The organism is Streptomyces bullii, from assembly GCF_042657145.1.
In the GTDB taxonomy this organism is placed as follows: domain Bacteria; phylum Actinomycetota; class Actinomycetes; order Streptomycetales; family Streptomycetaceae; genus Streptomyces; species Streptomyces bullii.
In genome coordinates this window covers 398,076-450,701 of sequence record NZ_JBHSNY010000010.1, presented here as the reverse complement: position 1 = coordinate 450,701, position 52,626 = coordinate 398,076, and the positions used below count along the sequence as shown (strand labels likewise).

The 52,626-nt window shown below is 72.6% G+C and carries 41 protein-coding genes and 2 pseudogenes (1 of these 43 cut by a window edge); 30 read left to right on the top strand and 13 right to left on the bottom strand.

Going from position 1 to position 52,626, the window contains the following annotated elements:
* Positions 1-339 precede the first annotated feature (339 nt).
* Positions 340-1,482 carry a glycosyltransferase family 4 protein gene (locus ACFPZJ_RS29220; protein WP_381027660.1) on the top strand — a complete coding sequence of 381 codons (1,143 nt, stop codon included), beginning with the start codon at positions 340-342 and terminating at the stop codon, positions 1,480-1,482.
* Between the two features lie 23 nt (positions 1,483-1,505).
* Here ACFPZJ_RS29220 and ACFPZJ_RS29215 read toward each other — a convergent pair whose 3' ends face one another.
* Together ACFPZJ_RS29215 and ACFPZJ_RS29210 are read right to left on the bottom strand one after the other, a co-directional pair.
* Complete coding sequence (locus ACFPZJ_RS29215) at positions 1,506-3,137, bottom strand: PucR family transcriptional regulator (RefSeq protein ID WP_381027658.1); 1,632 nt, start codon at positions 3,135-3,137, stop codon at positions 1,506-1,508.
* 275 nt (positions 3,138-3,412) lie between these two features.
* A complete protein-coding gene (locus ACFPZJ_RS29210; protein ID WP_381027656.1) occupies positions 3,413-5,215 on the bottom strand; it encodes a glycoside hydrolase family 15 protein in 1,803 nt (600 codons plus the stop codon).
* Positions 5,216-5,745: 530 nt separating this feature from the next.
* Here ACFPZJ_RS29210 and ACFPZJ_RS29205 point away from each other — a divergent pair.
* From ACFPZJ_RS29205 to ACFPZJ_RS29150, 12 genes and pseudogenes are all read left to right on the top strand, one after another.
* A complete protein-coding gene (locus ACFPZJ_RS29205; protein WP_381027653.1) occupies positions 5,746-7,434 on the top strand; it encodes a CTP synthase in 1,689 nt (562 codons plus the stop codon).
* Between the two features lie 95 nt (positions 7,435-7,529).
* Complete coding sequence (locus ACFPZJ_RS29200; protein ID WP_381027651.1) at positions 7,530-8,156, top strand: NUDIX domain-containing protein; 627 nt, start codon at positions 7,530-7,532, stop codon at positions 8,154-8,156.
* 185 nt (positions 8,157-8,341) lie between these two features.
* Complete coding sequence (locus tag ACFPZJ_RS29195; protein WP_381027649.1) at positions 8,342-10,408, top strand: tetratricopeptide repeat protein; 2,067 nt, start codon at positions 8,342-8,344, stop codon at positions 10,406-10,408.
* Between the two features lie 136 nt (positions 10,409-10,544).
* On the top strand, positions 10,545-11,669 hold the full coding sequence (gene ald / locus ACFPZJ_RS29190) for an alanine dehydrogenase (RefSeq protein WP_381027647.1): 1,125 nt from the start codon (positions 10,545-10,547) through the stop codon (positions 11,667-11,669).
* Between the two features lie 400 nt (positions 11,670-12,069).
* Positions 12,070-13,197, top strand: a complete 1,128-nt coding sequence (locus ACFPZJ_RS29185) for a ParA family protein (RefSeq protein ID WP_381027644.1) — start codon at positions 12,070-12,072, stop codon at positions 13,195-13,197.
* The gene (locus ACFPZJ_RS29180) at positions 13,182-13,778 is read left to right on the top strand and encodes a hypothetical protein (protein ID WP_381027641.1); all 597 of its coding nucleotides are present in this window, start codon (positions 13,182-13,184) and stop codon (positions 13,776-13,778) included. Before ACFPZJ_RS29185 ends, ACFPZJ_RS29180 begins: the two co-directional genes overlap by 16 nt.
* A 951-nt stretch (positions 13,779-14,729) precedes the next feature.
* A pseudogene (locus tag ACFPZJ_RS29175) lies at positions 14,730-15,542 on the top strand (segregation and condensation protein A); the annotation flags it as partial.
* Positions 15,539-16,222, top strand: coding sequence for an SMC-Scp complex subunit ScpB (scpB, locus tag ACFPZJ_RS29170; RefSeq protein WP_381027639.1), 684 nt, complete (start codon positions 15,539-15,541; stop codon positions 16,220-16,222). The pseudogene ACFPZJ_RS29175 and the gene scpB, both read left to right, overlap by 4 nt.
* Positions 16,222-17,286, top strand: a complete 1,065-nt coding sequence (locus ACFPZJ_RS29165; RefSeq protein WP_381027636.1) for a pseudouridine synthase — start codon at positions 16,222-16,224, stop codon at positions 17,284-17,286. The genes scpB and ACFPZJ_RS29165 overlap by 1 nt, the downstream gene beginning before the upstream one ends.
* Before the next feature lie 81 nt (positions 17,287-17,367).
* Complete coding sequence (locus ACFPZJ_RS29160; protein WP_381027633.1) at positions 17,368-18,087, top strand: NUDIX hydrolase; 720 nt, start codon at positions 17,368-17,370, stop codon at positions 18,085-18,087.
* On the top strand, positions 18,084-19,103 hold the full coding sequence (locus ACFPZJ_RS29155) for an ADP-ribosylglycohydrolase family protein (RefSeq protein ID WP_381027630.1): 1,020 nt from the start codon (positions 18,084-18,086) through the stop codon (positions 19,101-19,103). Before ACFPZJ_RS29160 ends, ACFPZJ_RS29155 begins: the two co-directional genes overlap by 4 nt.
* Before the next feature lie 3 nt (positions 19,104-19,106).
* Positions 19,107-19,856, top strand: coding sequence for a nucleotidyltransferase domain-containing protein (locus tag ACFPZJ_RS29150; RefSeq protein WP_381027627.1), 750 nt, complete (start codon positions 19,107-19,109; stop codon positions 19,854-19,856).
* Here the strand turns inward: ACFPZJ_RS29150 and ACFPZJ_RS29145 are convergent.
* Together ACFPZJ_RS29145 and ACFPZJ_RS29140 are read right to left on the bottom strand one after the other, a co-directional pair.
* A complete protein-coding gene (locus ACFPZJ_RS29145; protein WP_381027624.1) occupies positions 19,782-20,534 on the bottom strand; it encodes a nucleotidyltransferase domain-containing protein in 753 nt (250 codons plus the stop codon). The genes ACFPZJ_RS29150 and ACFPZJ_RS29145 overlap by 75 nt on opposite strands.
* A gap of 22 nt (positions 20,535-20,556) precedes the next feature.
* Positions 20,557-20,973, bottom strand: a complete 417-nt coding sequence (locus ACFPZJ_RS29140; protein ID WP_381027621.1) for a Rieske (2Fe-2S) protein — start codon at positions 20,971-20,973, stop codon at positions 20,557-20,559.
* Between the two features lie 217 nt (positions 20,974-21,190).
* Here ACFPZJ_RS29140 and aroH point away from each other — a divergent pair, with 217 nt between their 5' ends.
* The 5 genes from aroH (at position 21,191) to der (ending at position 25,708) form a co-directional block, all read left to right on the top strand.
* Positions 21,191-21,553 carry a chorismate mutase gene (gene aroH, locus ACFPZJ_RS29135; RefSeq protein ID WP_381027618.1) on the top strand — a complete coding sequence of 121 codons (363 nt, stop codon included), beginning with the start codon at positions 21,191-21,193 and terminating at the stop codon, positions 21,551-21,553.
* On the top strand, positions 21,550-22,635 hold the full coding sequence (locus ACFPZJ_RS29130) for a prephenate dehydrogenase (protein WP_381027615.1): 1,086 nt from the start codon (positions 21,550-21,552) through the stop codon (positions 22,633-22,635). Before aroH ends, ACFPZJ_RS29130 begins: the two co-directional genes overlap by 4 nt.
* A 108-nt stretch (positions 22,636-22,743) precedes the next feature.
* Positions 22,744-23,424 carry a (d)CMP kinase gene (gene cmk / locus ACFPZJ_RS29125; RefSeq protein ID WP_381027612.1) on the top strand — a complete coding sequence of 227 codons (681 nt, stop codon included), beginning with the start codon at positions 22,744-22,746 and terminating at the stop codon, positions 23,422-23,424.
* Positions 23,382-24,092, top strand: a complete 711-nt coding sequence (locus tag ACFPZJ_RS29120; protein ID WP_381027609.1) for a lysophospholipid acyltransferase family protein — start codon at positions 23,382-23,384, stop codon at positions 24,090-24,092. The genes cmk and ACFPZJ_RS29120 overlap by 43 nt, the downstream gene beginning before the upstream one ends.
* A gap of 119 nt (positions 24,093-24,211) precedes the next feature.
* Positions 24,212-25,708, top strand: a complete 1,497-nt coding sequence (der, locus tag ACFPZJ_RS29115; protein ID WP_381027606.1) for a ribosome biogenesis GTPase Der — start codon at positions 24,212-24,214, stop codon at positions 25,706-25,708.
* A 47-nt stretch (positions 25,709-25,755) separates the two neighbouring features.
* On the opposite strand, the gene ACFPZJ_RS29110 is transcribed toward der, so the two are convergent.
* Together ACFPZJ_RS29110 and ACFPZJ_RS29105 are read right to left on the bottom strand one after the other, a co-directional pair.
* Positions 25,756-26,157: a hypothetical protein gene (locus ACFPZJ_RS29110; RefSeq protein WP_381027603.1), complete on the bottom strand. Its 402-nt coding sequence runs from the start codon at positions 26,155-26,157 to the stop codon at positions 25,756-25,758.
* Positions 26,158-26,290: 133 nt separating this feature from the next.
* Positions 26,291-27,073, bottom strand: a complete 783-nt coding sequence (locus tag ACFPZJ_RS29105) for a hypothetical protein (RefSeq protein ID WP_381027600.1) — start codon at positions 27,071-27,073, stop codon at positions 26,291-26,293.
* A 545-nt stretch (positions 27,074-27,618) separates the two neighbouring features.
* On the opposite strand from ACFPZJ_RS29105, the gene ACFPZJ_RS29100 reads away from it, so the two are divergent.
* Positions 27,619-28,257: a LysM peptidoglycan-binding domain-containing protein gene (locus ACFPZJ_RS29100; protein WP_381027597.1), complete on the top strand. Its 639-nt coding sequence runs from the start codon at positions 27,619-27,621 to the stop codon at positions 28,255-28,257.
* A 68-nt stretch (positions 28,258-28,325) separates the two neighbouring features.
* On the opposite strand, the gene ACFPZJ_RS29095 is transcribed toward ACFPZJ_RS29100, so the two are convergent.
* Genes ACFPZJ_RS29095 through ACFPZJ_RS29085 form a run of 3 tightly spaced genes read right to left on the bottom strand, consistent with a single transcriptional unit; the run spans position 28,326 to position 32,246 of the window.
* Positions 28,326-28,973 (bottom strand): ABC transporter ATP-binding protein, encoded by a 648-nt coding sequence (locus ACFPZJ_RS29095; protein WP_381027595.1) that lies wholly within the window; start codon positions 28,971-28,973, stop codon positions 28,326-28,328.
* Positions 28,970-31,759, bottom strand: a complete 2,790-nt coding sequence (locus ACFPZJ_RS29090; RefSeq protein WP_381027591.1) for an ABC transporter permease subunit — start codon at positions 31,757-31,759, stop codon at positions 28,970-28,972. Before ACFPZJ_RS29090 ends, ACFPZJ_RS29095 begins: the two co-directional genes overlap by 4 nt.
* A 10-nt stretch (positions 31,760-31,769) precedes the next feature.
* Positions 31,770-32,246, bottom strand: a complete 477-nt coding sequence (locus tag ACFPZJ_RS29085; RefSeq protein WP_381027588.1) for a hypothetical protein — start codon at positions 32,244-32,246, stop codon at positions 31,770-31,772.
* Between the two features lie 148 nt (positions 32,247-32,394).
* Between ACFPZJ_RS29085 and ACFPZJ_RS29080 the strand changes: the two genes are divergently transcribed.
* From ACFPZJ_RS29080 to ACFPZJ_RS29070, 3 genes are read left to right on the top strand one after another with little or no spacing between them, the layout of a single operon-like run.
* A complete protein-coding gene (locus ACFPZJ_RS29080) occupies positions 32,395-32,970 on the top strand; it encodes an MTB12 C-terminal domain-containing protein (RefSeq protein ID WP_381027585.1) in 576 nt (191 codons plus the stop codon).
* Positions 32,939-34,237, top strand: a complete 1,299-nt coding sequence (locus tag ACFPZJ_RS29075) for an ABC transporter substrate-binding protein (RefSeq protein ID WP_381027582.1) — start codon at positions 32,939-32,941, stop codon at positions 34,235-34,237. The genes ACFPZJ_RS29080 and ACFPZJ_RS29075 overlap by 32 nt, the downstream gene beginning before the upstream one ends.
* Positions 34,238-34,276: 39 nt before the next feature.
* On the top strand, positions 34,277-35,317 hold the full coding sequence (locus ACFPZJ_RS29070; protein ID WP_381027579.1) for a helix-turn-helix transcriptional regulator: 1,041 nt from the start codon (positions 34,277-34,279) through the stop codon (positions 35,315-35,317).
* Here the strand turns inward: ACFPZJ_RS29070 and ctaD are convergent.
* Positions 35,316-36,887 (bottom strand): annotated as a pseudogene (gene ctaD, locus ACFPZJ_RS29065) (aa3-type cytochrome oxidase subunit I); the annotation flags it as partial. The gene ACFPZJ_RS29070 and the pseudogene ctaD overlap by 2 nt on opposite strands.
* A 426-nt stretch (positions 36,888-37,313) precedes the next feature.
* Here ctaD and ACFPZJ_RS29060 point away from each other — a divergent pair.
* Positions 37,314-37,529 (top strand): I78 family peptidase inhibitor, encoded by a 216-nt coding sequence (locus ACFPZJ_RS29060; protein ID WP_381027576.1) that lies wholly within the window; start codon positions 37,314-37,316, stop codon positions 37,527-37,529.
* 116 nt (positions 37,530-37,645) lie between these two features.
* Here the strand turns inward: ACFPZJ_RS29060 and ACFPZJ_RS29055 are convergent, their stop codons facing one another.
* Complete coding sequence (locus ACFPZJ_RS29055) at positions 37,646-38,668, bottom strand: phosphatase PAP2 family protein (RefSeq protein WP_381027573.1); 1,023 nt, start codon at positions 38,666-38,668, stop codon at positions 37,646-37,648.
* Between the two features lie 228 nt (positions 38,669-38,896).
* A complete protein-coding gene (locus ACFPZJ_RS29050) occupies positions 38,897-40,219 on the bottom strand; it encodes a mannosyltransferase family protein (protein WP_381027570.1) in 1,323 nt (440 codons plus the stop codon).
* Between the two features lie 261 nt (positions 40,220-40,480).
* On the opposite strand from ACFPZJ_RS29050, the gene ACFPZJ_RS29045 reads away from it, so the two are divergent.
* Positions 40,481-42,082, top strand: a complete 1,602-nt coding sequence (locus ACFPZJ_RS29045) for an MFS transporter (RefSeq protein WP_381027568.1) — start codon at positions 40,481-40,483, stop codon at positions 42,080-42,082.
* Positions 42,083-42,289: 207 nt separating this feature from the next.
* Positions 42,290-43,480 (top strand): acyl-CoA dehydrogenase family protein, encoded by a 1,191-nt coding sequence (locus ACFPZJ_RS29040; protein ID WP_381027565.1) that lies wholly within the window; start codon positions 42,290-42,292, stop codon positions 43,478-43,480.
* A 52-nt stretch (positions 43,481-43,532) separates the two neighbouring features.
* On the opposite strand, the gene ACFPZJ_RS29035 is transcribed toward ACFPZJ_RS29040, so the two are convergent.
* Positions 43,533-43,970 carry a cell division protein SepF gene (locus ACFPZJ_RS29035; RefSeq protein WP_381027562.1) on the bottom strand — a complete coding sequence of 146 codons (438 nt, stop codon included), beginning with the start codon at positions 43,968-43,970 and terminating at the stop codon, positions 43,533-43,535.
* 290 nt (positions 43,971-44,260) lie between these two features.
* Between ACFPZJ_RS29035 and ACFPZJ_RS29030 the strand changes: the two genes are divergently transcribed.
* The 5 genes from ACFPZJ_RS29030 to ACFPZJ_RS29010 form a co-directional block, all read left to right on the top strand.
* Positions 44,261-45,433, top strand: a complete 1,173-nt coding sequence (locus ACFPZJ_RS29030) for a DUF5685 family protein (protein ID WP_381027560.1) — start codon at positions 44,261-44,263, stop codon at positions 45,431-45,433.
* 503 nt (positions 45,434-45,936) lie between these two features.
* Positions 45,937-46,842 (top strand): S1 family peptidase, encoded by a 906-nt coding sequence (locus tag ACFPZJ_RS29025; protein ID WP_381027557.1) that lies wholly within the window; start codon positions 45,937-45,939, stop codon positions 46,840-46,842.
* A gap of 405 nt (positions 46,843-47,247) precedes the next feature.
* Complete coding sequence (locus ACFPZJ_RS29020) at positions 47,248-48,330, top strand: S1 family peptidase (RefSeq protein WP_381027554.1); 1,083 nt, start codon at positions 47,248-47,250, stop codon at positions 48,328-48,330.
* Between the two features lie 325 nt (positions 48,331-48,655).
* Entirely contained in the window at positions 48,656-52,072 is a 3,417-nt protein-coding gene (locus ACFPZJ_RS29015; RefSeq protein ID WP_381027552.1) for a DNA polymerase III subunit alpha, read from the top strand.
* A protein-coding gene (locus ACFPZJ_RS29010; protein ID WP_381027550.1) for a DNA polymerase Y family protein crosses the window boundary here: on the top strand, positions 52,069-52,626 show its 5' portion. The gene runs 417 nt beyond the window's last position; the window shows 558 of its 975 coding nt (coding positions 1-558); its start codon is at positions 52,069-52,071; the stop codon falls past the right edge of the window. Before ACFPZJ_RS29015 ends, ACFPZJ_RS29010 begins: the two co-directional genes overlap by 4 nt.

Sequence of the window (52,626 nt, the reverse complement as noted above, 5' to 3'; positions counted from 1 at the left end):
GGGGGGGGGGCCGTCGTCGCCGGTGCCTCCCGGGCCCGACTGGTCGCGCACGCGGCGGTCGTCGTGGCGGCGGCGGTGTACGGCGACAAGGTGAGCGAGGCGGCCCGGGCAGCAGGACGCCGGGGTCACTCGTGTGAGTGACGCTGTCCGTCTCGTTGCCGCGGCAGCCGTACGGTCGCGGTGTTCGCCGTTCCCGGAACCCCCGTACGCCCTGGCATCCTTGGCGGTGTACGCGTAGGAAACCGCGCGAGACGTCTCCCGCGCTGATTCCTTCTGTACTTTCTTCGTGACCGCCACTTTCTTCGTGACCGCCCGACCCGAACCAGGAGCCCCGGCCACGTGACGCCCGTGAGCAGCCCCTCGTCGCACGGTCAGTCGCCGCTGCGCACCGTGCAGGTGCTGGGCGGAGGCAACGCCGCCAGCAGCGCGCACGTGCGCTCCCTGGCCGCGGGGCTCGTCGCGCGGGGCGTGAAGGTCACGGTGTGCGCCCCCTTCGAGGCCGACCACGCCTACGACTTCACCGGCGTCGGCGCCGGCCATGTGCACGTGCCGCGCAGCAGCGATCCGGTGTCGGTGGCGGCCCTGCGGGCGGCCTGCGCGAACGCCGACCTGGTGCACGCGCACGGGCTGCACGCCTCCTTCCGTACCGTGCTCGCGCTCAGCGGGAGGCGCGTACGGACCCCGCTCGTGGTCACCTGGCACGACCGGGCGCACGCCGAGGGGGCGCGCGCCCAGCTGCTGCGGCTGCTGGAACGGCGGGTGGCGAAGGCGGCCACCGTGGTGCTCGGGACGACCTCCGCGCTGGTGGACCGGGCGCGCCGGACCGGCGCACGGGACGCGCGGCTGGCCGCCGTCGCCCTCCCGGGTCCCCGGCGGCCCGTCGAGCCCGACGATCCCGACCGGCAGCGCCCCAAGGCCCGGGCCGAACTCGGCGCCATCGGGCGCCCGTTGCTGATGGCCGTCGGCTCCCTGGAGCCGCACCGGGGGTACGACGTCCTGCTGGACGCCACGCGCGCGTGGCGCCGCCTCGATCCCGTGCCGCTGGTGGTGATCGCGGGGGAGGGGTCGCTGCGTGCCGCACTCCAGCAGCGCATCGAGGAGGAGGAACTGCCGGTCCGGCTCATCGGCCGGCGCGAGGACGTTCCGGAGCTGCTCGCCGCTGCCGATCTCGCGCTGCTGCCCAGCCGCTGGGAGGCACGCTCCGTCCTCGCCCAGGAAGCCCTCCTCGCGCGCGTGCCGCTCGTGGCGACCGCCGTCGGAGGCATCCCCGAACTCGTCGGCGACGCAGCCGAACTCGTCCCGTACGGGGACGCGCGGGCGCTCGCCGACGCCGTCGTACGCCTGCTCGGCGACCCCGAGCGCCGGGAACGGATGAGGGAGAAGGGCGTCCGGCAGGCGGCCACCTGGCCCACCGAGGACGAGACGGTCGCCCAAGTGCTCAGCATCTACGACGAGTTGACCCAGCCACAGCCCTTGCTCTGAGCAGGCTCCAGGCGCCGCCACATCTAAGCCACGTGGCGTCGTGCCCGCAGCGCCAGGCTCAGGGCCAGCACCGTCTGCGGGTCGTCGAGGTCCGTGCCGAGCAACTCGCCGATGCGGGCGAGCCGGTTGTAGAGGGTCTGCCGGTTGAGGTGCAGTTCGCGGGCCGTCTCCGCCTTGCGGCCCGCGTGGGCCAGGTAAGTCTCCAGGGTGGGCAGCAGCGGCGGTCTGGAGCGGTGGTCATGGTCCCGCAACGGGCCGATGGCGCGGTCCACGAAAGCCGCCAGGTCCGGATGGTCGCGCAGCCGCCACAGCAACAGGTCGATGTCGAGGCGGCGCGCGTCGTACCACGGGCGGTCCGGCAGCCCCTGCGCGGCGGTCGCCGTCTCCGCCGCGTGCCGCAGCCCCGCCGACGCAGCCGCCCAGCCGCCGGCCACCCCGACGACCACCACGGGCGGCTGCGCGCCCGGCCGCAGCATCCCGGCCCGCTCCGCACCGGCCCGCAGGGCCGCCGCGACCCGGTCTGCCACCGCCGGCCGCTCCGACTCCGCGCGCAGCCCGAGCAGCAGCGGCACACGGCCCTCCACCGGGCGTACGCCCAGCAGGACCGGCACGCCCACCGAGGCCAGCTCCTCCCCGACCGCGCGGGCCAGCACCGCCCAGGCACCGCCCGGGGCGAGGGTGTCGCCGAGCCGCATCACCACCGGCAGCAGCGGGCTGTCGCCCGGCCTGAAGCCCAGCACGCGCGCCTGCGCGGGCGCGTCCTGCGCGGTGATACGGCCCTCGGCGAGGTCGGTGAGGAAGTCGCCGCGTCCACGCGCCGCCAGCTCCTCCTCCTGGCGCGCCTGCATCAGCACCACGGCGAGGATGCCCGCTGCCCGCTCGGCCGCCATGCGGTGCACCGGCGCCAGCGCGGCCCGTACGGGGAGCAGCACCAGCCGGGCGCGCACGCCGGTGGTGCCGGGGCCGCCGCCCGGTACGTCCACCAGCAGCGAGCCCGCCAGGGGCGGCTGGTCCTTGTGCTGGCCCCGCAGCCCCTCCCACACCTGCAGCGGATCGGCGCCCTCGGGGCCCGCCCCGGCGGCGTACAGCAGACGGCCCTCCGCGGTCTCCAGGAAGACCGGGTTGTCGCTGAAGTCGGCCAGGATTTCGAGGACTTGGGGGATCCCGCCGCCACCCAGCAGTGCCTCCGTACAGCGACGGTGCACCTCCTCGGCGCGTTGCAGCAGCGCGTAGTGGCCGTTGACGATCTCGGTGTGGATCTCCTCCGTGACCGTCACGAACGGCACCTCGCGGTGCAGCTGGACGAGGGGCAGACCGGCCGCGCGGGCCGTGTCGACCAGAGCGGCGGGCAGGCGCGTGAAGCGCGGCCCGAGCTCCACGACGAGGGCCGCGATGCCCCGGTCGGCCAGGGTCCGCACGAACGCCCGCTGCTCGGCCGGCCGGGTGCCCAGGCCGTAGCCGGTGGTCAGCAGCAGCTCGCCGCCCTTGAGCAGCGAGGCGATGTGCGGCACCTCGCCCGCGTGCACCCAGCGCACCGTGCGCCCCAGCCGGTCCGCGCCCGCCAGCACCTCGGGCAGCCCGCCGCTCAGCCCGGGCAGCTCCAGCGCCCGCTGAACGGTGATCCCGGCGCCGTGCGTGTCGAATCCGCTGTCCATGCGCCGGACGCTACCCGCGCGCCCGCGTCCTGGACATCTCCGCACGGCGGGACCGCCCACTGCCGGGCCGCGGCCCGAGAGCCGATCACCACGGCGGATTGACGCGTGACCGCCCGGGTAGGGGCGCGGCCATGGACGTCAGCGTGGCAGCCGTTGCCCGCGCAGGCGCGGGCCTGCCCGGGGAGCCGCTGCGCGTTGCGACGGCCGACCCGCCCGGCTCCGGCGACGGCCGCCGACCCGGCGGGGGAACGCCCTCTGACGGCGCGCAGGCCCCGCTAGCCGCCGTACGCGCCCGAAGCCGTCAGCCGCAGAGCCGTGTCGATCAGTGGCACGTGGCTGAACGCCTGCGGGAAGTTGCCGACCTGGCGCTGCAAACGCGGGTCCCACTCCTCCGCCAGCAGACCGAGGTCGTTGCGCAGCGACAGCAGCTTCTCGAACAGCTTGCGGGCCTCGTCCACGCGGCCGATCATCGCCAGGTCGTCGGCCATCCAGAACGAGCAGGCCAGGAAAGCGCCCTCGTCGCCGGGCAGGCCGTCGACGCCCTCGTCGTCCCCGTGCGTCGGGTAGCGCAGGATGAAGCCGTCCGGCGTGGACAGCTCCCGCTGGATCGCCTCGATGGTGCCGATGACACGCTTGTCGTCGGGCGGCAGGAAGCCCATCTGCGGAATCAGCAGCAGCGAGGCGTCCAGCTCCTTCGAGCCGTAGGACTGCGTGAAGGTGTTGCGCTCCTTGTCGTAGCCCTTCTCGCACACGTCCCGGTGGATCTCGTCCCGCAGCTCCTTCCAGCGCTCCAGCGGGCCGTCCACGTCACCGGACTCGATCAGCTTGATGGTGCGGTCGACGGCAACCCAGGCCATCACCTTGGAGTGCACGAAGTGGCGGCGCGGGCCGCGCACCTCCCAGATGCCCTCGTCCGGCTCCTGCCAGTGGTCCTCCAGGTAGCGGATCAGCTTCAGCTGGAGCAGCGAGGCGTAGTCGCTGCGGGCCAGCCCCGTCATGTGGGCCAGGTGCAGGGCCTCGGTGACCTCGCCGTACACGTCCAGCTGGAGCTGGTGCGCGGCGCCGTTGCCGACCCGGACCGGGGCGGAGTTCTCGTAGCCGGGCAGCCAGTCCAGCTCCGCCTCGCCGAGCTCGCGCTCACCGGCGATGCCGTACATGATCTGCAGGTTCTCGGGATCGCCGGCCACCGCCCGCAGCAGCCACTCGCGCCAGGCGCGGGCCTCCTCGCGGTAGCCGGTGCGCAGCAGCGACGACAGGGTGATCGCCGCGTCGCGCAGCCAGGTGTAGCGGTAGTCCCAGTTGCGGACACCGCCGATGTCCTCCGGCAGGGAGGTGGTGGGCGCGGCGACGATGCCGCCGGTCGGGGCGTACGTCAGGGCCTTCAGCGTGATCAGCGAGCGGATCACGGCCTCGCGGTAGGGGCCGTGGTACGTACAGTGCTCGACCCACTCGCGCCAGAACTCCTCCGTCGCCTCCAGCGACTGCTCCGGCTCGGGCAGCGGCGGCGGCTCCTTGTGCGAGGGCTGCCAGGAGATGGTGAACGCGATCCGGTCACCCGGAGCGACCGTGAAGTCCGCGTACGTGGTCAGCGACTTGCCGTAGGTCTCGGCGTGTGTGTCGAACCACACGCTGTCCGGGCCGGCGACCGCCACCGTGCGCCCCTCGTGCTTGTGCACCCACGGCACCACGCGGCCGTACGAGAACCGCATCCGCAGGGCCGAGCGCATCGGAACGCGGCCCGAGACGCCCTCCACGATGCGGACGAGCTGCGGGGCGCCGTCACGGGGAGGCATGAAGTCGGTCACCCGCACCGTGCCGCGCTGGGTGTCCCACTCGGACTCCAGGATCAGCGAGTCGCCCCGGTAGCTGCGCCGGGCCGCGGTGGGCGGCTGCTGGTCGGAGGCGTGCGCGGGCCCGAGCCGCCAGAAGCCGTGTTCCTCATTGCCCAGCAGACCGGCGAAGATGGCATGCGAGTCGAAGCGGGGCAGGCACAGCCAGTCCACTGTCCCGTCCCGGCAGACCAGGGCAGCGGTCTGCATGTCTCCGATGAGTGCGTAGTCTTCGATGCGCCCGGCCACGTGCAACTCCAGTCGAACGGCCACGTCACCCCACAAAGGGGCTGTCGCTAGTGCGGTCAAGGGGTTCTTGTCATGCGTCGTTGAGCGATGAAGCAAAACAGCCGCTCTGCCGTGACGCAAAACGCCAATTGTTGCTCAACGAACTGCCGAGCTCTCGTTGTTCCGGTTGTCTACGGTCGGGGGTGGTGCCGTGTGGCCGGTCGGGCTCGGCAGCGAGTGTCCGAGCAGGATACGACGCACGTAGATGGTCTGTGTGCCGCTCCCGGCAAGGGGAGTACGCCGAACGAGTGAGCAACGGGTGAGAGAGCGGTGTGGGAGCGCGTGTCCGTGTCGGCGCGTGTGCGGAGCGTGGCCGGAAGCCATCCCCGCGCGGCGCTGATACGCTGGTAGCCCGTGGACCGGTGGGCCCCTTCCCCGGAGGGGAATCTTCGACAGGGAACCCCCGAACCGCAGCGACGGCACCCCGGAAACTTCCGGCAGGCAGCCGCACCGCACCCACAGACCGCGACCACGGGAGCCCCCTCTTGGCCATGCCGCCCGCTGCTTTCCGAAACAGCACAGCCACGACGACCAAGCACATCTTCGTCACCGGGGGTGTCGCCTCCTCTCTCGGCAAGGGCCTGACCGCCTCCAGCCTCGGCATGCTGCTGAAGGCCCGCGGTCTGCGCGTCGTGATGCAGAAGCTCGACCCGTACCTGAACGTCGACCCGGGCACGATGAACCCCTTCCAGCACGGTGAGGTGTTCGTCACCAACGACGGCGCCGAGACCGACCTGGACATCGGCCACTACGAGCGCTTCCTCGACCGCGACCTCGACGGCTCGGCCAACGTCACCACCGGCCAGGTGTACTCGACGGTGATCGCCAAGGAGCGGCGCGGCGAGTACCTGGGCGACACCGTGCAGGTCATCCCGCACATCACCAACGAGATCAAGCACCGCATCCGCCGCATGGCGACGGACGAGGTCGACGTCGTGATCACGGAGGTCGGCGGCACGGTCGGCGACATCGAGTCGCTGCCGTTCCTGGAGACCGTCCGCCAGGTCAGGCACGAGGTCGGCCGCGACAACGTCTTCGTCGTCCACATCTCCCTCCTGCCTTACATCGGGCCCTCGGGAGAACTCAAGACGAAGCCGACCCAGCACTCGGTTGCGGCGCTGCGCAACATCGGTATCCAGCCAGACGCGATCGTGCTGCGCTGCGACCGCGAGGTGCCCACGGCGATCAAGCGGAAGATCTCGCTGATGTGCGACGTCGACGAGGCCGCCGTCGTCGCCTGCCCCGACGCCCGCTCGATCTACGACATTCCGAAGACCGTGCACGGCGAGGGCCTGGACGCCTACGTCGTACGCAAGCTGGACCTGCCCTTCCGCGACGTGGACTGGACGACCTGGGACGACCTGCTCGACCGCGTCCACAACCCCGACCACGAGATCACCCTCGCGCTGGTCGGCAAGTACATCGACCTGCCCGACGCCTATCTGTCGGTCACCGAGGCGCTGCGCGCCGGCGGCTTCGCCAACCGGGCCCGCGTGAAGATCAAGTGGGTCACCTCCGACGACTGCAAGACCCCGGCCGGCGCCAAGGCGCAGCTGGAGGACGTCGACGGCATCTGCATCCCGGGCGGCTTCGGCGACCGCGGTGTGCTGGGCAAGGTCGGCGCGATCAAGTACGCCCGCGAGAACCGGATCCCGCTGCTGGGCCTGTGCCTGGGCCTGCAGTGCATCGTGATCGAGGCCGCGCGGAACCTGGCCGACATCTCCGACGCCAACTCCACCGAGTTCGACCCGGCCACCGCCCACCCGGTCATCTCCACCATGGCCGAGCAGCTCGACATCGTCGCGGGCGAGGGCGACATGGGCGGCACCATGCGGCTGGGCATGTACCCGGCCAAGCTGGCCGAGGGCTCGATCGTGCGCGAGGTGTACGACGGCAAGGAGTACGTCGAGGAGCGGCACCGCCACCGCTACGAGGTGAACAACGCCTACCGCGCGGAACTGGAGAAGAAGGCGGGCATCGTGTTCTCCGGCACCTCGCCGGACGGCAAGCTCGTCGAGTATGTGGAGTACCCGCGCGAGGTGCACCCCTACCTGGTCGCGACCCAGGCGCACCCCGAGCTGCGCTCGCGGCCGACGCGTCCGCACCCGCTCTTCGCCGGTCTGGTGAAGGCCGCTGTCGAGCGCCGGCAGGGCCAGGGCGCGGGGAAGAATTCCGAGTAACACACCAGTTGTACGGTGGCCGGGGTGCATACCTTCACAAGGTGAGCACCCCGGCTGCTTTTCCGGACGGCTTTGCGTACATGGAGGGACAGGGCATGACCATCAAGGACACCCCCGAGGAGTGGGAGATCCGGGCGACGGACACCCCCTTCGTGGGGAACAAGACCTCCGTCCGCACGGACGACGTGGTCATGCCGGACGGCACGGTCGCCACCCGCGACTACCAGGTGCACCCCGGCTCGGTGGCCGTCCTCGCGCTGGACGACGCCGACCGTGTCCTGGTCCTGCGCCAGTACCGTCACCCGGTGCGCCACAAGCTGTGGGAGATCCCGGCGGGCCTGCTCGACGTGCCCGGCGAGAACCCGCTGCACGCCGCCCAGCGCGAGCTGTACGAGGAGGCGCACGTCAAGGCCGAGGACTGGCGGGTGCTGACCGACGTCTACACCACGCCGGGCGGCTGCGACGAGGCGGTACGGATCTTCCTCGCCCGGGACCTGTCCGAGGCCGAGGGCGAGCGCTTCGAGGTGGAGCACGAAGAGGCCGACATGGAGATCGCCCGGGTGCCGGTGGCGGACGTCGTGCGCGGGGTGCTGGCCGGCGAGCTGCACAACAACTGCCTCGTCGTCGGAGTCCTCTCGCTCGTCGCCGCGCGCGACGGTGACGGACTCGACGCGCTGCGGCCGGCGGAGGCGCCGTGGCCGGCCCGTCCGTTCGAGGCCTGAATCCGTCCCGCACCGGCGGTGGCCGCGACGGCCGCACCGACCGTGGTGTGACCATCTGCTGATCCGATCGAGGGACCTGCCCGCCGCGCTCCACCCGGGACGTAGCAGAGCGTGAACTAGGCTCTGAGACGCCCGATCCGGAGTCCCGGCGGGCTTGCGTGTGCGGTGGGACGGGAGTGTGGCCCGTGACGGATCAGGCGGTGGACACAAGCGGCGTGCAGCTCTCCGGACAGCTGGTCGGGGAGAGTCGGTTCCTGGGCCGCACACGCGAGGTGAAGGAGCTGCGCGCCGACATCGAGCGCACCGGCCTGGACACCCTCGCCGGCCGCAAGGCCCCCCGCGCGCGGGTGCTGCTCATCGCCGGCCGGCCCGGCACCGGTCGCACCGCCCTCGCCGAGGAGCTGGTACGGCAGGTCGCCGACCGCTACCCCGACGGGGTGCTGCGGGCGCGGCTGAGCGAGCCGGACGGCACGCCCGTCCCCGTGGAGCGCGCCGCGCGGGACCTGCTGACCGCTCTGGACGTCACGGCCCCGGCCGGGGCCGCCGAGGACGACCTCACCGCCGAGCTGCGCACCGCGCTCGCCGACCGCAGGATCCTGCTGCTGCTCGACGACGCGGCCGACGCCGAGCAGGTCGGCGCCCTGCTGCCCGAGACCCCCGGCTGTCTGGTCGTCGCCGTCTCCCAGGGCCCGCTCACCGGGATCGCGGACGTCCGCCCGTGCACCCTGGGCGGCCTCGACACCAAGTCGGGGGTGGAGCTGCTGTCCCGGCACACCGGCTCGGTCCGCATCACCGTCGACCCCCGGTCCGCCGAGACTCTCGCCGAGGTGTGCCAGGGACAGCCCGCCGCGCTGATGCTGGCCGGCGGCTGGCTCGCTGCCCGGCCCAAGGCGGCCGTCTCCGACCTTGCCAAGCAACTGCGCGCCGAGGACGCCGAGGGCACACCGCTCAGCCGTGTCTTCCGGCTCGCCTACGCCTCGCTGCCCGGCAGCGCCGCCCGGATGCTGCGCCTGCTCTCGCTCGCCCCGGCCGGTCTGGTCGATCCGCAGATCGCCTCCGCGCTCACCGGCTGCTCGGTCGACAGCGCCCGCACCACCCTGGACGACCTCGTCGCCCTCGGCTTCCTGCACACGGCGGACTCGCAGCTGCCCGGGTACGAGGTGCCCGGCTGTCTGCACCCCATGCTGCGCCACCTCGCCCAGACCAAGGACAAACCCGCCGAGCTCCAGCTGGCCCGCGCCCGCATGCTGGAGCGGACCCTGCGGCTGCTGCAGTCCTGCCGGGCCATCACCGAGACCGACAGCCCGCAGGCCCGCGAGAAGCTCCTCACCCTGCCCAAGGCGCTGCGCTTCCCGAGCCCCCGGGCCGCCGCCGACTGGCTGCGCGTGCGCCGGCCCGCCCTGCTGGCCGCGGCCCGTCTCGCGGTCGCCGACGGGGAGCTGGACACCCTGGCCCGCCGGCTGATGTCCCAGCTGGTGCGGGCCATGGTCGCGCACGTCGGCACACAGGCCGCCGCGGCCGACCTGTACGGCATCCACAGCCTCGTCCTGGACGTGGCCGAGCGGCGCAAGCTGCCCCGCGAGAAGGCCGCCGCCCTGCTGAACCTCGGTGACCTCGACGCCCGCACCGGCCGCAACGCCGAGGCGCTGGCGCGCTACCGGGCCGCGCTGGACGCCGGGCGCGAGGCGAACGACCCGTACGCGACCGGCCGCGCGATGGAATCCGTAGGCGGCGCCCACCTGGAGCTCGGCGACTACGACCGGGCCGCCGACTGGTTCGGCCGGGCCCTGGTCGAGCGGCTCGCCCGGGACGAGCGCGCGGACGCCGCCCGGCTGTACGGCCGTATCGCCGCCGCCCACACCTACGCCGGGCGCTACGGCGAGGCGCTGCGCAACTGGCGGGCGGCCGTCGCCGGGTACCGCAAGACCGGTGATCTCGCCGCGCAGGCGCGGGCATTGAGCGAACTGGCGCGGGTCCAGGAGTACGCCGGGCGGCCCGAGGAGTCGCTGCGCACCTGCCGGGAGGCGGTGGAGTGGGCGCGGCGGGCGGAGGACACCCGGTTGCAGGCAGCTCTGCACCTGCGGGTCGCCGACACCCTGGACCACCTCGGCGACCCCGTGGCGGCCCGGCTGCACCGGGGCGCGGCCGACCGGCTGCTGGCAGAGGACCCCGTGGAGACCGCCCAGGACGACTCGGACCTGGAACAAGGAGCTAACGCCTGCGAAATCCGCAGCGCATCCGCTGAAGATTGATGCAATGAAAGGCTAGACAGCGGGAACGCCTTCATTAGACTGGCTCTGCCGCACGTTCTCCTGCGGTCTCTCCCGGTGTGCCCGTGTGTGCCCGGGTATGTGTAGTAATACCCCCATACCCTCTGAGCCAAGGACCGTGATCGACGTGAAGGTCGGCATTCCCCGCGAGGTCAAGAACAACGAGTTCCGGGTGGCCATCACCCCCGCCGGCGTGCACGAGCTGGTGCGCCACGGCCACCAGGTCGTCGTCGAGCGCGGCGCCGGGGTCGGCTCGTCGATCATCGACGACGAGTACGTCGCCGCCGGCGCCGAGATCCTGGACACGGCGGACGAGGTGTGGGCCGCCGCCGACCTGCTGCTGAAGGTCAAGGAGCCCATCGCCGAGGAGTACCACCGCCTCCGCAAGGACCAGATCCTCTTCACCTACCTGCACCTGGCCGCCTCCAAGGAGTGCACGGACGCCCTGCTGGAGTCCGGCACCACCGCCATCGCGTACGAGACGGTCGAGCTGCCCAGCCGCGCGCTCCCGCTGCTGGCCCCCATGTCCGAGGTCGCGGGCCGGCTGGCCCCGCAGGTCGGCGCCTATCACCTGATGCGCGCCAACGGCGGCCGCGGTGTGCTGCCGGGCGGCGTGCCGGGCGTCCCCCCGGCCAAGGCCGTCGTCATCGGCGGCGGCGTCTCCGGCTGGAACGCCACCCAGATCGCCGTCGGCATGGGCTTCGACGTCACCCTGCTCGACCGTGACATCAACAAACTGCGCGAGGCCGACAGGATCTTCGGCACGAAGGTCAAGGCCGTCATGTCCAACTCCTTCGAGCTCGAGAAGGCCGTCCTCGACGCCGACCTCGTCATCGGCGCCGTCCTCATCCCGGGCGCCAAGGCGCCGAAGCTGGTCACCAACGAGCTGGTCGCGCGGATGAAGCCGGGAAGTGTCCTTGTCGACATCGCGATCGACCAGGGCGGCTGCTTCGAGGACTCCCGCCCGACGACCCACGCCGAGCCGACCTTCCAGGTCCACGAGTCGGTCTTCTACTGCGTCGCCAACATGCCCGGCGCGGTGCCCAACACGTCGACGTACGCGCTGACCAATGCCACCCTGCCGTACATCGTCGAACTGGCCGACCACGGCTGGGTGGAGGCGCTGCGCCGCGACCCCGCCCTGGCCAAGGGCCTCAACACCCATGACGGCAAGGTCGTTTACCGCGAGGTCGCCGAGGCGCACGGTCTGGAGCACGTGGAGCTCGACTCGCTGCTCGGCTGACCGGCGGGATCAAGTCATCCGTAGGTAAAAGGCGATACGTCAACATCGCTCGTCAACGCCGCGTATCCGGCCGGACCTTGCCCGCAAGGTCCGGCCGGATGTGTGTATGGTCACTTCGCACCGCTCGGGCAACTCGCCTCGAACGCAACCCTTCAACCGATTCGCACACCGGTGAAACCTGCCGTGCGACGGCCGTACGCCCTTGACAGCGGGATGTTTCATTGCCGACACATCGGGCCGGGTCCGGCGGATTGTGTTGCTGCGGACCGCCGACACGCCATAGAGTCGCCAACCGTCGGCATGGTGCCACGCTGACCTGTCTAGAAGTTTCCTGGTCACCAAGGAGGTAAGACGACTTGTGAATGAGTCGACATTTACTCCCGGGGGTGGTCAACCAGGAATGCCTGCACGGGGCCAGGGCTCCGCGGGGTTCGAGGCTGTCGGCTCCGTCGCTGTGCGCACCTTCGCAGCCCACCAGAGTCAGCAGGCGACTCACACAGCACACCAGAAGATGGATGGCCATCACGTGAACGCCATGGCCGGCGACGGAAGTGGCGCGCCCCACAACCACTTCGCCGACTACGACGAACTGCCCGAGGGGCACTTCTACGACCCCGACGCGGAGTACGAGCCCGACCCCGAGTACGCGGCCACTCTCGCGCCCGACGCGGCCAGACAGCGCCGGGAGCGCATCGGCCCGACCGGACGTCCGCTGCCGTACTTCCCGATCCCGGGCCCTCTCACCGACCACGGCCCCGCGAAGATCATCGCGATGTGCAACCAGAAGGGCGGCGTCGGCAAGACGACGTCGACCATCAACCTGGGTGCCGCGCTCGCGGAGTACGGACGCCGTGTCCTCCTCGTGGACTTCGACCCGCAGGGCGCGCTGTCGGTCGGCCTCGGCGTCAATCCCATGGAGCTCGACCTCACCGTCTACAACCTGCTCATGGAGCGGGGCATGGCGGCCGACGAGGTGCTGCTGAAGACCGCGGTCCCCAACATGGACCTGCTGCCCAGCAACATCGACCTGTCGGCGGCCGAGGTCCAGTTGGTCTCCGAGGTCGCCCGCGAGTCGACGCTCCAGCGCGCGCTGAAGCCGCTGCTGCCCGACTACGACTACATCGTGATCGACTGCCAGCCCTCGCTCGGCCTGCTCACGGTCAACGCGCTGACGGCCGCCCACAAGGTGATCGTGCCCCTGGAGTGCGAGTTCTTCGCCCTCCGCGGTGTGGCGCTGCTGACCGAGACCATCGAGAAGGTCCAGGAGCGGCTCAACCCCGAGCTGGAGCTCGACGGCATCCTCGCCACGATGTACGACTCGCGCACGGTGCACAGCCGTGAGGTGCTCGCGCGTGTCGTCGAGGCCTTCGACGACCACGTGTACCACACGGTCATCGGTCGCACGGTCCGCTTCCCGGAGACCACGGTCGCCGGTGAGCCGATCACCACGTACGCCTCCAACTCCGTCGGTGCCGCCGCCTACCGCCAGCTCGCCAGGGAGGTGCTCGCCCGGTGTCACGCCGAGTGAGTCTGCCGGGGGCCGACGAACTCTTCCGTACGACAGGGGGAATGGCGCTGCAGCCGTCCACACCCAGGCGCCAGGCCAACGGCGACGCCCGGGTACCCGCTCCCGCCGGGGAGGGCGACGCGGCTGCGGCGCTCGAGGACGCCCCGCAGTCGGTGCCCGCGCAGGGCGGCGACGGCGAGGGCGCGGAGCACGTCGCAGCGGAGGCGGAGCCGGCCGAGGCCGGGGAGTCCCGCAGCCGGGGCGGGTCCGCGGAGCGCTCGGGACGGCGTCAGACGGCGCAGGAAGGTTCTGCCGCGACGCCGGCCGGTGCCGGCGCGTCCGGTGCCGCCGCGCCGCGCAAGCGCGGGCGGGCGGCCACGCGCCGCCCCAGCGGCCGGGAACGCCACGACGAGAAGATCACCGTGTACGTGTCCGCCGAGGAGCTCATGGACCTGGAGCACGCCCGACTCGTGCTCCGCGGCGAGCACGGGCTGGCCGTGGACCGCGGGCGGATCGTCCGCGAGGCCGTCGCCGTCGTCCTCGCCGACCTGGAGACCCGCGGGGACGCCAGCATCCTCGTACGACGGCTGCGCGGGCGGTAGGGGTAGCCTGCGGGGGCTATGACCTCGAACGGCTCCTCGGTCCCCCCTTCCGGCTCGGCCGGTCGTCGGCGTGCGCTGGGACGGGGTCCGGGCGCTTCGCGAGGTGAGCCGGTCGCGCCTGGCGCCGAGCCGGTGGCCGTAGCGTCGGCCGCGGAACCGGACGCGGCGCCTCCGTCTCCGGCGGCGGGACAGCGCGCCCAGGGTGACCACGCGGCGGGGCCGGTGGCGGCTCCGCCCGCGGCGTCCCCGGCCGGCCGGCCGACCGGGGCCGGCCGGCCGGAGGCCCGGGTGCGCGCGGCCGAGCAGCCCGAGGGCGTGGAGACGGACCCCGGATCGCCGGAGGACGCCGAGGAGGCCCCGGCCCGCCCGTTGCAGCCGGGGGAGGCCGGGACCGGGCGTCCCGGACCTGAAGAGTGCGGAACCGAGCGGCCGGACAGCGTCCGGGACGGCGTCGCAGGGCAGCCGGGGGAGGCGTTCGCGGCCGTCGTTGCCGAGTCGGTGTCCGGGGGCACGCCTGTCGAACCGCAGGTTCGCAGGGACCGGTTTGAGCCGGAGGGCCGGCAGGACCGGCCCGAGCCGCAGGTTTGGAGGGATCGGCCGGAGCCGGGGGTCCGGCAGGATCGCGCCGAGCAGGGTCGGTCCGAGCCGCAGGCGCGGCAGGGCCGGGCAGAGTCGGGGGCCCGGCAGGATCGGCCGGAGCCGGGGGTCCGGCACGATCGCGCCGAGCAGGGTCGGTCCGAGCTGCAGGCCCGGCAGGGCCGGGCAGAGCCGGGGGTTCGGCAGGATCGCGCCGAGCCGCACGTTCGGCGGGACCGGCCGGAGTCGGGGGCCCAGCAGGACCAGTTCGAGTCGGAATCCGCTGCCCGGCCGTCGGCCGGAGAAGGGGAGTCCCTCCACGCGCCCGCCCCCGCCGCCCCCGCCGCCCCAGACACCCCCGACGGGTCCGGTGCGTCCGGCGACGGTGTCTTCAAGGTTCGCCTGGCCAACTTCGAGGGTCCCTTCGATCTGCTGCTCCAGCTGATCTCCAGGCACAAGCTGGACGTCACCGAGGTCGCGCTGTCCAAGGTCACCGACGAGTTCATGGCGCACATCCGGGGCATGGGGCCGGACTGGGACCTCGACGAGACGACGGAGTTCCTCGTCGTCGCGGCCACGCTGCTCGACCTCAAGGCCGCCCGGCTGCTGCCGGCCGCCGAGGTGGAGGACGAGGGCGACCTGGCGTTGCTGGAGGCCCGGGACCTGCTGTTCGCGCGCCTGCTCCAGTACCGCGCGTACAAGCAGATCTCCGAGATCTTCAGCCACCGGCTGGACGAGGAGGCCCGGCGCTATCCCCGTACCGTCGGTCTCGAACCGCACCACGCCGATCTGCTGCCCGAGGTCGTCATCAGCATCGGGCCGGAGGGCTTCGCCCGGCTCGCCGTGAAGGCGATGCAGCCCAAGCCCAAGCCGCAGGTGTACGTCGACCACATCCACGCGCCGCTGGTCAGCGTGCAGGAGCAGGCCGGGATCGTGGTAGCCCGGCTGAGGGAGCTCGGCGAGGCCAGCTTCCGCACCCTCGTCCAGGACACCGACGACACCCTCACCGTCGTGGCCCGGTTCCTCGCGCTGCTGGAGCTGTACCGCGAGAAAGCCGTGGCGCTGGAGCAGGAGACCGCTCTCGGCGAACTGCTGGTGCGCTGGACCGGCGGGGACGGGGACGAGACGCCGACGGTCACCGACGAGTTCGACCGGCCGCCCGAGCAGCCCCAGGAGGAGAAGAAGTGAGCGAGCAGGCCACCGACGTCCCGGCCGGGCCGCGTTCCGTCGCCGGCCTCGATCTCAAACCCGCCCTGGAGGCGATGCTCATGGTCGTGGACGAGCCCGCGACCGAGGAGCACCTGGCGAAGATACTGGAGCGGCCCAGACGCCAGGTCGCGGACGCGCTGCGCGAGCTGGCCGACGAGTACACCGTGCAGGGGCGCGGCTTCGAGCTGCGCTTCGTCGCGGGCGGCTGGCGGTTCTACACGCGCTCCGCCTTCGCCGCGGCCGTCGAGCGGCTCGTCCTGGACGGCCAGACGGCCCGTCTCACCCAGGCCGCGCTGGAGACCCTCGCCGTGGTCGCCTACCGGCAGCCGGTCAGCCGCAGCCGGGTCTCCGCCGTCCGCGGAGTGAACTGCGACGGCGTGATGCGCACCCTCCTGCAGCGGGGTCTGGTCGAGGAGGCGGGCACGGAACCCGAAACAGGTGCGATCCTGTACAGGACGACGAACTACTTCCTGGAGCGGATGGGCCTGCGCGGTCTGGACGAGCTCCCCGAGCTCGCGCCCTTCCTCCCGGAGGCGGAGGCGATCGAGGCCGAGACCCAGGAGGGCGTACCGTCGTTCGACCCGGACGCGCCCGACGACGCGCCGGGCCGCCCGGTCACCCCGGGTACCGACGACGAAGACGACCAGACGGAACTTTGATGCGAAGCAGCGGCAGGAACGGCGGACACGGCGGGCGCGGCAACCACCGCGGTGCCGGCAACAACAGGGACGAAAAGCAGGGGCAGGGTCGCCCCCGCAAGCCCCGCCCCGAGGAGCGCCGCTACGACGTGGGCCCCGGGGCGACGAAGGACGGTCCGAAGGCGGGGCGCGGCGGCGCGGCCCGCGGCGGCGCCAAGGGCGGGCCCAAGCAGCCCCAGCAGCGCGGGCGTACGGCCCCGGCGCGGCCCCGCGAGTACGAGGCGCAGATCGAGGAGCGCAACCGCGAGCGGTATGCCGGCAAGAAGGAGGTCAAGCTCCCGAAGACCTTCCCCGGCGCCGAGCAGGAGGGCGAGCGGCTGCAGAAGGTCCTCGCGCGCGCGGGCTACGGCTCCCGGCGCGCCTGCGAGGAGCTGATCGAGCAGGCCCGCGTCGAGGTCAACGGCGAGATCGTCCTGGAGCAGGGCAAGCGGGTCGACCCGGAGAAGGACGAGATCAAGGTCGACGGACTGACCGTCGCCACCCAGCGCTACCAGTTCTTCGCGCTGAACAAGCCCGCCGGTGTCGTCTCGACGATGGAGGACCCCGAGGGACGCCAGTGCCTCGGGGACTACGTCACCAACCGCGAGACCCGGCTCTTCCACGTCGGCCGCCTCGACACCGAGACCGAGGGCGTCATCCTGCTCACCAACCACGGCGAGCTGGCGCACCGGCTGACCCACCCCAAGTACGGCGTGCGGAAGACCTACCTCGCGCACATCGTCGGCCCGATCCCGCGCGACCTGGGCAAGCAGCTCAAGGACGGGATCCAGCTGGAGGACGGCTACGCGCGCGCGGACCACTTCCGGGTCGTCGAGCAGACCGGCAAGAACTATCTGGTGGAGGTCACCCTCCACGAGGGCCGCAAGCACATCGTGCGCCGGATGCTGGCCGCGGCCGGCTTCCCGGTCGACAAGCTGGTGCGGGTCGCCTTCGGGCCGATCACCCTGGGCGACCAGAAGTCGGGCTGGCTGCGTCGGCTGTCCAACACCGAGGTCGGCATGCTGATGAAGGAAGTCGACCTTTAGGAACTCTTGAGCGCTCAGGGGGTTGAGCGCAGACCCCACCCCCTTTTATGGTCGTGCTGACTATAAAAGGGGGTGGAGGTCATGCGGGGCTACGACAAGTACGCCCACGAACCCTTCGCCGTCACCGTCGACCTCGCCGTGTTCACGCTCCGCGCCGGTGCGCTGCACGTGCTGCTCGTCGAGCGAGGGCAGGAGCCGTACGCGGGCCACTGGGCGCTGCCCGGCGGGTTCCTGCACCCGGACGAGTCCGCCGAGACGGCCGCCCGGCGTGAACTCGCCGAGGAGACCGGCCTGTCGGACGTCTCGGGACTGCATCTGGAGCAGCTGCGGACGTACAGCGAGCCCGGCCGCGACCCCCGGATGCGGGTCGTGTCCGTCGCCTTCACCGCCCTGCTGCCCGACGCGCCCGAGGCGCACGGCGGCAGCGACGCGGCGCAGGCCCGCTGGGTGCCGTACGACACGGCCGGGCCGCTCGCCTTCGACCACGACCGGATCCTGGCCGACGCCCACGAACGCGTCGGCGGCAAGCTCGAGTACACCTGCCTCGCCACGGCCTTCTGCCCGCCCGAGTTCACCCTCGGCGAGCTCCAGCAGGTCTACGAGACGGTGTGGGGCACGGCCCTCGACCGGCCCAACTTCCGCCGCAAGGTGCTCGCCACCCCGGGCTTCGTCGAGCCCCTTCCCGGCGCCGCGCGGCTGACCGGCGGCCGGGGCAAGCCCGCCGCGCTGTACCGCGCGGGCACCGCCGCCACCCTGCATCCGCCTCTGCTGCGACCGACCCGGGAAGGACGCCCCGCATGACCACCACCGTCCGCAAGCAAGCCGCCACCGGAGCGCTCACGGGCCTCGCCCTCGGGGACGCGCTCGGGTACCCGACCGAGTTCAGCGACGTGCCGACGATCCTCGCCACGTGCGGGCCGTGGCGCCGGACGGAACTGCCGACTCCGGCGATCGTCACCGACGACACGCAGATGACGCTGGCGCTGGGGCGGGGGCTCAGGTCGGCGATGGACCGGGGCGTGCTGGGTCCCGAGAACATGGCCGAGGCCGTGCGGCAGGAGTTCATCGCCTGGAACCGGTCCCCGGAGAACAACCGCGCCCCCGGCAACACCTGCATCCGGGCCTGCGGCCTGCTGGAGCGGGCGGACCGGCCCTGGCAGGAAGCCAGCCAGATCCACTCCAAGGGCTGCGGCGCCAACATGCGCGTCGCCCCCCTGGGCCTGATCCCCGGCCTGAGCGACGAACAGCGCGCGGGCGCCGCCCAGTTGCAGTCCGCCCTCACCCACGGGCATCCCACCGCGCTCGCCGCCTCCGACCTCACCGCGCACGCCGTACGGCTGCTCGCGCAGGGGGCCGAGCCGACCGGGCTGATCGGCCTGCTGCGCTCGTACGCCCTGGACAACCGCAGCCACTACCACCACCGATGGCTCGGTGACCTGTGGACCCGGGCCGAGGACCCGACGCCCGAGCAGTTCATCGCCCGGGGCTGGGACGAGTGCCTGGCCATCCTCGACCGGCTCCAGCGGGCCGTGCGGACCGTCTCGCCGGAGACCGACCCGTGCCTGGCCACCGGTGAGGGCTGGATCGCCGAGGAGGCGCTGGCGACCGGGCTGCTGTGCTTCCTGCTGTTCGTCGACGAACCGGTCACCGCGCTGCGCCGCGGCGCCTGCTCCTCCGGCGACTCCGACTCGATCGCCTGCCTGGCCGGTGCCTTCGCGGGCGCGTACCTCGGCGCGGACGCCTGGCCCACCGAGTGGGCCGACCGCGTCGAGTACCGGGGCGACCTGCTGGCCCTCGGAGCGCTCTGGGACGCTTGAGCGGTGATCGACGCCCTGGACATCGACCTGACGCCCGTGGTGGCCGAGCAGCCAGACCCGGTGCTGTTCGCCACCGTCTCCGGCGCCCACCTGTACGGCTTCCCGTCCCGCGACTCGGACGTGGACCTGCGGGGTGCGCACCTGCTGCCGACCGCCGCCCTGGTCGGTCTGCGCGAGCCGGAGGAGACGCGGTCGAAGATGTGGCTGCGGGACGGCGTCGAGATGGACCTGGTCACGCACGACCTGCGCAAGTTCGTACGGCTGATGCTGCGCCGCAACGGCTACGTGCTGGAGCAACTGCTCTCCCCGCTGGTCGTCCACACCACCGAAGCGCACCGCGAACTGGCCGCGCTCGCGCCCGGAGTCCTCACCCGTCACCACGCCCACCACTACCGGGGCTTCGCGACGACCCAGTGGCGGCTGTTCGACAGGACCGGGGAGCTGAAGCCGCTGCTGTACACCTTCCGTGTCCTGCTGACCGGCATCCACCTGATGCGCAGCGGTGAGGTGCAGGCCCACCTGCCGACGCTGCTGGAGCAGGTCGACGCCCCCGCCTATCTGCCGGAGCTGGTCGCCGCCAAGGCGGACCGTGAGCACGGGGCGGCCGATGTCGACCACGCGCGCGTGCGGGCCGACGTGGAGCGGCTGCACGGCGTGCTGGACGAGGCCCAGCAGGCGTCAGACCTGCCGGAGGCGCCCGCCGCCCACGACGCCCTGCACGACCTCGTGATCCGCGTCCGCCTGGAGGGCTGAGGCCCGGCGGGAGCGGGCCAGGAAGTCCTCCACGCGCCGCCGGTCCGGTTCCGCGGGGAGCGGGCTGCGCCCGGCGGCCTCCTCGGCCTCCAGCGCCAGGCGGGTCATCCGGGCGTCGACCTCCGGCCAGGGCACCTCGCCGCGTTTCACCGCGAGCAGCGGCCCGCGCCGGTCGCCGACGTCGACGGTGAGCGTGCCCGTGCGCAGCAGGTCACGCGCGGTCATCAGCAGCCGCAGCAAGTGCATCGCGTGCTTCCAGCGCGGGGCGCCGTGGTTGCGGACGTCCGCCTCCAGCTTGCGGCGCTGGCCGTGGGCGTAGCGGATGAACGTCTCGTGGACCCGGCGGGAGAGGAACGCCGAGCGCAGGGCCAGCAGCTCGCGGCCGGTGTCGTCGACGTACTCCACGAGCGGGGAGTGCAGGCACTCCAGGATGTTCGGATTGGCGCGCAGGGCCAGCTCGCAGAAGCGTTCCAGCTCCCAGCTGAACTGCTCCTCGCCCGGGCCCTCGACATGCGTCGGAGGCTTGTCGAAGCGCCAGAACAGGGGTGTCGGCGCGAGGAAGACGCCCCGCCTGTCCGTGTCGCTGCCGTCCGTAGCCAGACCGAAGGCGCGCGACCCCATGACACAGGCGTAGATCGTGTGGTCGCGTACCAGGGTCTCGGGCGTCTCGGGGCGCATGCCGGGGAGCGTACGCGGAGCATCACGCCAGGCGGATGGAATTTCCCTCCACCGCGATCTGCTTCTCGGGCAGCGGTCTGGTCGCGGGTCCCCGGGCCACCGAGCCGTCGGCGATACGGAACCGGCTGTTGTGGCACGTGCAGTTGATGGTGCCGTCGGCGACGGCGGCGACGAGGCAGTTCTGGTGGGTGCAGACCGCCGAGAAGGCCTTGAACTCGCCTTGCTCGGGCTGGGTCACGACGACCTTCTCCTCCTTGAAGATCCGGCCGCCGCCGACCGGGATGTCACCGGTCGTGGTGAGTTCCTGGCCGGGGGAGACGCTCGTGGCACCGTCGCCGTCGCCGTCGCCATCGCCGTCGCTGCCGCCGCCGCAGCCGGCGGTCGCCGCCGCCGCGCCTGCCGCGAGAAGAACCGTGCGTCGCGTCACGCTCTGGGTCATGGGGTGCATCTTGGCACTGAAACCGCCTGAGAAGAAGAAACCGCGACTAAATCCCCCAAAAGGGACCTGGTGTCCTCCGGTGGCCCGCTCCACGCCTGCCCCATGTCCCTGTCCCGTCCCCCTGTCTCAGCGGGCGGGCGCGGTGCAACGCCGCAGCGCGCGCTGACTACGCTGGACGCACACGCGAGACACACGCACGTCAGCAAGGAGCAACGCCGTGGCGGTACGAGCGGTCCGGGGCGCCGTCCAACTGGAGCGGGACGAGGCCGGCCACATGGACGAGCAGGTCGGCGCCCTGCTCACGGCCATCCTGGAACGCAACGAGCTCACCGCGGACGACCTGATCAGCATCTGGTTCACGGCCACGCCCGACCTGCACAGCGACTTCCCGGCGGCCGCGGCCCGCAAGCTCGGCATCGTCGACGTGCCCCTGATCTGCGCGCAGGAACTGGACATCGACGGCGCCATGCCCCGCGTCGTCCGGGTCCTCGCGCACATCGAGTCCGACCGGCCCCGCGCCGACATCGCCCACGTCTACCTCGGCGCCGCGGCCGCCCTGCGCAAGGACATCGCCCAGTGAGAACCGCACTCGTCATCGGCACCGGCCTCATCGGCACCTCGGCCGCCCTCGCCCTCACCCAGCGGGGCGTCGTCGTCCACCTCGCCGACCACGACCCGGAGCAGGCCCGTACCGCGGCCGCGCTCGGCGCCGGCACGGACGAGGCGCCCGACGGGCCCGTGGACCTCGCGCTCGTCGCCGCGCCGCCCGCGCACGTGGCCGACGTGCTGGCCGACGCCATGCGCCGCGGTGTGGCCCGCGGCTACGCCGACGTCGCCAGCGTCAAGGGCGGCCCGCGCCGGGAGCTGGAGGCGCGCGGGATCGACCTGGCGGCGTACATCGGCACGCACCCCATGTCCGGCCGGGAGAAGTCCGGCCCGCTGGCCGCCACCGGAGACCTCTTCGAGGGCCGCCCCTGGGTGCTGACCCCGACCCGGGAAACCGACACCGAGGTGCTGAACCTCGCCCTGGAACTGGTCTCCCACTGCCGTGCCGTGCCGGTCGTCATGGATGCCGACGCCCACGACCGAGCCGTCGCCCTCGTCTCCCACATGCCCCACCTGGTCTCCAGCATGGTCGCCGCGCGCCTGGAGCACGCCGAGGAGGCGGCCGTACGGCTGTGCGGGCAGGGCATCCGGGACGTGACGCGGATCGCCGCCTCCGACCCCGGGATGTGGATCGACATCCTCTCCGCGAACCCCGGGCCGGTCGCCGACCTGCTCACCGACGTCGCCGCCGACCTGGAGGAGACCGTGCGGGCACTGCGCGCCCTGCAGTCCTCCGACGAGGACAAGCGCCGCGAGGGCACCACCGGCATCGAGGACGTGCTGCGCCGCGGCAACGCCGGCCAGGTCCGGGTCCCCGGCAAGCACGGGTCGGCTCCGCGGGCCTACGAGGTCGTGGCGGTCCTCATCGACGACCAGCCGGGCCAGCTGGCCCGCATCTTCGCGGATGCGGGGGCGGCCGGCGTCAACATCGAGGACGTGCGGATCGAGCACGCCACGGGCCAGCAGGCCGGTCTCGTGCAGCTCATGGTCGAGCCGAAGGCGGTGCCGGTACTCACCGCTGCGCTGCGGGAGAGGGGCTGGGCGATCCGGCAGTAGCGGGGGCACGGCGCCGGGCTGGGCCGATCGGGGGACGCGCACCCAGTAACCTTGTGCAGGGCAGTCGCGCCCCCACTCCCGCCAGTCGGTCCAGGAAGGTACCCCACTGTGGAAAGCGCCACGCCAGTGATTGTCGCCATCGACGGCCCCGCCGGCACCGGCAAGTCGAGCACGTCGAAGGCCGTGGCGGCCCAGCTCGGCCTGAGCTACCTGGACACCGGCGCCCAGTACCGGGCGATCACCTGGTGGATGGTGAACAACGGCATCGACATCGACGACCCCGCTGCGATCGCCGCCGCGGCCGGCAAGCCCGAGATAGTGTCCGGCACCGACCCCGCCAACCCGGCCATCACGGTCGACGGCGTCGACGTCTCCGCCCCCATCCGCACCCAGGAGGTCTCCTCCAAGGTGAGCGCGGTCAGCGCGGTGCCCGAGGTGCGGACCCGGATCACCGAGCTGCAGCGGTCCATCGCGGCCTCCGCCGAGAAGGGCATCGTCGTCGAGGGCCGCGACATCGGGACGACCGTGCTGCCCGACGCCGACCTGAAGATCTTCCTCACCGCCTCCCCGGAGGCCCGCGCCGCCCGCCGCAGCGGCGAGCTGAAGGGCGCCGACGTCCACGCCACCCGCGAGGCGCTGATCAAGCGGGACGCGGCCGACTCCAGCCGCAAGACCTCCCCGCTCGCCAAGGCGGACGACGCCGTCGAGGTGGACACCACCGACCTGACGCTGGCGCAGGTCATCGAGTGCGTCGTCACCCTCGTCGAGGAGAAGCGGGCCGGGAAGTGACCGAGCCGTCCCTGCCGTCGCAGAAGGGCGCCGAGGTCGGGCGGCGCATCGGCGTCGGCCTGATGTACGGGCTGTGGAAGCCGCGCGTGCTCGGCGCCTGGAAGGTGCCCGCGACCGGCCCGCTGATCCTCGCCGTCAACCACTCCCACAACATCGACGGCCCGATGGTCATGGGCGTGGCCCCCCGGCCGACGCACTTCCTGATCAAGAAGGAGGCGTTCGTCGGCCCGCTCGACCCGTTCCTGACCCGCATCGGCCAGCTGAAGGTGGACCGCGAGACCACCGACCGCACCGCCATCACCCGGGCGCTGGGCGTGCTGGAGAACGGCGGAGTCCTCGGGATATTCCCCGAGGGCACCAGGGGCGGGGGCGACTTCGCCTCGCTGCGCGCCGGGCTCGCCTACTTCGCCGTACGCAGCGGCGCGCCGATCGTCCCGGTCGCCGTCCTGGGAAGTTCCGAGCGGCGAGGACGGTTGATAAAGGGGCTGCCTCCGCTGCGGTCCCGGGTCGACGTCGTCTTCGGGGACCCCTTCGAGGCGGGTGACGGCAGCGGACGGCGGACGCGCAAGGCGCTGGACGAGGCGACCGAACGCATCCAGAAGCAGCTCACCGCGCACCTGCAGCACGCCGGACGGCTCACCGGCCGCCGCCCGGACCCCGGCGTCTGACGGCGCCGGAAAACGCCGGGCGGCCGACCGGGCGCCGGGCGACACTGAGTAGTGGATCACCACCCGACAACGGCCGGTGCTCCACCGACCACCACGATGAACGACGAGGTACGGACTTCATGAACGACCACATCCAGCCCGACGGCTCGGACGCGCACGAAGGCGCGCACGAGCACGACCACGGGGCTCTCGGCGACGCCGAGTACGCGGAGTTCATGGAGCTCGCCGCGGAAGAGGGCTTCGACCGCGCGGACGTCGAGGGCGCCATCGAGGCGGCCGGGCACGGCCCGCTGCCCGTCGTCGCCGTCGTCGGCCGCCCCAATGTCGGCAAGTCGACTCTGGTGAACCGCATCATCGGCCGCCGTGAGGCGGTCGTCGAGGACAAGCCGGGCGTCACCCGCGACCGCGTCACCTATGAGGCCGAGTGGGCGGGCCGCCGCTTCAAGGTCGTCGACACCGGCGGCTGGGAGCAGGACGTCCTCGGCATCGACGCCTCCGTCGCCGCGCAGGCCGAGTACGCCATCGAGGCCGCCGACGCGGTCGTCTTCGTCGTCGACGCCAAGGTCGGCGCCACCGACACCGACGAGGCGGTCGTACGACTGCTGCGCAAGGCCGGCAAGCCGGTCGTGCTGTGCGCCAACAAGGTGGACGGCCCGAGCGGCGAGGCCGACGCCGCGTACCTGTGGTCGCTGGGCCTGGGTGAGCCGTACCCGGTCTCGGCGCTGCACGGACGCGGCACCGGCGACATGCTCGACCAGGTCCTGGAGGTCCTGCCCGAGGCGCCGCGCGAGTCGTTCGGCGCGGGCGGCCTCGGCGGTCCGCGGCGCGTGGCCCTCATCGGCCGCCCGAACGTCGGCAAGTCCTCGCTGCTGAACAAGGTGGCCGGCGAGGAGCGCGTCGTCGTCGACGAACTCGCGGGCACCACCCGCGACCCGGTCGACGAGCTCATCGAACTGGGCGGCGTCACCTGGAAGTTCGTCGACACGGCGGGCATCCGCAAGCGCGTCCACCTCCAGCAGGGCGCCGACTACTACGCCTCGCTGCGCACCGCGGCGGCGGTGGAGAAGGCCGAGGTGGCGGTCGTCCTGATCGACGCCTCCGAGTCCATCTCGGTGCAGGACCAGCGCATCATCACCATGGCCGTCGAGGCGGGCCGCGCGCTGGTCCTCGCGTTCAACAAGTGGGACACCCTCGACGAGGAGCGCCGCTTCTACCTGGAGCGGGAGATCGAGACCGAGCTCGGCCAGGTCTCCTGGGCGCCGCGGGTGAACGTCTCGGCGCGCACCGGGCGGCACATGGAGAAGCTGGTCCCGGCGATCGAGACGGCCCTGGCCGGCTGGGAGACCCGCGTGCCGACGGGCCGGCTGAACGCCTTCCTCGGTGAACTGGTCGCCGCCCACCCGCACCCGATCCGGGGCGGCAAGCAGCCGCGCATCCTGTTCGGCACCCAGGCGGGCACCAAGCCCCCGCGGTTCGTCCTCTTCGCCTCCGGCTTCATCGAGGCGGGCTACCGGCGCTTCATCGAGCGCCGGCTGCGCGAGGAGTTCGGCTTCGAGGGAACGCCGATCCACATCTCGGTGCGGGTGCGCGAGAAGCGCGGCGCGAAGAAGAAGTGACAGAAGGGCGGCCCCCCGCAGGGGCCGCCCTTCCGCGTGCAGGCCGGTCAGAGGCCGCCGCGCCGGGCCGGCGGCAGCGCGGGCGGCACATGATGCGTCCCCGTGCCCTGCGGGCCGATGGTCCCGACGCGCTGCCACTGCGGCTGATGGCCGGTGCTGTGCCGGGCGCTGTGCGCCCCCGCGCTGTAGGCGCTGTACGAGCCGCCGTACGTCCCCGAGCCGTGGCCGCCGTAGGAGCCCGTACTGTGCGGGATGTTCCCGAAGGCGGTGAAGCCCAGCTTCTCCTCGCCGCTGCGATCGCCGGGCAGCGCGCGGAAGGACTCGACGTACTCGGCGTAGAGCGCGTCGTAGATCGGCGTGGCCGATGGGCCGCCCTGGGAGTCCTGGGCGGGGCGCGCGGAGGGCACCGGCACGAAGGACTGGCGGCGGGGAACGTCGTATGCGTGCACGTATGTCCAAACGATCCCGATCCGGAAGAGATGCGGCTGGACAGCACTCCAAAAGGGCGCGGAGGAACCGCGGAGCAGCAGCGACGGCCTCGCGGCCGCCGGACGGGCCACGGCGCCCTTGCCGGAGGTGCTCTCAGGTCCCGGCGAGTGGCAGCGCGGCACCGACCAGCTGCCCGTTGGCCGCCGCCTTGTCCAGGGCGTCCCGCAGCAGGTCCTCACGCGGCTGACGCCCGATCGACCCCACCGGCGCCGCGAACAGCAGCACCTGCTGATGCTTGTTGGCGGCCGTGCGCCAGCCGTCCGTGACCTGGAGCGGCTGGTGCGCCTGCCACCAGGCCACCGGCCGGCCGCCGTCCGCGCCGGGCTGGAGCACGGCGTGCAGCTGGCCCACGGCGAGCAGCACGGACCAGCCGTGGAGCACCGGCGGTACGGCGGACAGCTCGCTCAGCGGCATGAAGCCCTGCTCGATGAGCAGCGGCAGGAAGTCGTCGCCGCCGCCGGTCGCGCCGGGCCGCGCGATGGGCGAGGTCGGCTCGACGACCAGGGCCGGGTGCAACTCCCCGGAGATCAGGACCAGTCCGCTGGTCACCCCGAGCACGGCCTGCTCGGGCGCGACCCTCTCGGGCTCCAGCTCGGCGCTGCCGCCGGAGATGGACCGCACGGCGCCCTGCAACTGCTCCTCGGTGACCTTGACGACCTGTGAGGGCAGGCAGCCGGCGTGGGCGAAGGCGAGGACGGCGGTCTCGTCCCCGATGAACAGGACGGTGCTGGTGCGCTCCTGCTCGCAGTCGCCCGGGGTGCGGCAGGACGTGCAGTCGTAACTGCCCGGGGCGGTCTCTCCGGCGAGCAGGCGGTCGGCTTCTTCATCGCCGATCTCGGCGCGTACCTCGTCGCTGACGTCGAGCATGCGCGGCACGGGTGGCTCCCTCGGGATGCGTGCGTGACGAGGCCGGGTGGCTCCCGGCCCGTGGTCCGGGTGGGTCCCCGGCTCATGAAGAAGACAACGGCGATCTGTGGCGGGAGTCACGCCTTCCGGCGAACGGAATCGCACCATCCTGCGCGCAGGGTCACGCACACTCCGGAATCGGGCACTCACCGTCAACTCCCCCGGCCGTCAACGGCGTTGAACAGGTGAAGTGAGTCACAGATCGCCGAGGTCACGGGACGACAAATCCGGAAATCAGCGAATGAAGTGGGTGTCCGGAAATCGCTGATACCGGTGGTAACGGCAAACTGGCCTCGGATGACAAGGAGTTGCTTGATACCGGCCGGGCGGGCTCCCTACATTCCTCCGCCGTGTGCAACGAGCACCGCTCGGGTACGTCCGCCGGCCGCGCGTCGTCTTCGGCGCCTGCTCACCGCACGACCCTTCGGCGGACGGGGCGAGCGCGACTCACGCGTCCGTGCGCGGCGAGTGGCGTCCCGCCTCGGGGGACCCCGAGCTGTTCGAGAGGGAACTACATGTCCGAATGTGCCGAGAACACTCGCGACAGCGCTCGGAAGACGCAGGCGCGTACGGCGGCGGTCCTCGCCGGGGCGGCACTGCTCGCGCCCCTCGGACTGCTGGCCGCCACCGGCGACGCCGCGGCGGCGGACAGCGGAGTGTGGGACCGCATCGCCCAGTGCGAGAGCGGCGGCAACTGGCACATCAGCACCGGTAACGGCTACTACGGCGGACTCCAGTTCTCCGCCTCCACCTGGCGCGCGTACGGCGGCACGGCCTACGCGCCGACCGCCGACCAGGCGACCAAGGAACAGCAGATCACCGTCGCCGCGAAGGTCCAGCGCGCACAGGGGTGGGGCGCGTGGCCGACCTGCTCGGCACGCGCCGGGGCGTACGGGAGCGCACCCGCGGCCGGCGGGTCCGGCTCCGTCACCACCGAGGCGGCACCGGCGAAGCCGTCGACGGCGCCCGCGCGCTCGCCGGGGCACACCGACCGCGGCTCGTCGCGCGGCGACTACACCGTCCGTGCGGGCGACACGCTGAGCGGCATCGCCGCCCGGCACGGCACCACCTGGGAGCGTCTGTACGCGGCCAACAAGGCCGTCATCGGCGGCGATCCGAACGTGATCGTGCCCGGCCAGCGTCTCGAGATCTAGGCCGCCCGCCGCCGCGTCGGGCCCCGCTCGGTCCGTCCGGGCGGGGCCTTCCCGGCGCGCGGTGCCGGTCAGCCCCGTCGCCGCAGCTCGGCCGCCTCGCCCGCGAACACGACGGTGCCGCGGCGCAGTTCGTACACGAAGGACGTACGGTCGCGCAGGGCGGGCGGCAGCCGCTGTTCGGCGACGACCACGCACGCGTCGAGCGAGCCCAGCAGCGCGTACGTGCGGGCCGCGACCGGGGGCGACATGCCCTGCGCGGGCTCGTCGACGAGCACCACGCGCGCGCGTGCCAGCAGGGCACGGGACAGGGCCAGCATCCGCTGCTCGCCGCCGGATAGGGTGCCGGCGCGGCGCTCCAGCAGGGGCCGCAGCTGCGGGTAGGCGTCGAGGGCGGAATCGTGCGCGGGAGCGGCGAGTTCGAGGTTCTCCCGGACGGTGAGGGACCCGAACACGGCCTGCCGTTCCGGTACCAGGCACAGCCCGCGCCGGGCCCGCTCGTACGCCGGTACGCCGGTCACGTCACGTCCGTCCCACAGCACCGCGCCGCCGGACAGGGGCACGGTGCCGGCCAGCGCGCGCAGGGCGGTCGTCCGGCCGGAGCCGTTGCGGCCCAGCAGGACGGTGAGGCCGGGGCCGGGGGCGGCGAGGGTGACGCCGTGCAGAGCCTCCAGGGGGCCGTAGCGCACGCGCGCGTGGCGCAGGGAGATGACCGTCATGGCCCGGCCGCCGTTCCGAAGGCGTCCAGGACCCGACCGGGCGGGCCGGAGGCGACGATCCGGCCGGCCGCCATCACGTGCACGTCGTCGGCGAGGTCGGCGACGAGGTCGAGGTCGTGCTCGACGACCAGCAGGGCCGTGCCGTCGGCGGCCAGGGCCTTCAGCACCCGGGTCAGCGCGGCCACTTCCTCGGTGTCGAGGCCGGCGGCGGGCTCGTCGAGCAGCAGCACACGTGGGCTCCCCGCCAGGGCCCGGGCCAGTTCGACGCGGCGCAGCGTGCCGGTGGGCAGTCCCGCGGCGGGCAGGGCCCGCAACGGCCCGTCGAGCCGCAGCAGCCGCAGGGTCCGCTCCACGGCGCCGGGGTCGCTCACCCGCCCCTGCTCGGCGCCCACGCGGACGTTGTCGGCCACCGTCAGCGTCGGGAACACGGCCAGTTGCTGAAAGGTCCGCGCGATGCCCAGCCGCGTGCGGGCGTGCGCGGGCAGCCGCGTGATGTCCCGGCCGTCGAACCGCACGACCCCGCGCGCGGGGCGCAGGGTCCCGGCCAGACAGTGGAACAGCGTGCTCTTCCCGGCGCCGTTGGGTCCCACGACGGCGGTGATCCGCCCCGGCGGCAGATCGAGGTCCACCCCGTCGAGTGCGGTGAAGCTGCCGTAACGCGCCCGCAGGCCACGGGCGGTGAGGGCGGGGGCGGGCCGGGGGCCGGGTGGGCCGCCGGGGGCGGGGCCGCTCCCGGGCGCCGGGGGAGTCCGGCCGGCAACGGCACGCCCGGGGCCGGGACGACCGCGAGGGGGCCGCCCTCCACCGGCGCCTTCGTCCCGGGCCGTGGGGCGGCCGGCCGCGGCCGTGGACCGGCCGCCGCGGTGGGCCGCGTCTGCGACGCCCACCGCCGTCACCCCCGTCAGGGCGGCACGGCGCGGTGCCTCCCGCTCGCCCGGCCGGAGTCGCGCGCGGACCCGTGTGCCCAGGGGCGTGAGGGTCGTCCGCCGTCGCGGCCGGAGCCGTTCGGCTGCCGTGCGCAGCGCCTCGTACGGCCCTGCGGGCAGGCGTCCCACCAGTACCGCCAGGAGGCCGATCACCGCCGCCGCGACCCCGCCGCGCGTTCCCGCGTCCAGGCCGACCAGGAGAGCCGCGGCGGCCAGGGCGCCGAGTGTGCTGTCGGCGCCCAGCACGACGACCGCCGCGAACCACAGCAGACCGCGCACGGGGTCGTAGGCGCCGGGGTCGAAGGCGCGCAGCCCCATGCCGAGCAGGGCGCCGCCCAGGGCGGCCAGCGCGGCGCCCGAGACGAACGCCAGGAGTTTCAGCGAGGGCACCCGCACGCCCGCCGCCGACGCCCCGGACTCGTGGTCCCGCAGGGCGGCCAGGGCGCGGCCCGTGCGGCCCCGCCGCAGCGCCCGGGCCGCCAGCAGGGCGCAGGCCAGCAGGACCAGCTCCAGCACGTAGTACGCGCGGTCCCCGTCGAAGCCCGCCGGGCGGCTCAGGGACAGCCCGGCCGTGGCGTAGGGCTGGGCGAAGACGAAGCGGCTCACACCGACGCCGACCGCGAAGGTCGCCAGCGCCAGCGCCAGGCCCTGACGGCCGATCGCCGGCCAGCCGGTCAGCACGCCCAGGGGAGCGACCAGGAGGACCGCCACCGCCAGCGCGGCCAGTTCCGGCAGACGCGGCAGGCCCGGGAAGCGGCCCGCCGCCAGCAGCGCCGTGAACAGGGCGCCCAGGCCCGCGTACGCCGCCTGGCCGAGGGAGATCTGCCCGCCCCGGCCCGTGACGACCACCAGCGACAGCAGGATCACCCCCAGCGCCGGGACCTGCACCGACGTGTGCAGGTCCCGGCCCGCGAAACCCAGCGGCAGCAGGAACAGCACCACGGCCACGATCCAGGCGCCCGGCGGGGTCGGCACGCGGGCCGTGGCCGTGCGCGGCAACGCGTCACGGGTGCCGACGCCGGGCAGCACCAGGGCCGCCACCAGCAGCAGCACGACGAACAGGTTCGCGCCGACCGCCTGGAGCAGCGGCTCGCCCCACCCGGAGGGGTGCAGCCGCGTCAGCTGGCTCTGCGCGACCCCGATGCCCAGCGCCACCCCCACCGCCACCGGCAGGCTGCGCATCCGCGCGGCCACCGCGACCGCCACCACCTCCATCACCAGCAGCGGCAGCCCGTACGGGTCCAGCCGTACGTACGGCGCCAGCAGCACACCCGTCACCCCGGCCGTGAACGAGCCGAACGCCCAGCCCACCGCCGCGACCCGGTCCGCGTCGATGCCGCCCAGCACGGCGAGCTCCCGGTCGTCGACGACCGCCCTCAGCTCCCGGCCGAACCGCGTCCAGCGGATCACGGCCGTGACCCCCGCGGTCAGCACCAGCACCACCGCCAGCTGACCCCACGGCTCGTCCGCAACCAGCTCCGGCGCGTCCTCGCGTGCGCCCTGCCCCCACAGCAGCGCCGCCCCGCCGACCAGCAGCACGAACACCCCGATGGACGCCACCAGCGTCTGCGCCGGGTCGCTGCCCAGCACCGACAGGGGCCGGAAGACGCACCGTTCCAGCACCACGCCGAGTCCGGGCGCCAGGACCAGCAGCGTCACGGCGGCCGCCGCCCACAGCGGCCAGCCCCACTCGACCACGCACTGGCGCAGCACGTACGCGCACACCATCGCGATCGCGCCGTGCGCGAAGTTGAGCACGCCGGTCGCGCGGTACGTGACGATCAGGCCGATCCCGGTGAGCGCGGCGGCGCTGCCGACCGACAGGCCGGCCAGGGTGAGGTCGTACGTCAGCGAGGACATCGGCCGGTCGTCAGTCGGTCTCCCCGGCGGGCTCGCAGATCGGGCAGGGGCCCAGTTCGCCGCTCGCCACCAGCTTGGAGTCCACCGGAACCGCCTCCACCTTTCCCGCGACCAGCGGGCAGTCCGCGCGGTGCCACAGCGTGCCGCCCGGCACCATCAGCATCTCTCCGCTGATGGCGAGGGGCGCGTCGGCGGCCCGCCCGGTCTCGTCGCCGTCGACGGGTTCGGCGGACACCAGCAGGCCGTACAGTTCCTCCACGCGCTCGCCGGCCGGAGAGCCCCGGCCGTGCGCGAGCAGCACCGCACCGGCGATGATCAGCGCGGCGCCCGGGATGGTGCAGGAGGCGAGGTAGGGCAGCTGCCGTTCGGCGTACCGCTCACCGGAGACGCCGTACCAGCCGAGGACGCACAGCACCGCGCCGGCGGCCAGGGCGGCCCAGCCGGCCAACAGCACGGGACGCACGGTCCGCAGTCGGGCTGTCCGCATCGCTGGCTCCCACAACACATCGGGTGTCGGTGCACGTGCCTGTCCGCCACTGTCCAAGTCCGCCGATGGCTTGCACTATGCCCTTTGTGAGCTGACCCTGAAAGCACCGGGCGCGGATGGCCCGGACCGACACCCGGTGGTGAGCCAGATGGTTCTCGGCAGCGACCTCAGACGGGGGAAGGCACGGCGGGGCCGCCGCCCACGGGCCGCACGTCGGGGTACGGCGACGGCCGCCGCCCTGGCCCTGTTCCTCGCTCCGGCCCTGGCGGCCTGCGGCGACGACGAAGGCGGCCGCACCGAGAGCCCGCCCCCGTCTCCGACCGTGCGGCCGACGACGAGCGCGCCGGCGGCCACGCCCCCCAACGCGGCTGAGGCCGAACAGGAGATCAAGCGCAACTGGCAGAAGTTCTTCGACCCCAAGACGCCCCTGAACGAGAAGCAGACCGTCCTGGAGAACGGCGAGCGGATGGCCCCGGTGCTCCAGGCCTTCAGCGGCGACGAACGCGGCGGTCAGGTCGGCGCGAAGGTCACAAAGGTCGAGTTCACCTCGCCGACCGACGCGAACGTGACGTACGACCTGACCCTGAGGGGCGCCACCGTCCTGCCGAACGCCTCCGGAACGGCCGTCGAGCAGGACGGCACGTGGAAGGTGTCCGCCAAGACGCTCTGCGCACTGGTGCAGATGAGCGGCAATGGGTCGGCGACCGCCGTCCCGGGCTGCTGAGGCCGTCGCCGCGGTGCTGCTGCTCGCTCTGAGCGTGGCCTGCGGCAGCCGGCTGCCCGAGAGCGACTTCGAGCGCGACGACCGTTCCCCCGCGTCCACCCGCGCCACGGGGGAGCCGATCCGCGTCGGCATCATCACCAGCGCCACCAGCCCGGTCGGCGGCAGCGCCTTCACCGGCCCGCGCGAGGGCGCCAAGGCCTGGTTCGACCGCCTCAACGCACGCGGCGGGATCGACGGCCGCCGCGTCGAGGTCCGGTTGTGCGACGACGGCGGCAGCGGCGTCGGCAACAACGAGTGCGTGCACCGGCTGATCGACGAGGACGAGGTGGTCGCCCTGGTCGCCACCACCGCCCTGGACTACGCGGGCGCCTCCCGCGTGTCACGCGCGCGCGTGCCCGACATCGGCGGCCAGCCCATCGGCGCCGCCTACGACACCTGGCCGCACCTGTACAGCATCTACGGCAGTCTCGCCCCCCGGAACGGCACCCCCGGCTGGGACGGCAGGCTGTACGGCGGCACCGAGGTCTACCGCTACTTCAAACGCGAGCACGGCGCCCGCACCGCCGCCGTCGTCTCCTACAACCAGTCCGCGTCCGCCGCCTACGCCCGGCTCGTGGAACGGGGCCTGAGGACCGAGGGCTACCGGGTCGTCACCGAACAAGTCGACTTCGCGCTGCCCAACTTCCGTGCCGTGGCGGCGGACCTGAAGGAACAGGGCGCGGACCTGGTCTTCGACGCCCTCGACACGCACGGCAACGCCCGGCTGTGCCGGGCGATGGACGAGAGCGGCGTCCGGGTCACCGCGAAGGTCACCAACGTGCAGAACTGGACGTCCACCGTCCCCGACGACTACAAGGACTCCCCGCACTGCCGCAACGCCCTGTGGGCGACCGGCTCCAGCCGCAACCACGAGGACACCGGCCACCCGGCCGTACGGGAGTTCCGCGACGCCACGAAGGGGCTGAAGACGCACTCCCAGTGGCAGCTGGAGGGCTGGGCGGCGGCGCGCTGGTTCACCGACGCGGCCGAGTCCTGTGCGAAGAAGGGCATCACGCGCGCGTGCGTCGACGACTTCGTGAACCGCGGCGAGGGGTACACCGCCGGAGGACTGCTCCTGCCCGTCGAGTTCGCCCGGCTGCCCGAGCCGCCGAGCACCGGCAGGACCTGCCTGTCGGTGGCCCGCTGGCAGGACGGGAAGGGCTGGGTCACCCAGGGGGACATGAACCGTACGTGCTTCACCGTCCCGCAACTGCCGTACCGGCCCTGAGGACAGCGGCTGTCCGCAAGCCCTGGCAGACTCGCCCGCATGGTGGAGACCTCGGCACGTCTGCTGCGCCTGCTGTCCCTGTTCCAGGCCCACCGCGAGTGGTCCGGCGCCGACCTGGCGCAGCGGCTCGGCGTCAGCGCCCGCACCCTGCGCCGGGACGTGGACCGGCTGCGCGGGCTCGGCTACCCCGTCAACGCCGGCCCCGGCACGGGCGGCGGCTACCAGCTCGGCGCGGGCGCCGAGCTCCCGCCGCTGCTCCTGGACGACGACGAGGCCGTCGCCGTGGCCGTCGGGCTGCGCACGGCCGCCGGGCAGGGCATCGAGGGCATCGGCGAAACCTCCGTACGGGCCCTCGCCAAGCTGGAGCAGGTGCTGCCGGACCGGCTGCGCCGCCGCGTGAGCGCGCTGAACGCCTTCACGGTGCCGATGCTGCGCGGCCCGAGGCCGGACGCCGTCGACCCGGCCGTGCTCACCGAACTCGCCCACCTGTGCCGGGACGCCGAGCGGCTGCGCTTCGCCTACCGCCGCCACGACGGCACCACCGGCCGCCGCACGGTCGAACCGCACCGCCTGGTGTGCTCCGAGCGACGCTGGTACCTGGTCGCCTGGGACCTGGAGCGCGAGGACTGGCGGACGTTCCGCGTGGACCGCATCACGCCGAAACCACCGCACGGGCCGCGCTTCGTCCCGCGTGAGCCGCCCGCCGAGGACCTGGCCGCGTACGTCTCCGAGGGCGTCTCCACGCGCGTGTACGCCGCGCACTCCGTCATCCGGATCCTGGTGCCCGTCGAGCAGGCCGCCGAGCGGGTCTCGCCCTCCGCCGGGACGCTGGAGGCGGAGGGCCCCGGCAGCTGCCTGCTGCGCACCGGGGCGGCGAGCCTCGACGCGCTGGTGGTGCACGTGATGATGCTCGGCTTCGCGTTCGAGGTGCTGGAGCCGGCCGAACTGATCGAGGCCGTCAGGACGGCTCGCGACCGGCTTGATGGCGCTCTGGCTCGGGCTGCGGGGTCACCGCCGCGTACCGCGGATGATGCAGGTCGAACGCCGGCGACTCGGAGCGGATCCGGGGCAGCGTCGTGAAGTTGTGCCGGGGCGGCGGGCAGGAGGTCGCCCACTCAAGGGAGCGGCCGAAGCCCCAGGGATCGTCGGCCTCCACCTTCTCGCCGTACCTGGCGGTCTTCCAGACGTTGTAGAGGAACGGCAGCGTCGAGACGCCCAGCAGGAACGAGCCGATCGTCGAGACCGTGTTCAGGGCGGTGAAGCCGTCCGCCGCGAGATAGTCCGCGTAGCGGCGCGGCATGCCCTCCGCGCCCAGCCAGTGCTGCACCAGGAACGTGGTGTGGAAGCCCACGAACAGCGTCCAGAACTGGATCTTCCCGAGCCGTTCGTCGAGCAGTTTCCCGGTGAACTTCGGCCACCAGAAGAAACAGCCGGCGAAGATCGCGAAGACGACGGTGCCGAAGACGACGTAGTGGAAGTGGGCGACGACGAAGTAGGTGTCGGTGACGTGGAAGTCGAGCGGCGGCGACGCCAGGATCACCCCGGTCAGACCGCCGAACAGGAACGTCACCAGGAAGCCCGTCGCCCACAGCATCGGCGTCTCGAACGACAGCGAGCCCTTGAGCATGGTGCCGGTCCAGTTGAAGAACTTCACTCCCGTCGGCACCGCGATCAGGAAGCTCATGAAGGAGAAGAACGGCAGCAGCACCGCGCCCGTGGCGAACATGTGGTGCGCCCACACCACGACCGACAGACCAGTGATGGCCATCGTGGCACCGACCAGCGTGAGGTAGCCGAACATCGGCTTGCGGCTGAAGACCGGGATGATCTCCGTGATGATCCCGAAGAACGGCAGCGCGATGATGTACACCTCGGGATGCCCGAAGAACCAGAACAGGTGCTGCCAGAGGATCGCCCCGCCGTTGGCCGCGTCGAAGACCTGCGAGCCGAACCGCCGGTCCGCCTCCAGCACCAGCAGCGCCGCCGCCAGCACCGGGAACGCCATCAGGATCAGGATCGACGTGAACAGCGTGTTCCAGGTGAAGATCGGCATCCGGAACATCGTCATGCCGGGGCAGCGCATCCCGATGATGGTGGTGACGAAGTTGACCGCGCCGAGGATCGTGCCGAACCCGGACAGCGCCAACCCCATGATCCACAGGTCGGGCCCGATGCCGGGGGAGTGCACCGAGTCGTTGAGCGGCGCGTAGGCGAACCAGCCGAAGGCGGCCGGTCCGGACGGCACCAGCAGGGAACCCAGCACGATCAGCCCGCCGAACAGGAACAGCCAGTAGGACAGCATGTTCAGCCGCGGGAAGGCCACGTCGGGCGCGCCGATCTGCAGCGGCATCAGCTCGTTCGCGAACCCCGCGAAGCTCGGCGTCGCGAACAGCAGCAGCATGATCGTGCCGTGCATCGTGAACAGCTGGTTGAACTGCTGGTTGTCGACGACCTGGAGTCCCGGCCGGGCCAGCTCGGCCCGCATCACCAGCGCCATCACGCCGCCGACCAGGAAGAACACGAACGATGTGATCAGGTAGAGGTGGCCGATCCTCTTGTGGTCGGTGGTGGTGAGCCACTCGACCACCACCCGCCCGTGCCGCGTCCCCGGCACGGGCCGCGCCGCCGCCTGTACGGTCTGTGTCCCCATTGATCGCTCGCCCCTTCGCTCATCGCGTACCGGGCCCGCCGAAGCCCGCGCCACACGTACCCGCGAGCTCACGCCATGATGCTCGCGCCGCCGCGCGCTCCGACAGGGGGCGAATGCGCCCCTTCCGCGCCACGCCCGTGCATTTCCTCGGGCGCGTGCAGTTTCCACGACGCGCTACGCGGAATGGAATGACGTACGCGGGGTACTGGTCGCCTTTTTCCTTCGGCATTTCCGAGCTGCCTGTGCGACCCGTGGGAACGGCAAACCGAAAACCTGCGAACGGGGGACGGAACCACGCATCCGGGTGACGGAGCGCGTCCGGAGCGCGTGTCGTGATCTTGTGACAGAAGTGTGACGCGAAAGGGACCGACGTCGCGTTACCCGGTCGGCCTTCCCCGCCCGCCGGGCAGGGCATAGCGTGGCCGCATGGCACCGATTCCGACACCCTCCGCCGAACCGAACGACAGCCCGGACGCGTACGTGGGCCTCGAGGCCGACCGGGCCGAGCACCTCGCGCGCGAGCGGGGCTGGTCGACGGTGCGCGCCCTGCCGCCGGGCGCGATCATCACCATGGAGTACCGCGTGGGCCGCCTGAACTTCGAGGTCAAGGGCGGCCGGGTGGCGCGGGCCTGGAAGGGCTGACGCCGGACCGGCCGGAACGACGACGGCCCCGGCTCCCTCAGGGAGCCGGGGCCGTCGTCACGGCCGGGGTGCGGCGGGGGTGGGGTGCACCTGCCCGGGGCCCGCGTCGACTCGTGTCAGCCGCCGGTCAGCGGGCGGGCCGACGATGTCGAACCGCGCTGGAGACGCTCCGGGTGCGGCGGTCGGCGGCTGCCGGCCGGGGTCACCGGGGTGCGCTCGGAGCGAGCCGTGTGCGGGCCCGGCGCCAGGTAGACGGGCGACCGGGACGAGCGGGCCGCGGAGACCGGCTCGCGGGCCGCGGCGTCCTCCTGGTCCGTGGCGCACGGCGTGAGCACGACCGGCACTCCGAGGGGTGCGGACGCCGGTGCCGTACGGCCCTGGCGGCGGGTGCGCCAGCGGTCGCGCAGGTCGAGGATCCGGGCCTCGGAACGGGCGATCAGCGGCTCGAACCACGGCAGCGCCAGCAGGATCAGCAGGCCCGCGGCCCAGCCGAGCAGCACGTCGCTCAGCCAGTGCGTACCGAGGTAGACGGTGGCCATGCCGACGCCGAGCGAGGTGACCGCCGAGACGGCGGACAGCCAGCGTCGCGCTGCGGGGGTCGAGGCCATGTAGGCCAGGATTCCCCAGGTCACCACTGCGTTCGCGGTGTGACCGCTCGGAAATATATCGCCGCCGAGCCACATCTCGTTCGAGCCGATCTCGGTCGCGTAGTGCGGCCCCAGACGGCCCATGCCGTACTTGGCGGCGCCGACCGTGATGTTCAGCAGCAGCAGGGAGACGCCGAGCGCGAGCAGCGGACGCAGCGTGTGCTGCCGCCAGGAGCGCCAGCCCAGCCAGGCCGCGACCATCACGGCGGTCGGGCCGCGCTGGCCGAGGACGACGTAGTAGTCGACGAAGGCGTGGATCTCCGACCACTGCTGGTAGGGCCGGAAGAACATGACCTGCCAGTCGAGCCGGACCAGCCAGGAGGTGATCACCACGGCCCACACGATCGCCCCGTAGAAGGCCAGGGTGGCCGCGAAGAGCACGACGCGGTGCCGGCTCATCCTGGGCACGTCGATGTGGGCCGGCCGTTCCGGCTCACGATCCAGCCTGGCGAACACCCGGTCCAGACGGGTGAGCTTCCGTTCGGTACGCACCCAATCGACGTTACAGCGAGTGAGCTCGGAACCCGGTCGATTCAGCGGGTTTGTGATGACGATGTGATGTGGGATTGCTCTCAGGAGGGGGTTTATTTCCAGCGAATCCGCAATCGCCGGCGGGCCCGTCCTTCAATTCCTTTGATCATTCGAGGTGCCTGGTTTTATGGCGCTTTTGAATTCGTTCACCAAGTCATGGGGCGGAATTCGCCGGGCGCTCACGGTCGGTCAGGGCGGACCGGAGCCGTTCAGCCAGAAGGCCCCGTACACCGCCGACGCCATCGCCACGGACCCCACGACCAACGCCGACCTGGGCGGACGCAGCCGGGCAAGGGCCAGGGCGAGCGGCAGCAGCAGGGGGAAGGCGGGCAGCAGCAGGCGCGGTTTCGAGCCGAAGTAGCTCGACGCGCACAGGGCGAGCGCGGTCACGAGCCCCGCGTACACCAGCAGCGCGACCGGCTGGCGCTGCCGTACGCAGACGACGTACAGCCACACCACGAGACTGACCCCTACCACCAGCCCGAGCCCCGCCAGGGCCGACGGAAACGACGTGAACTTGTCGGCGACGAAACGGGCGAAGGCGTAGCCGCCGTCGAATCCGTTGCGCCAGCCGGCCTGGACGTCGAGGTAGCCGAGCGGGCCCTTGCCGGTGCGGTGCCCGACCCACAGGACGTAGCCGGCCACACCGAGGGGGGCGAGCAGGAGACCGAGGGCACGGCGGGCGGCGGGGCGCGAGACCGTCGTGACCGTCGGGGAGCCGGGTGTGCCGTCCGCCGCCCGCGCCGGAGCCTGGGGGGCGCGTCGGGTGCCGTGCGCGCCGCCCGTTGCCGGAACGCGCCGGGTGCGGTCGTCGTCGTCCGCGCCGGGGGCGTGTTCCCCGTCATGTGCGCCGTGCGGCGCGGCCGTGCGGCGGTCCCGCACGAACGAGGCAATGCCCGCCGTCCACACCGCCGCGACCACCGCGAGCCCCACCGGCCGGGTCAGACCGGCCAGCAGCGCCAGCGCGCCCGCCGTCACCCAGCGGCCGGTGAGCACCGCGTACAGCGACCAGGCGGCCAGTGCCGTGAACAGGGACTCGCTGTACGCCATCGACTGCACGATCCCGACCGGCAGGACGGCCCACAGCAGGACCGCGCACACCCCGGCCCGGCGGCCGTACACATGGTCCGCCACCGCGAAGATCCCCCAGGCCGCGGCGAGCGACGCCAGCAGGCTCACGACGAACCCGCCGTCGGCGTACGACAGCGGCGACACGGCCGCGACCAGCCGCTCCAGCCAAGGCAGGAGCGGGAAGAACGCGAGGTTCGAGTGCACGTCCCCGTCGGCCAGGCGCACCTCGTACCCGTAGCCCAGCTCGGCGACTCTGGTGTACCAGAGCGCGTCCCAGCGGGCCGTCAGCAGCGTGTACGCGCTCTTGTCGCGCGCCGCGCTCCACAGGGCCAGGACGACGAGGCCCAGGGCGCGTACGGCGGCGTACCCGAGGAGCGCCGGGGCGGCCCGGCGCAGCGCCCCGGGACGGGCCGGTGCCGCGCGCGTCGCAAGATCGGTCACGGGCTCGATTATCGACCGGGGCCGGAACCGCCCGGCCGGCCGGGGCGTGGTCGAGGGAGAGGTGAGTGGCGTACGCCACACCTGTTCCGCCGGACGGGTGAGAGGTCCGCCACTCGGCTGCCGCGCGGACTCGCGTACCCTGACGTGTCACTCGCCTTTCGTTGCGCGGGCCGGAGACCACCGCTCCTCTCCGGCCGAGTCGCGGGGAACCCCCACCCCGTGAGCCCGCCGAACGCGAGGAAACATCTGGGAGGTACGTACATGTCCGGGACGACCACGGCTGCCGCTGCGCTGCGCCGTCGGGCGGCCGGGGCCGGTGCCAACCGCTGGGTGGTGCTCGTCGTCCTCTGCGTCAGCCTGCTGCTGGTCGCCGTCGACGCCACCGTGCTGCACGTGGCGGTCCCCGCCGTCACCGAGGACCTCAGGCCCGGCGCGATAGAGCTGCTCTGGATCGTCGACGTCTACCCACTCGTCTGTGCCTCGCTGCTGATCCTGTTCGGCACGCTGGGCGACCGGGTCGGCCGCCGACGGATCCTTCTGCTGGGATACGGGCTGTTCGGCGTCGCCTCCGCCCTGGCGGCTCTCGCCGACGGGGCCCAGATGCTGATCGTGGCCCGGGCACTGCTCGGCGTCGGCGGCGCGATGATCATGCCCGCCACGCTGTCGATCCTGCGGCAGGTCTTCCCGGACCGGCGCGAGCGGGCGCTGGCGATCGGCATCTGGAGCGCGGTGGCCGCGGTGGGCGCGGCGGTCGGTCCGCTGCTCGGCGGGTTCCTGCTGGAGCACTTCTGGTGGGGCGCGGTCTTCCTCGTCAACATCCCGCTGATGCTGGTCAGCCTGCCGGTGGGGTGGCTGCTGCTGCCCGAGTCCAAGGGGGAACGGGACGGTCCCTGGGACGTGGTCGGCGCGCTGATGGCCGCGGCCGGGCTGTTCGGCGTGGTGCTCGGCGTGAAGCGGCTGGGCGGCGGGGAGCCGGCCGGGAGCGTGTTCACGGTGCTTCCGCTGCTGCTGGGAGCGGTGCTGCTGGTCGTCTTCGTACGGCGGCAGCGGCGCCGGGCGCAGCCGCTGGTGGACCTGCGGATGTTCGCGCGGCCCGCGTTCAGTACGTCGGTGGGGTGCATCGTGCTGGCGATGCTCGCGCTGGTGGGTCTGGAGCTGATCGCCGCGCAGTACCTCCAGCTGGTGCTGGGGCTGTCCCCGCTGGAGACGGGGCTGCGGCTGCTGCCGCTGACGATCGCGGCGATGGCGGCGGGGCTGGCGGGCGCGCGGATGCTGCGGCGGTTCGGGCCGCGGCGCATGGTCTGCTTCGGCTTCTGCCTGACGGCCGCGGCGGTGGTGCTGCTGACGGCGCTGGGCCGGACGGACAACTGCCCGCTGATGCTGTCCGGGTTCGTGCTGCTCGGCTTCGGGCTGGAGACGACGCTGTTCGGGGCGTACGAGTCGATGCTGAGCGAGGCGCCGCAGGAGCAGGCGGGCGGGGCCGCCGCGATCGGGGAAACGTCGTACCAGTTGGGCGCGGGGATCGGCATCGCGCTGCTGGGGACGGTGATGAACGCGGCGTACGCGCCCGGGCTGGCCGGTGTGCCGGGCGTTCCGGCGGCGGCGTCGGGGGCCGCTTCGCACTCGCTGGGCGAGGCGTACGAGGTTGCCGCGCAGCTGGGCGGGCCGGCAGGGGTCGCTCTGCGGCGGGCCGCCCGGGACTCGTTCGTGTACGGGCTGCACGTCACGCTGCTGGTGAGCGCCGGGCTGTTGCTGCTGGGCGCGGTCATGGCGTTGCGGTTGCCGCGGGTGATGCAGTGTGAGGCGGGGACGGTGGAGCTGCCCGCCCCCAGGGAGGCCGTGGAGTCGCGCGTCTCGGTGTGAGGAGGCCGTTGCCCGGGCCGTGGACCCGCCGTGGGCCCGTGGTCGCGGCCGGCGGGGTATCCCCTCGGGAGACCTCGACCCGACGAGTGGCTGTACACGGGCGGTGTGTGGGTGGGTGACCCCCTGGACGTGCGGCACACTGCGTCGTAACGTCGGCCGGAGTTGTGACTAGCAGTGCTAGTTTTCAGACGTGCCCCGGAGGGTCCCATGTCCGCGTCCGCGAAGTTGCCCCCCTTCGACCCCGCCGACCCGCTCGGCATCGACGACCTGCTGGAACCGGAGGACCTGGCCGTCCGGGACACCGTACGGGCCTGGGCCGCCGACCGTGTGCTGCCCTACGTCGCCGAGTGGTACGAGAAGGGCGAACTGCCCGTCATCAAGGAACTCGCACGCGAACTCGGCGGGATCGGCGCGCTCGGCATGTCGCTCAGCGGTCACGGGTGCGCCGGAGCCACCGCCGTGCAGTACGGGCTGGCCTGTCTGGAGCTGGAGGCGGCCGACTCCGGGATCCGCTCGCTCGTCTCCGTGCAGGGCTCCCTCGCCATGTACGCCATCCACCGGTTCGGCAGCGAGGAGCACAAGCGGCACTGGCTGCCGCGCATGGCCGCCGGCGAGGTCATCGGATGCTTCGGGCTCACCGAGCCGGACCACGGCTCCGACCCCGCCTCCATGCGGACGTACGCCAAGCGGGACGGCTCCGACTGGATCCTCAACGGGCGGAAGATGTGGATCACGAACGGGTCGGTCGCCGGCGTGGCCGTCGTGTGGGCCCGGACCGACGAGGGGATCCGCGGGTTCGTCGTGCCGACCGACAGCGCCGGGTTCTCCGCGCCCGAGATCACACACAAGTGGTCCCTGAGGGCCTCCGTCACCAGTGAGCTCGTGCTCGACGACGTACGGCTGCCCGCCGATGCCGTCCTGCCGGAGGTGACCGGGCTGCGCGGGCCGCTCAGCTGTCTGTCCCACGCCCGGTACGGCATCGTCTGGGGTGCGATGGGAGCGGCCCGCTCCTGTTTCGAGGCCGCTGTCGACTACGCGAAGTCGCGGGAGCAGTTCGGGCGGCCCATCGGGGGTTTTCAGCTGACCCAGGCCAAACTCGCCGACATGGCGGTCGAACTGCACAAGGGGATTCTGCTCGCCCATCATCTGGGGCGGCGTATGGACGCCGGCCGCCTGCGTCCCGAGCAGGTCAGCTTCGGCAAACTCAACAACGTGCGAGAGGCGATCGAGATCTGCCGTACGGCCCGTACCATCCTCGGCGCCAACGGGATTTCCCTCGAGTATCCCGTGATGCGGCACGCGACCAACCTGGAATCGGTGCTCACCTACGAGGGCACCGTCGAGATGCACCAGCTGGTGCTGGGCAAGGCGCTCACCGGACTCGACGCGTTCCGCTGATCCGCTTCCGGTGGGACCCCGCTGGGGTGCGGGGCCGGTGAGCGGCCCTGCCTCAGCTCTGGTTGAAGAAACCGTCCGTGCGGTGCGCGGCCGGTTCGCCGCTGACGACCTCCGTGTCGGCCGGGCTCAGCAGGAACACGCGGTTGGACACGCGCTCGATGGAACCGCGCAGGCCGAAGATGAGCCCGGCCGCGAAGTCGACCACGCGCTTGGCGTCGGCGGCGTCCATGGCCGTGAGGTTCATGATGACGGGCACCCCGTCCCGGAACAGCTCGCCGATGTGGCGCGCGTCCCGGAAGCTGTCCGGGGTCACCGTGCCGATCCGGCGGCCCTTCTCCTCGGCGACGTCCGCGGCCACCTTGACCCGCGGATCGGTGACCCAGGCATCCCCGGGCTCGGTCCCGTCGGAGTAGTCGTCGTCGTAGTAACGCTCGTCTTCGTTGTCGTCGACGAGGCCAAGCCAGGCACTTGCCTTGCGTACCGATCCCATGGACGCCTCCTCTCACAGCGGTCTTTCGTGCTTTCCGCATCCCTATGGTCATCCATGATGCGGACGGTGCGCCAAGTGGATAGACGCCGCGCGGGGGGTTTGTGACGGTACTGGTGCACAGCGAATCCGTCGAGAGTCCGTGTTTCCCAAGGGTCTTGTAGTAAACGGCTACTGACTGAGAGTGAAATATGATTCTTCCTGGCGTACGGGTGACGGGCCGTGCGTATGGGTGAACAGGGTGGCCGATACGATGCCGCGGCTCGACGTCGTAAGCACCACGGGGGGACATCGTGTTCGGAATCGTCAGGCCCTGCCGGCACCGGCTCGGGGAGAAGCTGACCGCGCAGTGGATGGCGCATCTGTGCGGGCTCTGCCTGGCGTTGCGCGGGGACCACGGACAGCTCGCGCGCGTCGTGACCAACTACGACGGGCTCCTCGTCTCGGTTCTGACGGAGGCTCAGTCCGAACGCGGCACGGGCGGAGGGCGGCGTACGGCGGGGCCGTGTCCGCTGCGCGGGATGCGGACCGCGTCCGTCGCACACGGTGACGGCGCGCGGCTCGCGGCGGCCGTGTCGCTGGTGCTCGCCTCGGCCAAGGTGCGCGACCACATCGCCGACGGGGACGGGCTGCTGGCCCGCCGGCCGGTGGCGCTCGCCGCGCGCCGGGTCGCCGCGAGCTGGGACCGGGCCGGCGTGCGAACAGGGTCCGACGTCGGGTTCGACACCGCCGTCCTCGTCGACGCCGTGGACCGGCAGGCCGGGATCGAGACGCTCGCCGGGCCCGGGACCCCGATCCTGGCGGTCACCGAACCGACCGAGACCGCGACCGCCGCGGCCTTCGCGCACACCGCGATCCTCGCCGGGAAGCCGCGCAACGCCGAGCCGCTCGCCGAGGCCGGGCGGCTCTTCGGGCGCCTCGCGCACCTTCTGGACGCCGTCGAGGACCGGGACGCCGACGCCGTCTCGGGGACGTGGAATGCGCTCACCGCCACCGGCACCTCGCTCAACGAGGCCCGGCGGCTCGCCGACGACGCCGTGCACGGCATACGACTCGCGCTGCACGAGGTGGAGTTCACCGACCGCGGGCTCGCCCACCGGCTGCTCGCGCACGAGCTGTCCGCCTCCGTCGACCGCGCCTTCGGCACCGTCTCCTGCGCCCACGGCGCGCACGGCGCCGGCCCGTACGCGCCGCCCGGCCCCGGCGGACCCGGCGCGCCGCTGCCCCCAAAGCCGCCGCACCGCGACCGGCGCGGGCTGCTCGCCGGGTGCGCCGTGTGGCTGGGGCTGGCCTGTACGTGCCAGATGTGCTGCGGCACCTACGAGGATCCGTGGAGCCGGGAACGCAAGGAGTCGCTGTGCACCACCTGCGACTGCGGCGGGTGCGGCGACTGCTGCAGCTGCTGTGACTGCTGCGGCACCTGCTGCGACACCTGTGGGTGCGACGGCTGCGGCTGCGACTGCTGAGAGGCGCCGCCCGCCACTGCCGCGGAGACGTCCGCGCCGGTCTCGCCGTGTGTGCGCCCCGAGTTATCCGGAGGGGCGACTTCCGGACACTCCGGTGGCCTGGCAGAGGTCCGACTAGCTGTCGGCGCCGGGTCGGCTGGCGGGAAGCGGAGCGCGCCGGGCGGTGACCGGGCAGGCGGGCTCGGCCTCGGTGGAGGGGCGGCCTCCACGCTGGCGGGTGGGCGCCGACGGGAAAGCGACGGTCGGCCGCGCACCGCCGTCGCCGTCGAGGCGGGCGCCCGATGCCGTCTGAGGCCCGGTCAGGGGGCAAGCGGCGCAGATGGTTCAAAGGTTGACGGCCGAAAGGCACCCTTGCGCCGACCGTCCGTTCGGCCGAATACTCCCCCTCAGCGCTTGTCAGGGGCACGGCGTATTCGGAATCCGGACGACCGGGTGCCCTGGCTGCGCCTCACGGGCCCGAAACCCCACGAGGGCCCCCGACTTCCCCTTCGGAGGAACGCAAAGTGAGGATCAAGCGCACCACCCCCCGCAGCGGTATCACGAGACGGACCCGGCTGATCGCCGTTTCCACCGGCCTCGTGGCCGCCGCCGCGATCGCGGTCCCCAGCGCGAACGCGTCCGACACCCCCAGCACCTTCAGCGCCACCGCGCTCAAGAGCGCCGGCGCCTCGGTGCTGAAGGCCGACGTCCCGGGCACCGCCTGGGCCGTCGACAGCAAGACCAACCGCGTGGTCGTCACCGTCGACAGCACGGTCTCCCAGGCCGAGATCGCCAAGATCAAGCAGCAGGCCGGAGCCAACGCCGGCGCGCTCACCATCAAGCGCACCCCCGGCAAGTTCACCAAGCTGATCCAGGGCGGCGACGCCATCTACGCGAGCAGCTGGCGCTGCTCCCTCGGCTTCAACGTCCAGAACAGCAGCGGCGTCCAGTACTTCCTGACCGCCGGTCACTGCACCGACGGCGCGGGCACCTGGTACTCCAACTCCGGCCGCACCACGGTCATCGGCTCGACCACGGGCTCCAGCTTCCCGGGCAACGACTACGGCATCGTGCGCTACAGCGGGTCCGTCAGCAGGCCCGGCACCGCCAACGGCGTGGACATCACCCGTGCGGCCACCCCGGCCGTGGGCACCACCGTCATCCGCGACGGCTCCACCACCGGCACCCACAGCGGCCGGGTCACCGCCCTCAACGCGACCGTCAACTACGGTGGTGGCGACATCGTCTCCGGCCTGATCCAGACCAACGTCTGCGCCGAGCCCGGCGACTCCGGTGGCCCGCTCTACGGCAGCAACGGCACCGCCTACGGCCTGACCTCCGGCGGCAGCGGCAACTGCACCTCCGGCGGCACGACCTTCTTCCAGCCCGTCACGGAGGCGCTGAGCGCGTACGGCGTCAACGTCTACTAGTCCCCCGCGCAGGCAGCGGCCGACAGCTTTCCCCGAGCCCCCGCACGCGACCGGCGTGCGGGGGCTCTTCCCTGTGCGGGCGGGGAGCCGTGAACGACCCTGCGAAGGGCGAAATCCGGCCAGGGCCGGACCTCACAGAGTGTCCATAGATTACTCGCACGTAATGTTTGCAGCGCGAATCCGCCTGATTTGACCGCACGCGGTCAATGTGGGGGGCGCGCGGACCGCGTTCTACGCGCGTCCTGAACTCGACCTTGTGTGCCCCCCGTTGGCCTCGGAATAGTGAACGCCGTTCAACCGGCCCGGACGCGGCTTCTTGCTGTGCGCCGTCTTTGTGGCCGTACGCCTTCCGGTTCGCGAGGTCCCCACGGCCTCTCGGGCCGACCCCCCACAGGAGGACGTGAGTTGAAGCACCGACGCATACCCAAGCGGCGTGCAGCCGTGGCAGGTGCGGGTATCGCCGCGCTGGTCGCCGCGGGAGTCACCTTCCAGAGTGCGAACGCCAGCGAGCCGGCGAAAACCTCCGCGCCCGAGACCCTGTCGGTCACGGCGGCCGGAAAGCTCGCCTCGACGCTCGCCAAGGACCTCGGCGCCGACGCGGCGGGCACGTACTACGACGCACAGGCCAAGAGCCTCGTGGTGAACGTCGTCGACCAGGCCGCCGCGCAGACCGTCGAGGAGGCCGGAGCCCGGGCCAGACTCGTCGAGAACTCCCTCGCCGAACTGAAGAGCGCCCGGACGACGCTCGAGCAGGACGCCACCATCCCGGGTACGTCCTGGGTGGCCGACCCGAAGACCAACAAGGTCGTCGTCACGGCCGACCGCACCGTCTCCAAGGCCGAGTGGGCCAAGCTGACGAAGGTCGTCGACGGGCTCGGCTCCGTGGCCGAACTCAAGCGGACAAAGGGGGAGTTCAAGCCCTTCATCGCCGGTGGTGACGCGATCACCGGCGGCGGCGGGCGCTGCTCGCTCGGCTTCAACGTGGTCAAGGGCGGCCAGCCGTTCTTCCTGACCGCGGGCCACTGCACCGAGTCCGTCTCCACCTGGTCGGACTCCAGCGGCAAGCAGATCGGCACCAACGAGGCCTCCAGCTTCCCGGGTGACGACTACGGCCTGGTCAAGTACACCGCCGACGTGGCGCACCCCAGCGAGGTGAACCTCTACAACGGTTCCACCCAGAAGATCACGGGCGCGACCGCGGCCACCGTCGGCATGAAGGTCACCCGCAGCGGCTCCACGACGCAGGTCCACTCGGGCACGGTCACCGGCCTGGACGCCACCGTGAACTACGGCAACGGCGACATCGTCAACGGACTCGTCCAGACCGACGTCTGTGCCGAGCCCGGTGACAGCGGCGGCTCGCTCTTCGCCGGCGACAAGGCGGTCGGCCTCACCTCCGGCGGCAGCGGCGACTGCTCCTCGGGCGGTGAGACCTTCTTCCAGCCGGTGACGGAGGCCCTTACGGCCACCGGTACGCAGATCGGCTGACCGGCCGCACGACAGCTTCGGTGAAGTCCCGCCCCGCGCGCGAGGGGCGGGACTTTCGCGTGAGAGGGGTCGGGGGGCGTCTTGTGATCAGCGTGCCGTCGATGTCCCGGCCCATGCTAGGGGGCGTGCCGTCGATGTCCCGGCCCATGCTCCGGGGCGTCCTCGGGGGCCCGGGTGGTGCAGGGCTCCGAGGAGTGTTCGTGCAGGTGGGGCGGGGGTCGAGGGATGTCGCACACTTATTCGAGAATTGGTCTATGGTGGGGGTGAGGTAGCTGGGAACAGACGTTCGAGAGTCCGGTGGGGCTCACGAGTGCGGGAGGTGCGTGTGCCGGGGTTCACGCATCTGCACACCGTCTCCGGGTTCTCCCTGCGGTACGGGGCCTCCCAGCCGGAGCTGCTGGCCGAGCGTGCCGCCGAGCGGGGCATGGACGCCCTCGCGCTCACCGACCGGGACACCCTCGCGGGCGCGGTCCGCTTCGCCAAGGCCTGCGCGAAGGCGGGCGTCCGTCCGCTGTTCGGCGCGGAGCTGGCGGTGGCGGGGTCCGAGCCGGTCCGGGGGGAGCGGCGCCGTACGCCCGTGCGCGGTGGTGCCTTCGTCGACGAGTCGGCGCCCCGAGTGACCTTCCTCGCCCGGGACGGCGCCCGGGGCTGGGCCGAGCTGTGCCGGCTCGTCACGGCGGCGCACGCGGGCGAGGGCACGCCGCTGCTGCCCTGGGCCGACAACCACGCCGACGGTGTGACCGTCCTGCTCGGACCCGGTTCCGACGTCGGCCGCGCGCTGGCCGCCGGACGTCCCGACCGGGCCGCCGAACTCCTCGCCCCCTGGCGTGAGCGCCACGGTGACGCCCTGCGCCTGGAGGTCGTCTGGCACGGCCGCACGGGCACCGGCCCCGGCTCCCTGCGCCTGGCCGCCCGTACCGTCGGCTTCGCCGCCGAGCAGGGTGTCCGGCCCGTGCTCAGCAACGCCGTGCGGTACGCCGACCCCGGGCTGGGCCCGGTCGCCGACGTCCTGGACGCCGCCCGCCGCCTGGTTCCCGTCGACCCGCGGAAGGAGCTCGACTCCGGCGAGGCCTGGCTGAAGGACGCCGACGCCATGCTCGCGGCGGCGGAACGGATCGTGGAGGCCGCGGGCTTCCGGCCCGAGGCCGCCCACCGGCTGCTGGAGCAGACGCGGGCGACCGCCGACGCGTGCGTCGTCGACCCCGAGAGCGACCTCGGCATCGGCACCGTCCACTTCCCCGAGCCGCACCTCGTCGGCGCCGGCCGCCGCACCGCCCAGCGGGCGCTCGCCTCCCGGGCGGCGGCGGGCATGGTGCTGCTCGGGTACGACGGGCGGCGGGAGTACTGGGAGCGGATGCACCACGAGCTGGACATCATCGCCCACCACGGGTTCGCCTCCTATTTCCTGACGGTCGCTCAGGTCGTGGACGACGTGCGGGGCATGGGCATCCGGGTGGCCGCCCGGGGCTCGGGCGCGGGCTCCCTCGTCAACCACCTCCTCGGCATCGCGCACGCCGACCCGATCGAGCACGGGCTGCTGATGGAACGCTTCCTGTCGAAGGAACGGGTCGTACTGCCCGACATCGACATCGATGTGGAGTCCGCGCGCCGCCTGGAGGTCTACCGCGCGATCATCGACCGGTTCGGCACCGAGCGGGTGGCGACGGTCGCCATGCCGGAGACCTACCGCGTACGGCACGCGATCCGGGACGTGGGCGCCGCCCTGTCCATGGACCCGGCCGACATCGACCGCATCGCCAAGTCCTTCCCGCACATTCGCGCCCGCGACGCCCGCGCGGCCCTCGACGAGCTGCCCGAGCTCAGGGCGCTGGCCGGGGAGCGGGAGAAGTACGGCAGGCTGTGGGAGCTGGTCGAGGCCCTCGACGCCCTTCCGCGCGGTGTCGCCATGCACCCGTGCGGGGTGCTGCTCTCCGACGCCTCCCTCCTCGCCCGTACGCCGGTCATGCCGACCAGCGGCGAGGGGTTCCCGATGTCCCAGTTCGACAAGGACGACGTCGAGGACCTCGGCCTGCTCAAGCTCGACGTGCTGGGCGTGCGGATGCAGTCGGCGATGGCGCACGCCGTCGCCGAGGTGGAGCGGGCGACGGGGGCCGGGATCGACCTGGACGCGCTGCCGCCGGGCGATCCGGCGACGTACGGGCTGATCCGGTCCACCGAGACGCTCGGCTGCTTCCAGATCGAGTCGCCGGGGCAGCGGGACCTGGTGGGGCGGCTCCAGCCCGCCGACTTCCACGATCTCGTCGTCGACATCTCGCTCTTCCGGCCCGGGCCGGTCGCCGCCGACATGGTGCGGCCGTTCATCGAGGCGCGGCACGGGCGGGCGCCCGCCCGCTATCCGCACCCGGACCTGGAGGAGCCGCTGCGGGAGACGTACGGGGTCGTCGTCTTCCACGAGCAGATCATCGACATCGTCGACATCATGACCGGCTGCGGGCGCGGCGAGGCGGACCGGGTGCGGCGCGGGCTGTCGGACCCGGAGTCGCAGGCGCGGATCAAGGTGTGGTTCGCGCAGCACGCGGCGGCCCGGGGCTACGACGCGGAGACGATCCAGCGGACCTGGGAGATCGTCGAGGCCTTCGGCTCGTACGGCTTCTGCAAGGCGCACGCGGTCGCCTTCGCCGTGCCGACGTACCAGTCGGCCTGGCTGAAGGCCCATCATCCCGCCGCCTTCTACGCGGGGCTGCTCACGCACGACCCCGGCATGTACCCCAAGCGGCTGCTGCTGGCGGACGCGCGGCGACGCGGGGTGCCGATCCTGCCGTTGGACGTGAACAAGTCGGGGGTCGCACACAGGATCGAACTGGTGTCTGAATCTGAGGGTGTGTGGGGTCTGCGGCTGGCCCTCTCCGACGTGCACCACATCAGTGAGGCCGAGGCCGAGCGGATCGCGGACGGGCAGCCGTACGCCTCCCTGCTCGACTTCTGGGAGCGGGCCCGGCCGAGCCGCCCGCTCGCCCAACGGCTCGCCCAGGTCGGCGCGTTGGACGCGTTCGGCGCCAACCGCCGGGATCTGCAACTGCACCTGGCCGAGCTGCATCGGGGTGCGCGAGCCGGGCGCGGGGACCAGCTCCCGCTGGCGGGCGGGCGCAAGACCGCACCGGCCGGGCTGCCCGACCTCACCTCGTCCGAGCGGCTCAGCGCCGAGCTGGGTGTGCTGTCCATGGACGCCTCACGCAACCTGATGGACGACCACCGGGAGTTCCTCGACGAGCTGGGCGTGGTGTCCGCGCGCCGGCTGCGGGACGCGCGGCACGGGGAGACGGTGCTGGTCGCGGGCGCCAAGGCGGCCACCCAGACCCCGCCGATCCGGTCCGGCAAACGGGTCATCTTCACCACGCTGGACGACGGCACGGGCCTGGTCGACCTCGCCTTCTTCGACGACTCCCACGACGCCTGCGCCCACACCGTCTTCCACTCCTGGCTGCTGCTGGTGCGCGGGGTGGTGCAGCGCCGCGGCCCGCGCAGCCTCAGCGTGGTCGGGGCCGCCGCCTGGAACCTCGCCGACCTGATCGAACTGCGCGCCGAGGGCGGCCTGGACGAGGTGGCCGCACGGCTGGCGGAGCCCCTGCCGCAGGGCCGGGACGGCGCTCCGGCGCCGGAACGGCGCATCCACCTGCCCACCGGATACCAGATGCATCCGTGGTCCGATCTGCGACCGGCGGGCGAAGAGCCCGCGAAGACAAGGAAGTTGTGGCACCAGAGTCCGGGGAGTGCGGGATGACCATCCTCTGCGTACGTTTCCAGCTGCCGCCGATGTTCGAGGCCGCCCTGCCCCGTCTGCTCGGCATGCTGGAGGAGTTCACGCCCGTCGTCCAGGCCCTGCCGCCGGACGCGGCGCTGGCCGATCTGCGGGGCGCCGAGCGGTACTTCGGGCGCGACGCCGTCGAACTCGCCTCGGTGATCCGGGTGCGTTCCCTCGCGCTGTACGGCGTCGACTGCGCGATCGGCGCGGGGCCCGGCCCGATGCTGGCCCGCATGGCGGTGCGCGACGCCGTGCCCGGTACCACCCGCGCGGTGCCCGACGAGCCCGGCGCCGTCGCGGAGTTCCTCGCCGGACAGCCCGTCGCCGCGCTGCCCGGCGTCGGCGCCGCGACCGCCCGCACCCTGGGCGAGTACGGCCTCGACACCCTCGACCGGGTCGCCGCCGCGCCGCTGTCCACGCTCCAGCGGCTGGTCGGCGCGAAGCTCGGCCGCGAACTGCACGAGAAGGCGAACGGCGTGGACCGGAGCCGGGTCGTCCCGAACGCGGTCACCCGCTCCCTCGCGGCGGAACGC

Excerpts from the sequence above, each read along its gene's own strand:
- ACFPZJ_RS29215 (WP_381027658.1), bottom strand. The coding sequence starts at position 3,137 with ATGGACAGCGGATTCGACACGCACGGCGCCGGGATCACCGTTCAGCGG.
- ACFPZJ_RS29205 (WP_381027653.1), top strand. The coding sequence starts at position 5,746 with ATGCCGCCCGCTGCTTTCCGAAACAGCACAGCCACGACGACCAAGCAC.
- ACFPZJ_RS29200 (WP_381027651.1), top strand. The coding sequence starts at position 7,530 with ATGACCATCAAGGACACCCCCGAGGAGTGGGAGATCCGGGCGACGGAC.
- ACFPZJ_RS29185 (WP_381027644.1), top strand. The coding sequence starts at position 12,070 with ATGCCTGCACGGGGCCAGGGCTCCGCGGGGTTCGAGGCTGTCGGCTCC.
- ACFPZJ_RS29165 (WP_381027636.1), top strand. The coding sequence starts at position 16,222 with ATGCGAAGCAGCGGCAGGAACGGCGGACACGGCGGGCGCGGCAACCAC.
- ACFPZJ_RS29160 (WP_381027633.1), top strand. The coding sequence starts at position 17,368 with ATGCGGGGCTACGACAAGTACGCCCACGAACCCTTCGCCGTCACCGTC.
- ACFPZJ_RS29155 (WP_381027630.1), top strand. The coding sequence starts at position 18,084 with ATGACCACCACCGTCCGCAAGCAAGCCGCCACCGGAGCGCTCACGGGC.
- ACFPZJ_RS29145 (WP_381027624.1), bottom strand. The coding sequence starts at position 20,534 with ATGCGCCCCGAGACGCCCGAGACCCTGGTACGCGACCACACGATCTAC.
- ACFPZJ_RS29140 (WP_381027621.1), bottom strand. The coding sequence starts at position 20,973 with ATGACCCAGAGCGTGACGCGACGCACGGTTCTTCTCGCGGCAGGCGCG.
- der (WP_381027606.1), top strand. The coding sequence starts at position 24,212 with ATGAACGACCACATCCAGCCCGACGGCTCGGACGCGCACGAAGGCGCG.
- ACFPZJ_RS29100 (WP_381027597.1), top strand. The coding sequence starts at position 27,619 with ATGTCCGAATGTGCCGAGAACACTCGCGACAGCGCTCGGAAGACGCAG.
- ACFPZJ_RS29095 (WP_381027595.1), bottom strand. The coding sequence starts at position 28,973 with ATGACGGTCATCTCCCTGCGCCACGCGCGCGTGCGCTACGGCCCCCTG.
- ACFPZJ_RS29090 (WP_381027591.1), bottom strand. The coding sequence starts at position 31,759 with ATGTCCTCGCTGACGTACGACCTCACCCTGGCCGGCCTGTCGGTCGGC.
- ACFPZJ_RS29085 (WP_381027588.1), bottom strand. The coding sequence starts at position 32,246 with ATGCGGACAGCCCGACTGCGGACCGTGCGTCCCGTGCTGTTGGCCGGC.
- ACFPZJ_RS29080 (WP_381027585.1), top strand. The coding sequence starts at position 32,395 with ATGGTTCTCGGCAGCGACCTCAGACGGGGGAAGGCACGGCGGGGCCGC.
- ACFPZJ_RS29075 (WP_381027582.1), top strand. The coding sequence starts at position 32,939 with ATGGGTCGGCGACCGCCGTCCCGGGCTGCTGAGGCCGTCGCCGCGGTG.
- ACFPZJ_RS29070 (WP_381027579.1), top strand. The coding sequence starts at position 34,277 with ATGGTGGAGACCTCGGCACGTCTGCTGCGCCTGCTGTCCCTGTTCCAG.
- ACFPZJ_RS29060 (WP_381027576.1), top strand. The coding sequence starts at position 37,314 with ATGGCACCGATTCCGACACCCTCCGCCGAACCGAACGACAGCCCGGAC.
- ACFPZJ_RS29045 (WP_381027568.1), top strand. The coding sequence starts at position 40,481 with ATGTCCGGGACGACCACGGCTGCCGCTGCGCTGCGCCGTCGGGCGGCC.
- ACFPZJ_RS29040 (WP_381027565.1), top strand. The coding sequence starts at position 42,290 with ATGTCCGCGTCCGCGAAGTTGCCCCCCTTCGACCCCGCCGACCCGCTC.
- ACFPZJ_RS29035 (WP_381027562.1), bottom strand. The coding sequence starts at position 43,970 with ATGGGATCGGTACGCAAGGCAAGTGCCTGGCTTGGCCTCGTCGACGAC.